Raw genomic sequence first — 54,626 nt, 5'->3', positions numbered from 1 at the left:
TCCAGGGCTGGGCGCCGTCCTGGCTGCTGGACTCCTACCACGAGGAGCGGTACCCGGTCGGCCGGCTCGTCGTCCGGGGGAGCGGCGCGCTGCTGCGCGGCGCCCTGGTGGAGCCGCTGCCGCTGCGCGCGGCCCGGGACGCGGTGGCGTGGTCGGCGTCCCGGATCCCGGCGGTGGCGCGGCGGCTCGCGGGGGCGGTCTCCGGGATCGACATCGCCTATCCGGCGCCGCGCGGCGCGCACCGGCTGACCGGCAGGCGCGCGCCCGATGTGCCCCTGGCGGGCGACCCGGGCCGCCTGTACGGGCTGCTGGGCGACGGCCGGTTCGTCCTCGTGGTGGGGGCGAACGACCCGGCGGTGACGTACCTGGCGACCAGGTGCTGGCCCGGCCGCGTGCGCTGCGCCCTGGCCGGGGGAGCGACCCGGACGACGGCGCTCGTCCGCCCCGACGGGTACATCGCGTGGGCGTGCGACGAGACCGCCCCGGACCGCCGCGCCGCCGCGATCAGGGAGGCCCTGGCCCACTGGTGCGGCCGTCCCGCCGAACGCCATCACGCCCACCCCGCCGAGGCCCTCCCCCGCGACGCGTCGCGCTAGGAGCGCGTCGAGCCGGGAGCGCCGCGCGCGAACGTCCCGCCCGGCCGGTGAGGCGAACCGGCCGGCCGGCCGGGCGGGACGTGGACACGGCTCAGTAGCGGCGCTCCTCGCGGCCGTAGCCGAGTTCCTCGGCGATGTCGGCGATGTTCTCGTACTCGCGGTCCGGCAGCCGCTCCAGCTCGACCATCGCCGCGTCGGGGGCGCCGGCGTCGGACGCGTGGTCGATGAGGGCGTTCGGGCGGGCCGGGTAGCGGACGCCGGCGAGGAGCCGGGCGAGGGCGCTGCGGTCCTCGACGCCCTGGGTGGTCATCCCGGGCGGGGATCCCTCGCGCGGGTCGGCGCCGGGCGTGCCCGGGTCCCAGGACGGGTCGCCGTCCGCGTACGGCTCGGGTTCCTTGAACTCCTCGGCGTGCGTCGCGTGGTGCCCGCGGACCATGCCCTCGGTCTCGGAGACGATCTCGTCCTCCAGCTTGGGGCCGTGCTTGCCGCTCTGCTCGCTCATCGCTCGTCCTCCCGTGATCGCCCTGGGCGCGTACGCGAGGAATCGTTCCCGCGCGGGGATGTCCAAACCGGGGGACCCGATCGCGGGTACGGTGTGCCGCATGGTGCCGGAGGAGGGCGTACGCGCCCTGCGGGTCGTGGTGGGGCTGCTCGTCCGGGGCGACTTCGAGGAGCTGGAGACGCTCACGGAGGCGCGGACGCTGACGGCGGCGCGGATGGCCGCGGTGATCGAGGCGTCCGGGCGGCGGCCGATCACCCCGCCGGACGAGGCGTTCCGCGACGACCTCGCGACGATGGAGGTCGAGGCGGCCGAGCCCGACGAGCGCGCGTACCGGGTCGACTTCCCCCTCTGGACGGTCCGCGAGGGGCGGGGCGGCCTGCTGCTGTCGGTGACGCTCACCGAGGTGATGGACGGCGTGTGGACCGTCGGCCTGGACGGCCTCGACATCCCCTGACCTGCGTAGGATGCCGATCGGACCCCAAAGGGTGCGGGCAGGGAGGAAACGGTTGGCCGGGCACATGACGCCGGAGGAGTTCCGCCGGTACGGCAAGCAGGTCATCGACTGGATCGCCGACTACCAGGAGAAGATCGCGTCGTATCCGGTGCTGTCGGCGACGCGGCCGGGGGAGATCCTGGCCGGGCTGCCCGAGGCAGCGCCGGAGCGGGGCGAGGCGTTCGAGGACGTCCTCGCCGACCTGGAGCGGGTGATCATGCCGGGGGTCACGCACTGGCAGCACCCCGGGTTCTTCGCCTACTTCCCGGCGAACGCGAGCGGCCCGGCGATCCTCGGCGACCTCCTTTCGGCGGGGCTCGGCGTCCAGGGCATGCTGTGGGCGACGAGCCCCGCGTGCACGGAGCTGGAGATGCGGACGCTCGACTGGCTCGCCGGCCTGCTCGGGCTGCCCGAGCGGTTCCGCGGCGCGGGCGTCATCCAGGACTCGGCGTCCAGCGCCGCGCTCGTCGCGATCGTCGCCGCGCTGCACCGGGCGACGGGCGGCGCGGCCGGACGCGACGGGATCGGCGGCCGGCACACCGTCTACGTCAGCTCGGAGACGCACTCGTCGCTGGAGAAGGCGGCGAGGGTCGCGGGGATCGGCGCCGCGAACGTCCGGGTCGTGGACGTCGACCCCGCCGCCCTGACCATGGACCCCGCGCGGCTCGACGCCTTGATCGCCGAGGACGTCGCGGCGGGCGCCGTCCCGGTCCTGGTGTGCGCGACCGTCGGCACGACGTCCACGACGGCGGTCGACCCGGTGCCCGCGATCGGCGCGGTCTGCCGCCGGCACGGGGCCTGGCTGCACGTGGACGCCGCGTACGCGGGCGTCGCGGCGGTCTGCCCGGAGCTGCGGTGGGTCAACGACGGGGTGGCCGAGTACGCCGACTCCTATGCCACCGATCCGCACAAGTGGCTGCTCACCAACTTCGACTGCAACGCGCTGTGGGTCGCCGACCGGGACTCCCTGACGGGCGCGCTGTCGATCCTGCCCGAGTACCTGCGCAACCAGGCGTCGGCGTCGGGGGAGGTCGTCGACTACCGCGACTGGCAGATCCCGCTCGGCCGCCGGTTCCGGGCGCTGAAGCTGTGGTCGGTGATCCGCTGGTACGGGGCGGAGGGGCTGCGCGAGCACGTCCGGACGGGGGTGCGGCTCGCGAAGGACCTCGCCGGGTGGATCGCGGACGACGCCGCGTTCGAGGTCCGGGACCACCACCCGTTCGGGCTGGTGTGCTTCCGCCCGCGCTGGGAGGGCCGCACCGGCGAGGAGGCCGACGCGGCGACGCTGGCGCTGATGGAGCGGCTCAACGCCTCCGGCGACCTGTACCTCAGCCACACCCGGGCGGGGGGCCGGGTGTGGCTGAGGATGGCGATCGGCGCGCCCGCCACGCGGGACGAGCACGTCCGGGAGGCGTGGGCGCGCATCCGCGCGGCCCTCTGAGGGTCAGGACGCGCGGCGCATGATCCGCAGGATGCGCCGCACCAGCGACGCCGCCTCGCGGTCCTCCTCCGCCTGCATGGGCGTCACGGGCTCCTCGGCGGCGGGCGCGGCCGGCTCCTTGGCCAGCTCGTAGTGGACGGGCAGGGAGCGCAGGCCCCGTGTGATCGGCGACGACCGCCACGGCAGCTGGTCCGGCGGCAGCGCGGGACGCAGCGCGCAGAACCGGTCGAAGAGCCGCTCCACGGCGATCGTGGCGATGGTGGTGGCGAACTCCCGTCCGACGCAGGCGTGCGCGCCCGCGCCCCAGCCGAGGTGCGCGCGGGAGCTGTAGAGGGCGTCGGGCGACATGCCGCCGGTGAACGCCGGGTCGAGGTGGGCGGCGGCGGGCGACAGCATGACCGGGTCTCCCGCGGCGACCGTGTACCGGCCGATCCGCACGTCCGTCCGCGGCCACCGGAACGCCATGTTCGCCATCGGCGGGCTGGAGATCATCGCCCGGTTGACGGCCTCCTGGATCATCCCGGCGGACAGGCTCTCGCGCGCCCCGCCGGTCCCGGAGATCACCTCGATGACCGTGTTGCCGATGAGCGCGCCGGTCAGGTCGGCGATGAACCCGGTGAGCATGCTGATCTCGCGGGTCAGCTCGTCCAGGGCGAGGTCGGGAACGGCGGCCAGCATGAACGACGGCAGGTCCTGGCCGGGCGCGGCCGACTTCGCGGCGCACACCTCGCCGATCTCGGTGATCAGCCGGATCTGCGCCTCGGCCGCGTCGGGCGTGGCGTCCATCGTCCGCCACACGTCCATGATCAGTTCTTCGCTCCGGCCGCCGGCCGGGACGCCGAGCAGCCGGTTCAGCACCATCAGCGGCAGCGGCCGCGCGTACTGGACGGACAGGTCGGCCGTGCCGGTGCGGCCGCCCTCCGCCAGCGCGGTGATCAGCTCGTCGGCGTAGACCTGGACCGCGTGCTCCAGCTCCTTCGCCTGGGGCCGGGTGCGGTCCTGGAACGGCCGGACGCCCTCCGACCACGCGGTGCGCAGGCGGGTGAGCTCCGCGCCGTCCTTGAACGAGGACGCGTCGAAGGTGAAGGCGGGCAGCAGCGGCCAGTCGGCCGGCACCCGGCCCTCGCGCAGCGCGCGCCAGGCGTCGGGCCGCCGGCTCCACACGCCGCGCGTGTCGCGCAGGACGTCGAGCATCTGCGGGTAGCCGAGCACCAGCCAGGCCGGGACGCCGAGGATCTCCACGGGCGCGATCGGGCCGTGCTCGGCGCGGAGCCGCTCGTAGAACAGAGCCGGGCGGGAGTCGTAGTCGCGGGTCATCAGGGGCTGGAGGTCGAGCGACTCCAGCGGGGCGTGCGCGGGTGCGGCTTCGGTCTGGGGGTCCACGAGGCCTCACCCTAGAGAATCAAGACCGTTTCGAGTGGATCAAGTGAAATCTTCCTTACGTTCGGAGTGCGGGCGCCCGCGGGGTGGTCCGCCGGTCCCGTCCGGGTATGGGACGCTGGGGAGGTCCGACACGAGAACTGGAGGTCCGCATGGCCGAGTCGCCGGAGGAAGCCGGGTCGTCCGAGGGCGCGGAGGGCGCCGAGGACGCGGTGAAGCGCCGGTTCCGGGAGGCCCTGGAACGCAAGCGCGGCGCGACGGACGCGAAGAGCGGCGCGGGGGCGGGCAGGGGAGGCCCGAAGGTGCGCGGCGCCCACGAGCGCGCCGACCACCAGCGCCAGTTCCGCCGCAAGAGCGGCTGACGAGCGCGCACGTCCTTCTGGGACGGCCCCGTCATCGGAGGCCGTCCCAGGGAACCGCGCGTCAGCCGTTGTAGAGCTTCTCCGCGTAGGACGCCTGCGCGTAGTACGCCTCCAGCTCTTCGAGGGTCTCCTCGGTGCGCTGGACCTCCTTGACGATCCGTGCCTGCGAGGGCAGCGCGTCCGGCGTCCACGTGTCCGGCCGCCACAGCTTCGAGCGCATCAGCGCCTTCGCGCAGTGGAAGAAGATCTGGTCGATCTCCACCACCAGCGCCAGCGCGGGCCGGTGCCCCTTCACGATCATCTCGTCGAAGAACGGGGCGTCCCGCAGCAGGCGGGCGCGGCCGTTGATCCGCAGCGTCTCGCCGCGGCCCGGGATGAGGAAGAATCGCCCTTGGGTGAGACGTCGCAGTCGCCGTCCGCGTCGCTGGTCGCGATGAGGACGAGGGGCGACAGCGCCAGCCACTGGCGGTCGCGCGGGTGCAGCGCGCGGCGCTCCTTGTCGACGGCCCGCCGCATCGGGGTCCCGAGCAGCTCGCGCAGCTCGGCGGGCGAGGTGATCACCGTGGATCCGGGGGCGAGCGCCATCCGCCGCTCCTTGGTCTCCGGGGGCGGACGTCAAGCCTATCCGGCGCCCGCGCCGCGATCTTGCGGGGCGTCCGGCGGTGACTTTCGCCGCCCCGTGCGGTCGGTACCCGTGACCGCACATCCCCGCGAGGAGACGAGGCCCCCATGGACACGATCGCCGCGGCGGCTCTGCACGAACACGCGTCCGGGCTGCTGGAGCGCTCCGCCGCCTACATGCTGGGCCGTCTTGCCACCGTCACCCCGTCCATGCTCGGGGCGCCGACGCCCTGCCGCGACTGGGACCTCGGGATGCTGCTCCACCACCTGGCGGACTCCCTGACGGCCCTGGCCGAGGCCCTGGGCAGCGGCGTTCTGACCCTGGAAGCGCCGGGTGGGGGAGAGGCCGGCCCCGGCCGCCGGGACGTGCTCGCGTCCGAGGAGGGCCCTGCCGACCGCCCCGTCCGGACGGTCCGCGCCGCGACGGCGCGGCTGCTCGGCGCGTGGACCGCCGCGGGCCACCCCGACATCGCGATCGCCGGGCATCCCCTGCACGCCGCGGTCGTCGGCGCCACCGGCGCGCTCGAGATCGCCGTCCACGGCTGGGACATCGCCCGCGCCACCGGCCGTCCGCGCCCGATCCCGCCCGCGCTCGCCGGCCGCCTGCTGCGGCTCGCGCCCCTCGCGGTCACGGCCGGGACCCGCGACGGCCTGTTCGCGCCGCCGCTCCCCGTCCCGGACGGCGCCGGGCCCGCCGCCCGCCTCCTGGCCCACCTCGGCCGCGAGCCGGACGCCGCCTGACCGGTCAGGCCCGGACGGCGTAGCGGCGGACGCCGCCCTCCTCGTGCGCGTCCAGGACGCCCCGGTCGGCGAGGACGTCGAGGTGCGCCTCGATCTCCAGGACGGCGAGCATCTGGCTGAACGCGTCGAGGTCGTCCAGCCTGCGCTTGCGGCGCGTCCACGGCATGGCGGCCGCGACCTCGAACCCGGTGGCGTGCCCCGCCCGGACCTGCGCGGCGGCCGCGTCGAGCCGCTCCGCGTGGTGCTCCAGCAGCTCGTCGACGCGGACGTGGGTGCTCGGCGTGACCGGGCCGTGCGCGGGCAGCAGCAGGGTGTCGGGCATGTCCCGGACGAGCCGCAGCGAGTCCAGGTAGCTGCGCAGCGGCTTCGGCTCCGGCTCCGTCTCCAGGCCGATCGACGGGGAGATGTGCGGCAGGATGTGGTCGCCCGCGAACAGCAGCCCGGCCGCCGCGTCCCGCAGGACGATGTGGCCGCGCGTGTGGCCGGGCGTCTCGAACACGTCCAGGCCCCGGGCGTTCAGCTCGATCCGCTCGCCGTCGTCGAGCCAGCCGTCCGGCATCGTGTGCGGGACCTTCCGCTCCTCGCGGGTCGGCGGCGTGCCCGCGATCACCTCGGCGAGGGCGTCCGCGCCGGCGCGCCGCAGCAGGTCGACCTGGCGCGGGTGCAGGCCCTTGCGGGTGTCGTAGGCCGAGATGGACGGCCGCTCGCCGCGGCCGATCCGCACCCGCGTCCCGAACTCCTCCCGCAGGTGCAGCGCCTGTGAGTAGTGGTCCCAGTGGGCGTGCGTCACCACGAACTGCGCCACGTCCGCGGGGGTGTGCCCGAGCGTGCGCAGCGCGTCCTCCAGCGCGGTCCGGCTGTCGGGCATCGCCCATCCGGAGTCGACGACGACCGGCCCCGCGTCGTCCTCGATCACGTACACGTTGACGGCGTGCAGCGTGGGAATCGGCAGCGCCAGGGGGATCCGGTGCACCCCCGGCGCCACGGGATGGGCGCCGGGCTCGGTCCAGTCCGCCGCCTGCTCCACCGACGTCGCCGTCACCATGCCTCCCGGGCAAAGTCGAATCCTGTTCTAAAACAGGCTACTTGAGCCCGGGATCCCCGGCGGCACGGGACCGGACGTGCCGTGTGTCACGTTCCACCGCGTCCCGCAGGTCCCGGACGGCCTCCGCCGCCCGCTCCCGCGCGGCCTCGGCCCGCTCGGCCCGCCGCCCCGCGGCGTCCCGCTCGGCGGTGGCCCGCTCCAGCGCCCGCCGCAACCGCCCGACCTCCCCGGAGGCCGCCCGCAGGGTCTCCGCGGCCTCGGCGGCCCGCTCCTCCCGCTCGGCCAGCACGCGCTCCGCCCTGCCCAGGCGCCGCCGCGCCACCTCGGCCTTGCCGGCCCTGTCCGCCTTCGCAGGCTCACCCGCCCGGCCGGCCCTCACCTCGTCCTGGCTCGGGGGCGCCCCCGTACTCCTGACGGCGGCGCGCGGCCGGGTGGCCTCCGCCGGCTCCGCTCCCGCCGGGCGCGTGCGGCGCAGCGCGGTCGCCTTCGCGGTCCGCGATGCGCCCGGTTCGGCGGGGAAGCCCGACAGGACGAAACCGGTGTGGCTCTGGGGGCGGGTCAGGCGGCCTTCGCGGACCCGCTCGGCGGTCCCGGCGTCCACCGTGGCGGCGAGGAGCGTCTCCTCGATCTCCCGAACGGCCTGCTCCCGCAGCGGCTGCCCCGCCTCCGACGCCAGGTCGGCGGCGCGGCGGACGAGGGGTGCCAGCAGATCGGTGCGGCGGCGCTCCAGATCGGCCAGGCCGGCACCGGACGCCCACGCGGCGCGGAGGGCGGCGCCCGCGTCCAGGAGCGCGGCGAGGTCACCGGCGGCGCCGCGGGCCAGGAGGTTCACGGCCCAGGCGGCCGGGGCGGGGCGGCGCAGCGCGCCGATGCGGCGGGCCAGGCCGGGGTCGCCGGCGGACCGGGCGGCCTTGGCCAGCCGGGTCCGCGCCGCCACGAATCCGGTCGGCGCGACCCCGTACAGCTCATCGGCGGCGGAGGTGAAGTCCACGCCAGGGTCCCTACCCGCTCGCGCCCGCGGGGCATCGGAGTGGAGGTCGTGGGCACCGCTCGGCCCGAAGGCCGCGATGACGCGGAGGTCGCACGGATGCGACCCCGGGGTCATTGGCCGCGCGTCGGAGCCGTGTGACCATCGCCCCATGGACACCTCTCTGAAGGCCTTCCTGGAGGGCGGTCCCGCCGACCTGCCCGACCGGATCGCGCCGATCATCCCTCCCGGTGTCGAGGTGAGGCTGCCGTTCCGCGGCGGCTACGAGCACTTCAAGGCGACCGCCCGGCACCGGGACACCCCGCACGGGAGGCTCCCGGTGTTCCGGTGGTCGGGCCGGACGGGCGGCGGCGCCTGACCGTCCCGGCCGCCGGGGCCCTTACTGTGGGGGCATGGCGCGCAGAGGGCGGCGGGAGGCGGCGGACACCCGCGCGACGGGCGGCGGCCGGACGGAGCTGCTGCGCGACGCCGACCGCGACGGCGGCTGGGTCCTGCTCGTCGGCGGCGTGCCGCAGTCGTACGTGGACCTGTCCGACCCGACGTACCTCGACTTCGAGTACATGCGGCTGATGGGCGACGTCGTCGACCGGCTGGCGCCGGCCGGAGCGGCCCTCGACGCGGTCCACGTCGGCGGCGCCGGCTGCACGCTGCCCCGCTACATCGCGGCGACCCGTCCGGGCTCGCGGCAGGTGGTCCTGGAGCCGGACGGGGAGCTGGTGCGGCTCGTCCGGGAGCGGCTGCCGGTGAAGGGCATGCCGGGCCTGCGGATCCGGGTGACCGGCGGGCGTGAGGGGCTCGCAGCGCTGCCCGACGGCGCCGACGACCTCGTGGTGACGGACGCGTTCACCGAGGCGGTCATGCCGGCCGAGCTCGCGACCCGCGAGTTCGTGCTGGACGCGGCGCGGGTCCTGCGGCCCGGCGGCGTGTACCTGCTGAACGTCGCGGACGGGTTCCGGCTGCCGTTCGCGCGCCGGGCCGCCGCCACCGTGCGGTCGGTGTTCCGGCACACGCTGCTGATGGGCGAGCCGGGGGTGCTGCGCGGCCGGCGGTTCGGCAACCTCATCCTGGCCGGGTCGCGGGAGCCGCTGCCGGTCGCGGAGCTGGCGCGGGTCGCGGCGGGCGGGATCGCGCGGGCGCGGCTCGTCGAGGGCGACGCCCTGGCCGCGTTCTGCGCGGGCGCCGCGCCGCTGCGCGACGGCGAGGAGTTCGCCGCGCCGGTGCCGCCGCCCCAGGTGTTCGGGCGAGCGTGACGCAGGTCATGTCACGGCCCGCAGAGGCTTCCCGTCTCCCCTGGTGAAGGACCTGGGAGGGACCATGAGGATTCTCGTCACCGGTGCGAGCGGCACGCTCGGCTCGCACGTCGTCCGCCTGCTCGCAGCGCCGCACGGGCCGCCCGGCGTGGAGGTGCACGCGCTCAGCCGCGCGGAGCGGCCCTCGGCGGACGGGGTGATCTGGCATCGCGGCGACCTCGCGACCGGCGAGGGGATCGCCGGCGCCGCCGCGGGCATGGACGTGATCGTGCATTGCGCGAGCGACGCCCGCCGGCCGAAAGGGGAACTGTCCGCCGCGCGGACGCTGGTGGAGGCGGCGCGGGCGAACGGGAGCCCGCGGCTGGTCTACATCTCGATCGTCGGCGTCGACCGCATCCCGTTCGGTTATTACCAGGCCAAATATGCCGTGGAGCGCTACATCGAGAATGGCGGCCTGCCGTACGCCGTCCTGCGGACGACCCAGTTCCACGATTTTCCGGCGATGATCCTGGAGGCCCTCGCCAAGGTGCCGGGCGTGCTCCCGGTCCCGGCCGGTCTGCGGGTCCAGCCGATCGACGCCGGCGAGGTCGCCGCGCGGCTGGTGGAACTGGCGCTCGCGCCCGGCGCGGCCGGACGCGCCGAGGACATGGGCGGCCCCGAGACGTTCACGTTCGCGGAACTCGCCCGCTCGTACCTGGCCGCCACCGGACGGCGGCGCGTTCTGCTGCCCCTGCGCATTCCGGGACGCGCCATGCGCGGATTCCGGGCAGGACACAATCTGGCTCCCGGACATGTCGCAGGCGAGCGCACCTGGCGGGAGTTCCTCGGCCGCCGGAAATGAAAATCCCCGGACCTGCCGTTCCTGCCGAGAAACCGGAGCGGCGGGATTTCCGGCCCGGATTCACCTGCCGTATCGGCCGCGCCGGGTCGCGCCGTGTTCCATAATCGAGCGATGGAGGCGTCCACGCGAATTCTGATTCTCGGCATGGATCCGTCGGGGCGAATACTCCAGTTCGACCGCAACGCCGCCGCCGTGCTGTCCGCGCCGGGGTACGGGCTGCTCGGCGCCCACCTCGACGACGTGATCGGCGGTGCGCGCAGGCCGCTGCTGGAGGCCCTGCGGGCCGGGCGGGAGCGCACCGCGATGCTGCCCGTCGAGACCCGGGACGGCGGCGTCCTCGACGCCGTCGTGACCGTCCACCCGATGCTCGGCGCGGCGCTGGACGGCGGTGCCTCCCCGGCGGGGGAGGGCGCGGGCGGCGCGGCCGATGTCGCGGTGCTCGCCGTGGTGCGGGTGCCGGTGCCGCTCGCCGACCGCTTCGTCGACCCCGCCGTGATCCGCCGGGCGCTGCTGGACGACGCGCTGCCCCGGCTCGGCGCCGCGCTCGACCTGGAGCTCCTCGCCCGCGGGCTGATGGACGTGCTCGTCCCGCACTTCTGCACGTCCGGGGCGCTGCTGCTGCGCGAGAACCTCGTGAACCCGGACGAGGAGCACGCCGACGGGCTGCTCATGCGCCGGATGGCGATCGGCGTCGCCGACGACGACCCCGCCTGGGACGCGGCGTTCCCCACCGGGGAGGTCATCGCCTACCCGCCGGACGGCCCGTACGAGCGGTGCGTGCGCACGGGCGAGGCGGTCCGCACGGTGCTCGACGCCGCCGCCGCGGCCGGCCTCGCGGACGGGTGGAGCCGCCCGCCGGTCGCGGACCTGCTGCGGGACAGCTCGATGGTGCTGCTGCCGGTCACGTCGGCGGCGGGCGTGCTCGGCTTCTTCGCGTGCCTGCGCGGGGCCGGGCACCGCCCGTTCGACCCCTACGACCTCGAGATCGGGATGGAGTTCGCGTCCCGCGCGTCGATCCTGGTCGAGAGCGCCCGCCAGTACGCGCGGGAGCGGGCGACCGCGCTGACGCTGCAGCGCAGCCTGCTGCCGACCGACCTGTCCGCGCCCGCCCCCGTGGAGGTCCACCACCGCTACCTGCCGGGCGGGCGGCTCATCGAGGTCGGCGGCGACTGGTACGAGTCGATCGCGCTGCCGGGCGGACGCGTCGCGCTCGTCGTCGGGGACGTCGCGGGCCACGGGGTGAAGGCCGCGGTCACGATGGGCCGGCTCCGCACCGCCATCCACACCCTCGCCGACCTGGAGCTTCGGCCCGCCGAGGCCCTGGAGCGGCTCGACTCCCTCATGCGGACCCTCGGCGAGCGCGAACCGCACTTCGCGACCTGCGCCTACGTCGTCTACGACGCGGTGAGCGGCCGCTGCGAGGCGGCGAGCGCCGGGCACCTCCCGCCGCTGCTCGCCCCGCCCGGCGCGGACGCCGAGTTCCTCGACGTCCCGCCCGCCCCGCCTCTCGGCGTCGGCGACGGCCCCATCAGCAGCCGCGAGTTCACCGTCCCGGAGGGCACCCTGCTGTTCCTCTACACCGACGGCCTGGTCGAGAACCGCGCCCGCGACATCGATGACGGCCTGGCGCGCCTGCGCGCCACGTTCGCCGCCGGCGCGTCGGAGCGCCGGCTGAACGAGCTGTGCGGGGACGCCCTCGACGGCGTCTACGACGACGAGCACCGCGACGACATCGCGATGCTGGTGGCGCGGCTCGGCCGGCTGCCCGCCGACCGGCACGCCTCCTGGGAGCTGCCCGCCGAGCCGGCCGCGGTGCGCCGCGCGCGGGGCCTGGTGCGCGCCCGGCTCGCCGCGTGGGGCCTGGACGATCTGGCCGATACGGCGGCGCTGGTGGTGTCGGAGCTGGTCACGAACGCGATCGCGCACGCGGGCGGCCGGGTCCGCGTCCGGCTCGTCCGCGACGGAAGCCTGGTCTGCGAGGTGTTCGACACCGCCGACGGCCGGCCCCGGATGCGTCCGGACGACGCGGCCGCGATGGCCGAGTCCGGCCGGGGGCTGCACGTCGTCCGGCGCCTGTCGCGCCGCTGGGGGGTGCGCCGCACCGCCGACGGCAAGGTCGTCTGGTGCGAGCTCGACCTGCCCTGACCTCCATCCGCCTCAGCGCAGCACCGAGATGTGGATGTGGTCGTAGTGGTTCTGGGTGAGGCTGCCGCGGTTCTCCATCTTCCGCCAGCCGCCGCCGCGGACGTTCCAGATGTGCTGTTTCCAGATGACGTAGGAGATGCCGAGCCGCCGCGCGTTGCTGATCGCGTACTGGGCGACCTGGTCGCCGTGCCGCTGCGCGGACGTGCTCGGCAGCACCCCGCCCGGACCCTCCATGAAGTCGCAGGCGCGGCCGAGGCCGTGGTCCTGCGGGTCGCCCGTCGTCCGGTAGCAGCCGATCACCGGGAACGGCCCGAACATCGAGTTCAGCTCCACGACGACGCCGCGCATCGTCGGCGTCATCATGTTCCCGGTGATGGGGGTGCGGACGCCGCGGACGCCGTCCGGCCGGAACGTGACGCGCGGCTGCCCCTTCGGGGTCGCCTCCCGCGCGGTGGTCGCCTTCAGCGCCGCCACCTTCGTCCCGCGCGGCAGGATCCTCCTCAGCATCGCGGTGAGCTTCTTCGCGTCCGCCTTCGGGGCGCTGAGCACCAGCCCGTTCCCGGCGGGCATGCCCAGCGCCCGCGCCTGCTCGCGCGACACGACGGCGTCCACGCTGCCGATCCCCATGGACGCGTAGGCGCCGATCCTGACCTGGCCCGGCCTGGTGCTGCTGCCCGCCGTGACGATCTGCCCGAGCGGGAGCGACCCGCCCTGGCCGAGGTCGAAGGAGACGGCGAGCGCGCCGTCCGCGACGGCCTGCCACAGCTGGTCGGACTCGGCGGTCCGCTGCGGCGCGAACGCCCGGAACGCGGACGGGTCGACGCCGAGCAGCCCCACGTGGTGCTTGCCGACACGGGTGCGGGCCGCGTCGACGACCGTGACGCCGGCGACGCCCTTGAGCCGCCGCGCCCGCTCGATCGCGGCGGGCGGCAGCGGCGTGGCGGAGGCGATGAGCAGGTGCGGGGTGTAGCGGCGGGTCAGCGGCGCCACCGGGGGCGGAGCCGCGGCCGTCTCCGGCGATACCGAGACGAGGTTCCCGGGACGCTCCTGCGCCCGCTCCGGCCCGTCCGAAACGATCATCACGACGTCGACGGCGAGGGTGGCGGCGATCGCCACCCCGATCGCCGCGGGCACCGCACTGCGCATCCGCACCCGACTTCCGGTCCGTTTTCGGCGCGAGGAGGGGCTCGCGTCCGATCTCTCCCCTTTGCGGCATCGTAGAGGACGGGACCGGTGCCGCGCCCCCCGTCCGCCGGACCCGGCCGGGTTCCGCAGACCGCGGCCGGATCAGAGGTGGCGGCGCTGGGCGCTCCTGGCCTCCTCGTAGGCGGCGCGGGCGGCGCGGGCGGCGGGCCGCCCGGAGACCTCGGCGACCGGGACGTCCCACCACGCCCCGCTGCCGGGCGCGGCGATGCCCGGATCGGTCTCCACGTGGACGACGGTCGTGCGATCCGCGGCGATCGCCTTGCGGAGCGCGGCGCGGAACCCTTCGGCGTCGGACGCGCGGTGCACCTCCGCGCCGAGGCCGGCGGCGTTCGCCGCGAGGTCGACCGGGAGCGGCCCGCCGGCCGCGGTCTGAAACCGGGTGCCGAACCGCTCGGCGCCGACCGACTCCGACAGCGCGCCGATCGACGCGTAGCCGTGGTTCTGGACGATCACGACGACGAGCTTCACGCCCTCCGCGACGGCCGTGACCAGCTCCTGCGCCATCATCAGATACGACCCGTCGCCGACCAGGACGAACACCTCGCGCGACGGGTCGGCCATCTTCACGCCGAGCCCGCCCGCGATCTCGTAGCCCATGCAGGAGTAGCCGTACTCGACGTGGTAGCCCTTGGGGTCCCGCGTCCGCCATAGCTTGTGCAGGTCGCCCGGCATGCTGCCGGCGGCGCAGACCACGACGTCGCGCGGCCCGGCCTCCTCGTTGACGATCCCGATGATCTCCGGCTGGCCCGGCCGCATGTGGCCGCCGGGGGAGAGGGCGCGGTCGGCGACGGCGTTCCACGCCGAGACCAGCTCCCGGGTCCGGACCCTGTGCCCGTCCGGGACGGACCAGCCGGCCAGCGCCCCGCCCAGGGCCGCCAGGCCCTCGCGCGCGTCGGCGACGAGGGCCTCGCCCGCGTGCTTGGCGGCGTCGAACGCGGCGACGTTCAGGTTGACGAACCGGACGTCCGGTGCGGCGAAGACGGTCCGGGACGCGGTCGTGAAGTCGCTGTACCTGGTCCCGATGCCGAGGACGGCGTCGGCGTCGCGGGCGAGCGCGTTCGCGGCGGTGGTGCCCGTCACGCCGATCGCGCCGGCCGCGCACGGGTGGTCCCACGGCAGCGACCCCTTGCCCGCCTGCGTCTCCGCGACGGGGACGCCCGTCCGTTCCGCGAACTCCCGGAGGACGCCGGTGGCCCGCGAGTAGATCACGCCGCCGCCCGCCACGATCAGCGGGCGCCGCGCGCCGCGCAGCAGGGCGGCGGCCCGTTCCAGCGCCGCCGGTTCCGGTACCGGGCGGGGGATCCGCCAGACGCGCGGCGCGAACAGCGCGTCCGGCCAGTCGTACGCCTCGGCCTGAACGTCCTGCGGCAGGGCCAGGGTGACGGCGCCCGTCTCCGCCGGGTCGGTGAGCACGCGCGTCGCGGCGAGCAGCGCGGGGGGCAGCTGCTCGGCGCGGTCGATCCTGTCCCAGTACCTCGACACCGGCCGCAGGCAGTCGTTCACCGACACGTCGTACGACCTCGGGTCCTCCAGTTCCTGGAGGACGGGGTTCGCGGTGCGGGTCGCGAACACGTCGCCGGGCAGGAGGAGGACCGGCAGCCGGTTGATCGTCGCCAGCGCCGCGCCCGTCACCAGGTTCGTCGCGCCCGGACCGACCGACGTCGTGCACGCGAACGCCGAGAGCCGGTCGCTCGCCCGCGCGTACCCGGCGGCGGCGTGCACCATCGCCTGCTCGTTGCGCGCCATCAGGTAGGGGAGCGACCCCTCCTCCAGGAGCGCCTGGCCCAGCCCGGCCACGTTGCCGTGCCCGAAGATGCCGAGGCAGCCCGCGAACAGGGCCCGCTCCTCCCCGTCGCGCTCGGTGCGCTGCGCCGCCAGGAACCGGACGATCGCCTGCCCCACCGTGAGCCTCATGCGCGTCCCTCCGGGGAGGTCATCGGCAGGCGGGGGTCGGCGGGCCACGACGTCCACGCGTCCCGCACCCAGGCGTGCGCGGGGTCGTCGCAGATCCGCCACGCCCGCTCCGCCCCGGGCCCCGCCATCACGTTCAGGTAGTACAGGTCGTGACCGGGCACCGCCATGGACGGCCCGTGCCAGCCGCGCGGAACCAGCACCACGTCCCCCGTCCGGACCTCCGCGAGGACGTCGGCCGCGCCGTACACCCGCTGGTACGCCATCCCGGACGGGCCGGCGACCTCGAAGTAGTAGATCTCCTCCAGCGCGGACTCGCCGGGCCGTTCCTCGTCGTGCTTGTGCGGCGGGTACGACGACCAGTTCCCGCCGGGGGTCAGCACCTCGCACACGATGAGCCTGTCGGCGTCCGGGAACGCCTCCGGCGTCGCGACGCCGTTCACCTGCCGCGCGGCCGGTCCCGCCCCCCGCAGCTCGACCGGCACCTTCTCCGCCGGGACGTACCGCGGGGCGAGCCGCCGGCCGCAGCGCGCGGCGGGCAGCGCGAACCGCCCGCCGTCCCGGCTCGACACCGTCACCTCGGCGTCCCTCGGCACGTAGGCGAAGTCGGTGACCCGCTCGAACACGCCCGGCCGCCCGGCGATCTCGAACTCCGCCCCGTCGCACCGCACCCGGCAGCTCCCGGCCAGCGGCAGCACGAGCATCTCGAACCCGCCCGTCCGGAACGTGTGGGAGCCGTCGGGGGCAAGCTCGAGCACCCGCAGGCCGCAGAACTCCCATCCGGCGTCCTCGGGCGTGATCTGCAGGGCGTAGGGCGCGGCGGCGGTCGCCGCCGCGGGCCGATGGAGTTCCGGCTTCACATCGTCTCCAGGAGCGTCGTCACCTCGGCGGTGTCGGGCATGGCGTCGGAGCAGGAGAGGCGGGACGCGACGATCGCGCCCGCCGCGTTCGCGAACGCGAGGGCGCGGCGGAGGGGCCTGCCGGACAGGAGGGCGTGGCAGAGGGCGCCGCCGAACGCGTCGCCCGCCCCGAGGCCGTTCACGACCTCGACCGGCACGGGTTTCGCCTCCGCCACCGTGCCGTCGGCGGTCATCCCCAGGACGCCGTCCGGGCCGCGTTTCACGACGGCGAGGCGGACGCCCCGGTCGAGCAGGCCCCGGGCCGCCCGTTCGGGAATGCCCTCCCCTGTCGCCACCTCGCATTCGGCGAGGTTGCCCACGGCGACCGTCGCGTGCTCCAGGGCGGTGTGCGCCTGGAGCCGGGCCTCGTCGGGGGACTCCCAGAACATGGGGCGGTAGTCCAGGTCCAGGACGGTGAGGGCGTCGCGGGGGCGGGCGGCCATCGCGGTGAGGGTCGCCGTGCGGGACGGCTCGGCGGACAGGCCGGTCAGGGTCGTCCAGAGGATCCCGGCGCCGGTAATCGCGGCGAGGTCGAGATCCTCCGCGCGGATCTCCAGGTCAGGCGCCTTGGGATGGCGGTAGAAGTACAGCGGGAAGTCGTCGGGCGGGAACAGCTCGCAGAACGTGATCGGCGTCGGCAGGCCGGGGACGTCCGCGACGAACCGGGTGTCCACCCCGTAGCCGTCCAGAGCGCGGTGGACGAACCGGCCGAACGGGTCCGCGCCGGTGCGGGTGATGACGGCGGCGGAGCGGCCGTGCCGGGCGGCGGCGACCGCGACGTTCGTGGCGCTGCCCCCGAGGAACCGGGCGAACGTGTCCACCTCGTCCAGGGGGACGCCGGACCGCAGCGGATACAGGTCGACGCCCACCCGCCCCATCGTGATGACGTCGAACCCGGTCATGCCAGGAGCCCGCTCAGGAAGGCGACGGAGGCCCGCACGTCGTTGACGGGCCCCGATCCGGGCGGCGGCTCGCCGTCCAGAGCGGTGTCCTGTTCGAGGACGTACCAGCCGTCGTAGCCGCCGTTCTCCAGGGAGAAGACGATCCCGGCGACGTTCACGTCGCCCGTGCCGAGCGGCCGGTAGAGGCCGCCGCGGACCGCTTCGGTGTACGTCGTCCCGCCTGTCCGCACCTTGCCCGCGAGGGCGGCGTCCACGTCCTTGAGATGGACGTGGCCGGTGCGGTCGGGAAAGGCCGCGGCCAGTTCCCCGGGGTCGGTGCCGCCGATCAGGAGATGTCCGGTGTCGAGGCAGAGCTGGACGCCGCAGCCGTCCAGGACCCGTTGGATCTCGTCGGGGCGCTCCACCATCGTCCCCACGTGCGGATGCAGCGTGGCGCGGACGCCGCGCGACGCGGCCTGCGCCGCGATGCGGTCGAGGTTGGCGAGCAGGGCCGCCCAGCCGGACGCGTCGAGGCCGGGGCGCGCGTCGTAGCCGTCTCCACCGTGGACGGCGGCCAGCACGAGGACGAGCCCGGTTCTGGAACGTTCCACTCCAAACCGGTCAAGCGCGGCATGGACGCCCGGCAGCGGATCGTGCCCGGGATCGTGCAGCACCGCCGGGACGAAGCCGCCCACCGGCCGCAGCCCGTGGCCGTCCAGCAGCGCGCTCCGCTCGGCCGGGCCGCGCGGCAGGTAGCCGTCCGGCCCGAACTCGGTCGCCGCGAGGCCGGCGGCGCGCATCTCCGCCAGCACCCGCGCGGGCTCCATCCGGTGCCCCCAGCCGGGCACCTCGCAGACCCCCCAGGAGATCGGGGCACCCGCGACACGATCCTGGATCATCGGCTCACCCTCCGCTGCCCACGATGACCCGGCCCGTGCCCCACGGCAAGGGCGAAACGCTACCGGACCGGTAGCGTCACTCGAGGAGGTCCTTGCCCTCGCGGTGCTCGCGGGCGCCGAACGCGTCCCACACGCTCAGTCCCACCAGAAGGACCAGGACGTCTTGCCGCGGATGTCCTCGGCGTAGCCGGCGAGGGTCCCCGGCCCCTGGAACAGGATGTCGGGGCAGAACGCCCAGTGCTCCGCCGCCACGTGGACGGCGTGCCGCGTCGTCACCGGCGGCGCCGCGACGCTCAGCTCCAGGGTGTTGAAGCCGAGGGCGACGACGCGGGCGCCGAAGCGGTCCTCCCACCCGCGCAGGACTGCCGCGAGCGGCGCCGTCCACTCGTTGTGGTTGAGTGCGCCCTGCCAGCCGACGGCCGCGAGCGCGTCCGCCCCGCGCTCCACCGCGACGAGGCCGAGGGACAGGCCGCGCCGGTCGAGCGTCCGCGCGTACCGGTCGGCGAGGGCGTCGGGATCGTCCAGGAGGCCGCCTGCGGGAGCCGGACCCGGGCAGTGCAGCCCGAACGGGGCGAGGTCGTCGAGGTCGGCCGTGGCGGCCTGCTCCGCCCAGTCGGCCCACACCTCCGACATGAACGCGTGCGGCAGGTAGTTGCCGATCTCCTCGACCGGCTCGGGCGCGATCTGGCCGGCCGCCCACGGCTGGTCCGACTCGTCCAGCAGCAGCGGCCACAGCCCCGAGCGGTGGTGCTCGGCGCGCAGCCGCGCCCACAGGTCGCCGTCGACGGGGTCGTCGCTCAGCCAGAACGCGGGCCGCAGCAGCGTCTGCCGCTGCGGGTAACCGGGGTCGGGCCAGACCACGTCGCCGTCGGGCAGCGGCACCGACAGCGTCCGCTCGGCCGCGTCGCCGCCGAACAGCCGCGGCAGGTCGCCCGGCAGCCGCCGCCGGACCTCGAGGTCATCCATCTCACGCCGTTCCGGTACACATCATGCCAACGGGATCTTGGCACTCCGAGATGGTAACGGGGTGCGCCGCCGCGCGGGGGCGGAGCGCGGGGTTCGCTCCGATCCCGGCCGGCGGCCTGCCCTGAATCGTTACCTGCGGGTCTTGTCGCGGTCCAGTACCGCGTGCCATGTTTTCGAGGTTTCTGGAAACAAGGAGTCCCATGTTGCGCACCGGTCCGCGAGCGGCGGGGACGCTGCTGCTCGCCGCCGCCGCCCTGACCCCCCTGACCGCCTCGTCCGCCGCGGGCACCGAGGTCAGGGGACAGGGGCTGTCGGCCGCCATCCGTTACACCGAGTACGGCATCCCCCACATCGTGGCGAAGGACTACGCCGGTCTCGGCTACGGCACCGGATACGCGCAGGCCAAGGACAACGCCTGCCTGCTCGCGCAGGGCTTCGTCACCCTGCGCGGCGAGCGCTCGTCGTTCTTCGGCCCGGACGCGCGGCCCGCCGACCCGTCGCTGTCGGAGGCGACCACGAACCTCGCCAGCGACGTGTTCTTCGCCGGCATCCGGGCCGCCGGCACCGTCGAGCGCCTCGCCGCCGCGCCCGCCCCCTTCGGCCCGACCGCCGACGTCCGCGAGCTGAGCCGGGGCTGGGCCGCCGGCTACAACCGCTACCTGCGCGAGGGCGGGGTCACCGACCCCGCTTGCAAGGGCGCCGCCTGGCTGCGTCCGATCACCCCCATGGACGTCCTGCGGCGGGGCCACGCCCTCGCCATGCTCGGCGGCTCCGGCCTGCTCACCCAGCAGATCGCCACGGCCGCCCCGCCGTCCGGCGCCGAGACCCAGGTCAGGGCGCGGTCGCCGCGGGAGATCGCCACCGGCATGCGCGACCTGATGGACCGGACCGGCCTCGGCAGCAACGCCGTCGCCGTCGCGGGCGGCGCCACCGCCACCGGACGCGGCCTGCTCCTCGGCAACCCGCACTACCCGTGGCACAGCGGCCGCCGGTTCTGGCAGTCGCAGCAGACGATCCCCGGCAAGCTGAACGTGAGCGGCGGCGCCATCCTCGGCTCCCCGGCCGTCAACATCGGTTACAACGCGGACTTCGCGTGGAGCCACACCGTCGCGACCGGACGCACCTTCCTTCTGACCGAGGTCAAGCTCGTGCCGGGCGACCCCACGTCCTACACGGTGGACGGCAAGAAGGAGAAGATGACCCAGCGCCGGGTCACCGTCCAGGCCCGCCAGGCGGACGGCTCCCTGAAGCCCGTCACCACCACGCAGTGGAGCACCCGCTACGGCCCGATCGTGACGGGGGTGGCGACCATCTCGCTCCCCTGGACGACGCAGAACGCGTACTCCATCACCGACCCCAACATGACGAACCTCCGGGTCCTGAACACGTCCCTGGCCCTGGGCAAGGCCCGCACGACCGACGAGGCGGTCAAGGCGCTGAAGGCGACGCAGGGCCTCCCTTGGGTCAACACCATCGCGACGGACAAGCGCGGTAAGGCCCTCTACGCGCAGGTCCAGGTGCTCCCCAACGTCACCGACGACCTCGCGAACCGCTGCAGCACCCTCCTGGGCCGCCTCGTCCTGAACCAGGCGGGCGTCCCGATCCTGGACGGCACCAGGTCGGCGTGCGCCCCCGGCAAGGCCGCGGGCACCGTCCAGCCCGGCATCCTCTCCCCGGACCGCTACCCGGTCCTGCACCGCTCCGACTACGTCACGAACTCCAACGACAGCCACTGGCTGTCGAACCCGAAGCAGCCCCTCGAGGGGTACGACCGCATCATCGGCAACGAGAAGGCCGCCCGCACGCTCCGCACCCGCAGCGGCCTCGTGGCCGTCCAGGAGGAGATGAGGGAGGGCCGCTTCACCCGCGCGGAGATGCAGGACCTCGTCTTCGCCAACCGCGTCCACGCGGCCGAGCTCGCGGCCGGCGGCACCATCGCCATGTGCCGCGACATGCGCCTCGGGCGGCCCTGCGACGTCCTCGCCGCGTGGGACCGCAAGATGGATCCCGGCAGCCGCGGCGCCCTCCTCTTCGACCGCTACTGGCGCAAGGCCACCGCCGCCTGGGACCTGTGGAAGACGGGCTTCACCGCCTCCGACCCGGTCGGCACGCCGCGCGGCTTCAACACCGGCAGCCTCGCCGCCCGCAAGGCCCTCTGGGACGCGGTCGGCGAACTGAAGGCCGACGGCATCCCCCTGGACGCGCCCCTGAGCGCGAACCAGTACGTCGTCCGCAACGGCGCGAGGATCCCGGTGGGCGGCGGTTCCGAGCCCCTCGGCCTCTTCAACAAGCTGGAGATGCCCTGGACACCGGGCAAGGGCTACACCGAGGTCAACACGGGCTCCAGCTACGTCCAGGTGGTCTCGTTCGACGATGACGGCTGCCCCGACGCCCGCACGATCCTGACCTACTCCCAGTCGGCCGACCCCACGTCCCCCCACTACGCGGACCAGACCCGCCTCTTCTCCGGCAAGCGCTGGGTGACGTCCCGCTTCTGCGAGAACGAGATCAAGGCGGCCCCCGCGCTCCGGACCATCACCCTGACCGGAGGCTGAGAGAGACCCGGCCCGCCGGATTCCACCCCGTCCGGCGGGCCTTCGCCCCGTGCGGAGACCGGCCGGGCCGACGTCAGGCGCGGCGATCCCGGTACGCGCGGACCTTGGCGCGGTTGCCGCATTCGGCCATCTGGCACCAGACCCCCGAGCGGTTGCGCGAGTGGTCGTAGAAGGCCCACAGGCAGTCATCGGCGGAGCACACCTTGAGGCGCCGCCACGTCCCGTCGATCGCCGCCGTCGCGACGGCCGCGAGCAGGACGCCGAGGGCGGAGCGCACGTCACCGCCCTGCCGTGGCGCCAGGGCCTGGCCGCCCGCCGGGTCGAAGCGGACGCGGAGGCCGGCCCGGCGGGAGAGCCGGTCGAGCACCCGCGCGTCGTCCGGGTCGATCGGACGCCCGGTGTTGCGGCGCGCCAGCGAGCGCATCGCCTCGCGCACCCGGACCGCCTCGGCCCGATCCTCCTCGCCGACCACGACCGGCGGTTCGGCGAGCCCCTGTGACACCAGCCAGTGCCGCACGCCCTCGGGCTCGGACAGCGCGTCGGTCCCGATTTCCAGGTCACGCGTGTTGATGAAGGCGCGGACGAGCTCCAGGGGAGGAGGGGCATCTTGTCGCTTCTGCGGGGTACCCTCTCGAGAGCTAACCACTGAATCAGTTTAGGGGTTACATCCCGCTCCGGGAAGGAGGCGCGTGACCGCCACCGAGACGCCGGACACCGCTCCCCGCGTCGGCACCGGGAACGGCGGCCTCGCGGCAGTGGTGGCGGCGGCCGCCCTGTGGGGCTTGGGGGGCACCGTCGCGGGCCGGCTGTTCGCCGGCGGCGCCGACCCGCTCGAGGTCGTCGCCGTGCGCACCTGGATCGCGGCAGCCGGCCTCGCCCTCCTCCTCCCCTGGCGGCGCCGGGCCTGGCGTAAGGCGGGCCCGCGGGTCGCCTCCGGCGCGGTCCGCGCCGGGTGGCGGCCGACGATCGGCTTCGGGATCGCGGTGGCGGTGGCCAACGCGGGCCTGTTCCTGGCCATCGCCAGGCTGCCGGTCGCGGTGGCCCTGGTGCTGCAGAACCTCGCCCCCGCCCTCGTGGTCGCGTGGACCGCCATGGCGGCCCGCCGGGTGCCGCCGGCGCGCGTCGTCATCGGCCTGGCCGCGGCCCTGGCGGGGGTGGGCCTCGTCGTGGAACTCCCGACGGCACCCCTCTCGGACCTGGATCTGGTGGGCGTCCTCTTCGCCCTGCTGACGGCCGCGGCGGTGGCGGCGTTCTCCGGCCTCGGCGGCGCCGCCGCCCGGGGTCGCGGCGCGCTCGCCGCCACCACCTGGGCCTTCGCGATATCGGGAGTGCTCTGGCTGGCCGTGCAGCTCGCCCGCGGCGTCCCGGACCTGTTCCACCGGCCGGGTGCCCTGCTGGCCGCGGCCGGGGTCGGCCTGTTCGGGACGCTCCTGCCGTTCCTGCTGTTCTCGTGGGGCGCCGCCCGGGTGGGCGCCGCGATCGGAGCGGTCAACATCTCGCTGGAGCCGATCTTCGGCGCGGCCCTCGCCTGGGCGTGGCTGGGCCAGGAACTCACCCCGGTGCAGCTCGCCGGGGCGCTCGTGCTGCTGATCGCGCTGCTGGACGTCCAGCGCTCCGCGCGCCGGTCCGGCCGAACGTCATGAGTCGGGCAAGAGGCTCCGGCCGACGGGATGGCCGGGACGGGATCGTGGCATCCTTCGTTCCGTCCCGCCCGCCGCCCCGGAGCGGCCCTGGCGGGCGGTCGAGCGGAGGTGTCGTCGTGGTCGATGCGCGGTCCGGTGAGGAACCGACCGATGAGGAGCTGGACGCCGCCTACAACGTGCGGCGCAAGGCCGGGCCGGAGCTGTTCGACCGGCATCTCGCCCGCTACGGAGAGGAGTCGCGGCGGGCCGTCCAGGGGCTGCCCGCGGTCACCGGCCTCGTCTATGACGAGGTCGGCGGGGAGCGGCTGGACGTCTGGGGTGTGCGAGAGGGCGCCCTGCGCCCGGCGTTCGTCTATCTGCACGGCGGTTACTGGATCGCGCTGTCGCGCCATGTGTCGGCGTTCATGGCCCGGAGTCTGTGGGAGCAGGGCGTCGCGACCATCGTGCCCGACTACACCCTCGCGCCGGAGGCGACGCTCGGGGAGATCGTCCGGCAGGTCCGGGCCTGCGTGGCCTGGGTGTACCGGCACGGGCGCGAGCACGGGCTGGACCCGGAGCGGATCTTCGTCGGGGGCTCGTCGGCGGGCGGGCACCTCACCGGGATGACGATGGTGGACGGCTGGCAGGGGTCCTTCGGCCTGCCGGAGGACGTGGTGAAGGGCGCTCTCCCGGTCAGCGGCCTGTTCGACCTGCGGCCGATCACACGGGTCTACGTCAACGACGTCGTCGGGCTGGACGTGGAGGAGGCCGCGCGGCTCAGCCCCGCGCTGCTGCCTGCGGCCCGGCGGTGCCCGGCGGTGTTCGTGGTCGCCGAGCACGACGGGGACGGGTTCCTGGAGCAGTCGCGGTCGTTCCAGCCCCGCTGGGGCAACGGGGAACTGCTCGTCGTGCCTGGACGCGACCATTTCGACGTCGTCCTCGACCTCGCCGATCCCGAGTCGGCGGTGTGCCGGGCGCTGCTGGGGCTCGTCAGGCGGTGAGGCGTTCCGCCTCGCGGCGCAGATGGTCGAGCATCAGGCGCGCCGACGGGGTGGGGGCGCGGTGCGCGGGGAGGGTCACGCCCACCTGGCGGCGGACCGTCTCCAGGGGCACCGGCAGCGGGGCTATGCCGGGGTCGGTGCGGGCGACCAGGTCGGGCAGCGCGGCGATCATGTCGGTGTCGCGGACCAGGGTCCGGACGGTCAGCACCGACGTGCATTCCACCAGGTTCCCGGGGAGCGTCAGGCCCTCCGCGCGGAAGAGCTGTTCGAGTTCGGTGCGCAGCGCGGTCTGCTCCAGGGGGAGCACCCACGGGTGGTCGCATAGGTCGGCGAGGGTGAGATCGCCCTTCTGCCGGGCGGGGTGGTCGGTGCGGGCCACCAGGCGGACGGGTTCGCCGTAGAGGGTGATCTGGCGCAGGCCCCGCACGTCCTCGATCGGGTTCAGGCGGCCCAGGATGAGGTCGATCTCGCCGTCCAGGAGACGCGGCACCTGCGCGTTGAACGTGGCCTCTCGGACGATCACCGTGATGCCGGGGCGCTCGCGCTTCAGGGCGGCGATCGCGCGGGGCAGCAGGACGTTCGAGCCGGCGAGCAGCGTGCCGATCGCGACCGTGCCGACCTCGCCGTCGGCCAGGCCGCCGATGCGGTCGCCCGCGCGGCGCAGCTCCGCCAGGACGGCCCGTGCGTGCTCCAGGAACGCGTCCCCGTACATCGTGGGGGTCACGCCGCGCGGCCCGCGGGTGAACAGCTCGACGCCGAGGACGCGTTCGACCTCGCGCAGGCTGCGGGTCACGGCGGGCTGGGCCAGGCGGAGGCGCTCGGCGGCGCGCAGGACGCTGCCCTGGTCGGCGATCGCGACGACCAGGACGAGATGGCGGAGCTTCAGCCGCCCGCTGAGCAGGTCGATCTCCCGCATGGCCGACCTTTCGCCGTAGATATCCCCGAACCGTTATACCTCACGGGCGGTTTGGTATTTGCCAGGCATACCTTGGGAGGAAGACGATCGCAGTGCCCGGTACCCGGCGCTGGAGGACGGATGAAGGCTGAGCACTACGTGGGCGGCGCCTTCCGCTCGGACGGCCCGTCCTTCGCGCTGATCGATCCCCGCGACGGGTCGGAGCGCGGTGTGGTTCCGGAGGCGACCCGCGAGATCGTGGACGAGGCCGTGACCGCCGCCCGATCCGCGCTGCGCGGAGCCTGGGGCGCGGCCGACGCCGCGCGGCGGGCCACCGCCCTGAGGCGCATCGCGGACGGCATCGAGGCCCGGTTCGACGCGTTCGTCGACGCGGAGGTCGCCGACACCGGCAAGCCGCGCGAGCTCGCCGCCACCGTCGACGTCCCGCGCGCGATCGGCAACTTCCGCGCGTACGCCGATCTGCTCTACGGGCGGCCCGAGCGCGCCTACACGACGAGCGTCCCGGGATGGAGCGGCGGGGCCGGCGAGGCCCTCAACTACACCGTGCGGCGGCCGCTCGGCGTCGTCGCGATCATCTCGCCGTGGAACCTGCCGCTCCTCCTGCTCACATGGAAGGTCGCGCCCGCCCTGGCGGCCGGGAACGCCGTCGTCGCGAAGCCGTCCGAAGAGACGCCCTCCACGGCGACGCTTCTCGCGCACGTGATCGACGCGGCCGGGCTGCCCTCCGGCGCGTTCAACCTGGTGCACGGGCACGGCGCGGACGCGGCGGGCGCGTTCCTCACCGGCCACCCCGGCGTGGACGCGATCGCCTTCACCGGGGAGTCCGCCACCGGCGCCGCCATCATGCGGAACGCCGCCGACCACGTCACGCCGGTCTCGTTCGAGCTGGGCGGCAAGAATCCCGCGATCGTGTTCGCGGACGCCGACCTCGAAGCGGCCCTCGACGGGACGGTCCGCTCCTCGTTCACCCACTCCGGGCAGATCTGCCTTTGCACCGAGCGCGTCTACGTGGAGCGGCCCGTCTTCGACGATTTCGTCCGCGAACTGGGCAAGCGGGCCGGAGGGCTCGCCGGGTACGGGCCGATGATCTCCGCTGAGCACCGCGACAAGGTCCTCTCCTACTACCGGCTCGCCGAGGAGGAGGGGGCAGCCTTCGTCGCGGGAGGAGGCGTCCCCGAGTTCGGCGACGAGCGTGACGGCGGCTTCTACGTCGAGCCCACCGTCATCACGGGCCTCCCCGAATCGGCGCGAACCGTGAAAGAGGAGGTCTTCGGCCCCATCTGCCATGTCGCCCCGTTCGACACGGAAGACGAGGCCCTCGGACTCGCCAACGACAGCCCCTACGGTCTCGCGTCCGCGCTCTGGACCCGCGACCTGTCCCGCGCGCACCGCGTGGCCCCCCGCGTCGAGACGGGAATCGTCTGGGTGAACTGCTGGAACCTGCGCGACCTCCGCACCCCGTTCGGCGGCGTCAAGGCGTCGGGGATCGGCCGCGAAGGGGGAGAGTACTCCCTGGACTTCTTCTCCGAGCCCGTCAACGTGTGCATCCAGATTTGAGGGCGAACCCGTGACCTACATCGACACGGCGGCCGAGCGGATCCTCGGCGCCTACGCGAGCGGCGTTCCGTGCGAACCCGTCCGCGATCTCATCTCGACCGTGGACGACGCCTACGCCGTCCAGGACCGGATGACGGAACGGTGGCTCGGCGAGGGCCGCCGCCTCGCCGGCCGCAAGATCGGCCTGACGTCCCGCGCCGTACAGGAGCAACTCGGCGTCGGCAGCCCCGACTTCGGGATGCTGTTCGCCGACATGGCCGTCCCGGACGGTGAGGAGATCCCGCCGGGCGCCGTCCTGCAGGCGCGGGTCGAGGCGGAGGTCGCGCTCGTCCTCGAGCGCGACCTGACCCACGAGCGGCACACCGTCGCCGACCTGATCCGGGCGACCGCGTTCGCGCTGCCCGCGATCGAGGTCGTCGGCAGCCGCGTCCGCGACTGGGACATCGCGCTCGTCGACACGGTCGCCGACAACGCCTCGTCCGGCATGTACGCGCTCGGCTCCCGCCCGGTGCGGCTCCACGACGTCGACCTGCGGCTCTGCGGCATGGTGCTGGAGCGGCGCGGCGAGCAGACGTCCACCGGGACGGGCGCCGCCTGCCTCGGGCACCCGCTGAACGCGGCGCTCTGGCTCGCCGACACGCTCGTCCGCGTCGGCCGGCCGCTGCGCGCGGGCGACACCGTACTGACCGGCGCGCTCGGGCCGGTCGTTCCGGTCGCGCCCGGAGACGTGTTCGAGGCGCGCGTCGACGGGCTCGGCGACGTGCGGGTCGCGTTCGGCAAGGAGGAGGGCCGATGACGGACGTGCAGCGGCTCGCGGCGCGCCTCGACGACGCCGCGCGGGCCGTGCGGGCGATCCCGCCGCTGACCGCTGAGCGGGAACTGGACGTGCCGACGGCGTACGCCGTGCAGCGCGCGGGCATCGAACGGCGCACCCGCCGCGGCGAGCACCTCGCCGGGGTGAAGATGGGTTTCACCAGCCGCGCGAAGATGATCCAGATGGGCGTGGACGACGTCATCTGGGGCCTGCTCACCGACGCGATGGCCGCCGGGCCGTCCGTCGACACGTCCGGGCTCATCCATCCCCGGATCGAGCCGGAGATCGTGTACCTCATCGGCAGGGAGGTCCGGTCGGTCGCCGAGGTCGAGTCGGCCGTCGCGGGCGTCGCCGTCGGGTTCGAGGTGCTCGACTCCCGCTACCGGGACTTCGCGTTCACCCTCCCGGACGTCATCGCCGACAACGCGTCCGCCGCGAGGTTCGGCTACGGCGCGTGGCACGAGCCACGCGACCTGTCCAATACCGGGCTGCTGATGGAGATCGACGGGCGGCCGGTGCAGACCGGGTCGTCCGCCGCGATCCTCGGCGACCCCGCGCGGGCGCTGCGGGCCGCCGCCCGGCTCGCGCTGCGCGCCGGGATCCCGCTCGAACCGGGCTGGGTCGTCCTCGCCGGGGCGGCCACGGCCGCGATCCCGCTGCCGAAGGACGCGCACGTCCGCGTCACCGGCGCCGGGCTCGGCTCCGTGGAGGTCGCCACATGACCGGCGACGCCCTCACCGTCGCGGGCAAGGCCGCGCCGCGCGGCCGGTTCCCGCACGTCAAGCGGGCCGGCGACCTGGTGTTCGTGTCCGGGACGAGCTCCCGCCGCCCCGACGGCACGTTCGCGGGCGCGTCCGCCGACGCGATGGGCGTCACCGACCTCGACATCCGCGCGCAGACCCGCGCCGTCATCGAGAACATCCGCGACCTGCTCGAAGCGGCGGGCGGCGGGCTCCACGACCTGGTCGGTGTCACGGCCTACCTCGTCAGCATGAACGACTTCGGCGGCTACAACGAGGTCTACGGCGAGTTCTTCGACGAGACCGGCCCGGCCCGCACGACCGTCGCCGTCCACCAGCTCCCGCACCCGCACCTGCTCATCGAGATCGCGTGCGTGGCCTATCTGCCCGGACAGGCCGGCATCCCTCAGTAAGGAGGCTCCCCATGCCCCTGCCGCAGCTCGCCTTCGGGCGGCCGTTCAACTTCGAGAAGTGGATCGACGAGCACCGCGACCTGCTCAAGCCGCCGGTCGGCAACGTCCAGGTGTTCGACGACGCCGGGCTGATCGTCATGGTCGTCGGCGGCCCCAACCGGCGGACCGACTTCCACGACGACCCCATCGAGGAGTTCTTCTACCAGCTCAAGGGCAACATGGTCCTGCGGGTCATGGAGGAGGAGGGCCGGCCGCCCGTCGACGTCCAGATCAACGAGGGCGACGTGTTCCTGCTGCCCGCGCACGTCCGGCACTCGCCGCAGCGCCCCGAGCCCGGCTCGATCGGCCTCGTCGTGGAGATCCCCAGGCCGGAGGGCACGACCGAGGCGTTCGAGTGGTACTGCACCGAATGCCACCACCTCGTGCACCGGGCCGAGCTCCAGGTCCGGTCGATCGTGGACGACCTGCCGCCCGTCTTCCAGGGCTTCTACGACGGCGACCGGACCTGCCCGCACTGCGGAGCCGTCCACCCGGGCAGGGTGTGGCCCGAGGCGATGACGCCCGTGACGGCCCCCCGTACGTGATGATCGTCGACGTCCACACGCACGTCTTCCCGCCGCTGAGCCGCGCCGAGGGCCGCCTCCTCGGCCCGGCGGGGCCGTGGCTGCGCCGGAACGCCGACGGCACCGGCATGATGATGTGCGGCGACGAGGAGTACCGCCCGGTCTCCGCCCCGCTCTGGGACCCCGCGCCGCGCATCGCCGCCATGGACGCGGCGGGCGTGGCCGTCCAGGCCGTCTCGTCCACGCCGCTGATGTTCGGCTACGGCTGCGAGGCCGCCCGCGCCGCCGACTGGTGCGACCTGGTGAACGAGCGCATCCTCGCGCTCTGCGCCGCCGCCCCCGACCGGCTGCTGCCGCTCTGCCAGGTGCCGCTGCAGGACCCGGCGCTCGCCGCCGGGACGGCCGCCCGCGCGGCGGCGGCCGGGCACCGGGGCGTCCACATCGGCAACCACGTCGGCGACCGGAACCTCGACGACCCCGGCATCCTGGCGTTCCTGGAGCACTGCGCCGCGATCGGCCTGCCCGTCCTGGTGCACCCCTGGGACATGCTCGGCGCCACCCGGATGCGCGGCCACATGCTGCCGTGGCTGTGCGGGATGCCCGCCGAGACGCAGCTGAGCATCCTCGGGCTGATCCTGTCCGGCGCGTTCGAGCGGCTGCCCGCGTCGCTGCGGCTGTGCTTCTGCCACGGCGGCGGCAGCTTCGCCTTCCTCCTCGGACGCGCCGACAACGCCTGGCGCAACCGCGACCTCGTCCGCGCCGACTCCCCGCACCCCCCGTCCCACTACACCGACCGCTTCTCCGTGGACTCCGCCGTGTTCGACCCGCGTGCCCTCCGGCTCCTCGTCGACGTCATGGGGCCCGAGCGCGTCATGCTCGGAACGGATTTCCCCTTCCCACTGGGGGAGAAGGACCCCGGGGAGACGATCCGGGCCTGTCCGGGCCTGGACGGCGCCGAACAGGCCCTCATGCTCGGCGGGAACGCCGCCGCGTTCTTCGCCCTGGACGGCGCACGGCCCAAGACCACCGCCACCGAGAGGATCGCGTGAACGACGAGCAGCAGGCCCTGCGGCTGGACGAGACGGACCCGCTTCCGTCCCGGCGCGGCGAGTTCCTCATCCCGCCCGCGCCCGGCGGGGCCCACCCGGAGGCGGCGTACTTCGCCGGGAACTCCCTCGGCCTCCAGCCCCGGTCGGCCGCGGACTACCTCCGCGAGGAGCTGGACGACTGGGCCCGGCTCGCCGTCGAGGGCCACACGCGGGCACGCCGTCCCTGGGTCGGCTACCACGAGCTGCTCCGGGAGCCCGCCGCGCGCCTCGTCGGCGCCCTCCCGCACGAGGTCGTCGCGATGAACTCCCTGACGGTGAACCTGCACCTGATGATGGCGAGCTTCTACCGCCCGTCCGGCACCCGCACCCGCATCCTCATCGAGGACTCCGCGTTCCCCTCCGACTCCTACGCCGTCGCGAGCCAGGCCGTCCACCACGGCCTCGACCCGGCGGCGGCGGTCGTCCGGCTCAGGCCGCGCCCCGGCGAGGAGCACCTGCGCACCGGGGACGTCGTGGACTTCCTGGAGCGCGAGGGCGACACCGTCGCGCTGCTGCTGCTCGGCGGCGTCAACTATTTGACCGGGCAGCTCATGGACATGCCGGAGATCACCAAGGCGGGCCGGGCGGCCGGCGCCGTCGTCGGCTGGGACCTCGCGCACGCCGCCGGGAACGTCCCGCTCCGCCTCCACGACTGGGACGTGGACTTCGCCGCCTGGTGCACCTACAAGTACCTGAACAGCGGACCGGGGGCGGTCGCGGGCTGCTTCGTGCACGAGCGGCACGTCCGGGACTCGTCCGTTCCGAGGCTGGCGGGCTGGTGGGGGACCGACCCGGCCGTCCGGTTCCGGATGGACCCGGAGATCGCGCCGCCCGCGTCCGCCGACGCCTGGCAGCTGTCCAACCCGCCGATCATGGCGCTCGCCCCCGTGCTGGCGTCGCTGGAGATCTTCGACCGGGCCGGGATGGACGCCCTGCGCGCCCGCGGCGACCGCCTCACCGGCTACCTCGAGGCCCGGCTCGCGCCACTGCCCGGCCTCCGCGTGATCACCCCGGCCGAGCCGTCCGCGCGTGGTGCCCAGCTGTCCCTCCGGGTGGCCGGCGCGGGCGCTCTCGTCGAGCGCCTCGCCGCCCGCGGCGTGATCGCGGACGCCCGGGAGCCCGACATCGTCCGGTTGGCGCCGACCCCGCTCTACAACACCTTCCACGACTGCCACCGCGCCGCGGAGGCGCTCGCCGAAGCGACGTGAACGCGAGCCGAACCCCCGCCGAACACGAGTGGCGGTACCGACATTCCCCGCGCGTGTCGTTGCGCGTGTCGGTGGGCGATGGGGTAGATTCGATGGCGTTGCAGGCAGACACGGTCTGCCACGCAGTCTCGAACGTTTGCTTTACGTGCGCCCGCAGAAGTTCTGGACGACGGGCGTTCTCCGTTTTCTCCGGGTGATCGGCGGACGTGAGTGAGTCCGCATGCAGCCCGGCCGTCGTCCGGCGGCCGGTGAGCACCACCCAGTCAAGGAGAGAAACGTGGCAGAAGGCACCGTGAAGTGGTTCAACGCTGAAAAGGGCTTCGGCTTCATCGCCCCGGACGGCGGCGGCCCGGACGTGTTCGTCCACTACTCGGCGATCACCACGAGCGGCTACCGCAGCCTCGAGGAGAACCAGCGCGTCGGCTTCGAGATCACGCAGGGCCAGAAGGGCCCGCAGGCCGAGGGCGTCTACCCCCTGTAACCGCGGCCCGGCCCGGGGACGCTCGCCGCGCGGCCCGCGTCCCCGACCGTTCCCGAGCGAACGCGGCATCGCTTCGCGATCCGCCGGTGAGGCTCGCCTCCGGTTCCGCCTCACCGGCGCGTGGCCCGTTCGCGCGGTGGCCGAGACCCCCGTGCGCGGGGGGCTCGGTTCTCCGATGTTCACCGACGCCCCGGTCACGCTCTGCGCTCGACCGGGGCGACGGCGTTTGGCGGCGATGGCCGCCCCCGGCGCGCGGCGGGGCCTCAGCGGTCCGATCCGACCGGAGCGTCGGCCGCCCCCCGGTGAGCGGGGGCGTGCGCGGCCTCCTCACGGGGCCGCAGGGCGCCCGCCGCCAGGGGCATTCCGGCCGCCATGCAGGTGATCATCGCGAAGGCCGCCGGGTAGGAGAGGGCGCCGGCCACCCAGCCGGTGACGGCGGGGGCCGCCAGGACCGACAGATAGTTGATCGTCGCGACGCCCGCGACGCCCTCGCCCGCGTTCGGGCCCGCGTTGCCCGCCGCGGCGAAGACCAGCGGCACCGCCACCGCCACCCCTACGCCGAGCAGCGCGAACCCCGCGATGGCGGGGACGGGCGCACGCGCCGTCACGACCAGCGCACCGCCGCCGACGGCGAGGACACCGCTCCAGCGGACGAGCGCCACCGGCCCCAGCCGCCGCACCAGCGCGTCGCCGAGCAGCCGGGTGACGGCCATGCAGGACGCGAAGATCGTGAACGCGGCGGCGGCGAGCCCGGGACCCGCCCCGGCCACCTCGGTGAGGTAGACCGCGGCCCAGTTGCCGCTCGCCCCCTCCGCGAAGGTCGCACAGAAGCCGACCGCTCCCAGGGCCAGGACGGCGCGTCCGGGCAGCGCGAACCGGCGTGGGGCCGACCCCGCCGGCGCGGGGCGGTCGGGGAGGAGCCCGCGGCCCGCGACGGCGCCGACGGCGAGCAGGACCGCGGCGACGGCGCTCAGGTGCGGGCGGGCGTCGATCCCGGCATGCGCGGCGAGGCTGCCGAGGCCGCCTGCGAGCAGGCCGCCCACGCACCACAGCCCGTGGAGGCCGGAGATGATCGGGCGGCGCGCGTGCCGCTCCACCGCCACCCCGTGGGCGTTCATGACCACGTCGCACATGCCGGCCGTGGCGCCGAAGAGCAGCATCGCCGGGAACAGCCAGCCCGCCGCCGGCGCCAGCGCGGGCGGTGCCAGGGCGGCGCACCACGCGGCGAGCAGGACACGGGTGGCGGTCCGCTCCCCGAGGCGGTGGGCCACCCGCGCGGCGACCGGCATGCCGAGGAGGGCGCCCGCGGCGGGACAGAGCAGGACGAGCCCGAGCAGGGCGGGGCCGAGGTCGAAGCGGTCCTCGAGCCAGGGGAGCCGGGTGGCGAGGGATCCGGCGACGGCGCCGTGGACGGCGAAGACGATCCCGATGGAGACGCGTGGGGTCATGCTTCCGGAAACTAACAGGCAGGCTTCCTGATGAAAAGAGACCATGGGCAGGGACCCTGACTAATATGGGTGCCGTGAAGACCGCCACCCCCAGGATGGCCCGCGCGATCAACGACCGGCTCGCGCTCGATCTGCTGCTGGAGCACGGCCCGCTGAGCGCGCCCCGGCTGCGGGACCTGACCGGGCTGTCCCGGCCGACGGTGTCCGACCTCATCGAACGGCTCCGCGCGGACGGCCTCATCGAGGCGACCGGCGAGTCCGGGGAGCGGCGGCGCGGCCCGAACGCGCGGCTCTACGGCATCGTCACCGGGCGCGCCCACGTCGCCGGGGTCGATCTGCGCCGGGACGGCGTCCAGGTGTCCGTGGCCGACATCGCGGGCGGCGCGGCGGGCTCGGCGGGCCGTCCGCTCGGCGCCGAGCCCGATCCCGTGGCGCTCGTCGCGGACGCGGTCCAGGAGGCGGCGGACGGAACGGTCCTGCACACCGTCGTCGTCGGGGCACCCGGGCTGGTCCATCCCCGCACCGGCGTGACGGCGGGCGGGCTGCTCCCCGGCGGGCGGCCCGACCTGCTGCAGGCGCTGCGCGACCGGCTGGGCGTGCCGGTCGTCCTGGAGAACGAGGTCAACCTCGCCGCGATCGCCGAGCACCGCGACGGCGCCGCCGCGGGACGCGACGAGTTCGCGCTGCTGTGGCTGGACGACGGTGTCGGGGCCGCCCTCGTCCTGGACGGGCGGCTGCGGCGCGGCGCGTCCGGCGGCGCCGGTGAGGTCGCGTATCTGCGGGCCGGTGACCGCGAGATCTGCGACATCGTCGAGGAACTCCCGGGCCTCGGCGATGAGGCGGCCGCGGACCGGATCGCCGAGGTCGCGGTCGCGCTCGTCGCCGTCCTGGACCCCGGTCTCGTCGTGCTCGGCGGCGCCCTCGGCCGCGCCGGCGGCGAGCGGCTCGCCGCCCGCGTCGCGGAACGGCTCGCCGTCCTGTCGCCCGCGCCGACCGAGGTGCGGCCCAGCGTGATCGCGGGCGGCGCGGTGCTGCGCGGCGCCGTCCTGACCGCCCTCGACCGGGCCCGCGACGACCTCTTCGGCTAGGGCCTCGGCAGGCGCTCGCCGGAGCGGAGGCGGTCCAGGCCGAGCCAGATGAACTCGACCGCCATCTGCTCGGCGCGGTCGCGCGGCGTGCCGGGGTGCTCCAGCCACCACGACACCATCGAGAGCATCGACCCGTACATGAGCGGGACGAGCAGCCGCGCCCGCCGCTCGTTCGCGGCGAGGGCCTCCGCCGACAGCTTCGGATCGGCGCGGCGGCGGCGCAGCAGCAGGTCCGCGAACGCCCCCCCGAGCCGGTCGCGCATCTCCCGCAGCTCCGGGCCGACCTCCGGCTTGTCGAGGTGCCGGATCACCAGCGCCCACGCGTCCGGCTCGGCCGTGGCGTAGTCGAACAGCACCCGGATCATGGCCCGGATGCCCTCCATCGAGTCCTGCTCGGCGAGGACGGCCGCGTTCAGCCGCGCGGTGAGTTCCGCGACGACCTCGCCGGTCACCTCGACGAAAAGCTGCTCCTTGGACGCGAAGTGCTGGTAGAGCAGCGCCTTGGACACGGCGGCGGCCCCCGCCACGTGCTCCATCTGCGTCTCGTGGTAGCCGCGCCGGCCGAACTCGGCGAGCGCGACCTGGAGCAGCTGCTCGCGGCGCCGGGCGTGCGGCATCCGCCGCCGCACGCCCGTGCCGGCGTCCCCCGTGCTGTTCGTCATGTGCCGAGGTACTTGCCCAGTTCGGCGCGGGCCACCGACCGGACGTGCACCTCGTCCGGGCCGTCGGCGAGGCGGAGGGTGCGCAGGCCCGCCCACATCGCGGCGAGCGGCGTGTCCTCGCTGACCCCGGCGCCGCCGTGCACCTGGATGGCGCGGTCCACGACCTCGAGCGCCACCCGCGGTGCGATCACCTTGATCGCCGCCACCTCCGACCGCGCGGCCTGGACGCCGTGCTTGTCGATCAGCCAGGCGGTCTTGAGGCAGAGCAGCCGGGCCTGCTCGATCGCCATCCGCGACTCGGCGATCTGCTGGCGGACGACGCCCTGCTTGGCCAGCGGCCCGCCGAACGCCACGCGGGACACCGCGCGCTCGCACATCAGTTCCAGCGCCCGCTCGGCCATGCCCAGCGCCCGCATGCAGTGGTGGATGCGGCCGGGCCCGAGCCGGGCCTGCGCGATCGCGAAGCCGCCGCCCTCCTCGCCGACAAGGTTCTCGACCGGGACGCGCACGTCCGTGAACGTGATCTCGCAGTGGCCGTGCTGGTCCTGGTAGCCGAAGACGGGCAGCGACCGGAGCACCTCGACGCCGGGGGTGTCGAACGGCACCAGCACCATCGACTGCTGGAGGTAGGGATGCCCCTCCGGGTCGGTCTTGCCCATGAGGATCATGACCTTGCAGCGCGGGTCGGCCGCGCCGCTCGTCCACCACTTGCGGCCGTTGATGACGTAGTGGTCGCCGTCCCGGACGATCGAGGTGGCGATGTTGGTGGCGTCGGAGCTCGCCACGGCCGGCTCCGTCATCGCGAACGCGCTGCGGATCTCGCCGTTCAGCAGCGGCCTGAGCCAGGTCTCCTTCTGCTCGGGCGTGCCGAACAGGTGCAGGACCTCCATGTTCCCGGTGTCGGGGGCGGCGCAGTTGGTGGCCTCCGGCGCGAGGTGGGGCGAGCGGCCCGTCAGCTCCGCGAGGGTCGCGTAGTCGGTGACGGTGAGGCCGTGCGCGGGATCCTCGCTGTCGGGCAGGAACAGGTTCCACAGGCCGCGCTTGCGGGCCTCGGCCTTCAGCTCCTCGACGACCGGCGGGACGTGGTGCTCCCTGCCCTCCGCCCGCAGTTCGGCCCGCTGCGCCGCGTACACGGGCTCGGCGGGGTAGACGTGGGAGTCCATGAATTCCTGGAGGCGGCCGGCGTACTCCGCGGCCCGCCCGCTCAAAGCGAAGTCCATGGACGCTATAGTAACTGACGAGTCAGTTACTTGGGAGGGAGACCCGATGGGAGCCTTCGAGGGCACCGGCAAGGTCGCGCTGATCACCGGCGGCTCGCACGGCATCGGCGCCGCGGTCGCGCGCCGGCTCGCGGGAGAGGGCGTCCGGATCGTCCTCGCCGACATCGACGAGGAGGCGGGCGCCGCGCTCGCCAAGGAGCTCGACGGCGCGTTCGCGCGCTGCGACGTCCGTGAGCCCGCCGACAGCGAGGCCGCGGTCGCGCTGGCCGTCGAGCGGTTCGGCGGCCTCGACATCGCGTTCCTCAACGCGGGCATCGCGGGCGGCGGAGGCATCGGCGACGACTTCGACCTCGCCGCCTACCGCCGCGCCATGGGCGTCAACCTGGACGGCGTCGTCTTCGGCGCGCACGCCGCCCTGCCCGCGCTGCGCGCCCGGGGCGGCGGCGACATCATCGCGACGGCCAGCATGGCGGGTCTCACCGCCACACCGTTCGACCCCGTCTACGGGGCGAACAAGGCGGCCGTCGTCGGCCTCGTCCGCGCGCTCGGCCCGACCTGCGCGCCGGAGGGCATCCGCGTCAACGCGCTGTGCCCCTCGTTCGCCGACACCGACATCCTCACCCCGCTCAAGGACCACCTGGAGCGGACCGGCTTCCCGATCCTCGAGGTCACCGCCGTCGTGGACGCGTTCATGGACATCCTGAACGGGGACGGAGCCGGTGAGGCCTGGTACGTCGTGCCGGGCCGGACGTCCGAGCCGTTCCGCTTCCGGGGCGTCCCGGGCCCCCGCTGACCGAACCACAGGAGAGATCCATGCGCGCCATCCAGATCACCGAGTTCGGCGGCCCCGAAGTCCTCACCGTCACCGAGCTGCCCGACCCCGAGCCCCGCCCCGGGCACCTGCTCGTCGACGTGTCCCGGGCCGGCATCAACTACGCCGACACCCACCAGGCGGAGAACAGCTACCTGGCCGAGTCCACGCTGCCGATGGTCCCCGGCGGCGAGGTCGTCGGCACCACCGCCGACGGCCGCCGGGTGCTGGCCCTCGTCGGCACCGGCGGCTACGCCGAGAAGGCCCTCGCCCCCGAGGCCCTCGCCTGGGACGTGCCGGACGGCATCGACGACGTCACCGCCCTCGGCATGATCGTCCAGGGCGCGTCGGCGTGGGTGCTGCTGCGCCGCAACGTCCACCTCGCCCCCGGCGAGTCCGTCGTCGTGCACGCCGCCGCCGGCGGCGTCGGGACCCTCGCCGTCCAGCTCGCCAAGGCATGGGGGGCCGGGCGCGTCATCGCGACCGCCTCGTCCAAGGAGAAGCGCGACCTCGCCCTCGAACTCGGCGCGGACGTCGCCATCGACGCCAACGAGCCGAACATGAAGGACGCCCTCATCGAGGCGAACGGCGGGAAGCGGGTCGACACCGTCCTGGAGATGACCGGCGGCACCGTCACCGACGAGAGCCTGCGCGCCCTCGCGCCCTTCGGCCGCCTCGCCTTCTACGGCATGGCGTCCCGCCGGGAGCCGTCGCCGGTCCGCCCCGCCACCCTGATGTCGCACTCGACGACCATCTCCGGGATGTGGCTCGCGCACATCTTCCGCCTCCCCGGCGACGTCATGCGCACCGCCCTCGACGAGCTGTTCGCGCTCGCCGCCGACGGCCGCCTCCGCGTCGTCGCCGGCGGCGAGTACGGCCTCACCGAGGTCCGCCGCGCCCACGAGGACCTGCGCGCCCGCCGCACCACCGGCAAGCTGGTCCTCGACCCGTCCCGCTGAGCATCGGCGCGTCGGCTGGGCGCCGCGCTCAGCCGACGAGGCCGTTCTCGTAGGCGAAGACCACCGCCTGGGTGCGGTCGCGCAGGGCGAGTTTCGTCAGCACGTGCCCGACGTGCGTCTTCACGGTCTGCTCGGCCAGCACCAGCTCGGCGGCGATCTCCGCGTTCGACAGGCCGCGCGCGATCAGCCGCAGGACGTCCAGCTCGCGCGGGGTCAGCGCGGCGGTCGCGTGCGGGCTGGGGCGCTGGTGCCGGCGGCGGCGCGCGAAGTCGCCGATCAGCCGCCGGGTGATGGACGGGGCGAGCAGCGCGTCGCCGGCCGCCACCACCCGCACCCCGTTGACGAGGTCGGCGGCCGGGGCGTCCTTCAGCAGGAAGCCGCTCGCCCCGGCGCCGAGCGCGGCGTACACGTACTCGTCCAGGTCGAACGTCGTCAGGATCAGCACCTTGGGCCGCGCGTCGGCGGGTTCGCCGTGGGCGGGCGGCGGCCCGGCCAGCTCGGCGGTCGCGGCGAGCCCGTCCATCTCCGGCATCCGGATGTCCATCACGACGACGTCGGGGTCGAGGGCGCGGGCCATGTCCACCGCCTCGCGGCCGTTGCCCGCCTGCCCGATCACCTCGATCCCGGGGTCGGAGGACAGCAGCGCCGCGAGCCCGTCGCGGATCATGACCTGGTCGTCGGCGATCAGCACCCGAATCGTCACGAACAGCACCCTAGACGGGTGGCGGGTCAGGCGGGGTCCCCGTAGGGGAGGTCGGCGACGACGGACCAGCCCGCGCCGTCCCGGGGGCCGGCCGTCAGGGAGCCGCCGAGCATCGTGGCGCGCTCGTGCATGCCGACCAGGCCGTGGCCGCCGCCCGGGGTCTCCTCCGGGGGCGTGCGGGGGCCGTCGTCGGCGACCGACACCCGCAGCCCGTCCGTCCTGTAGCGGATCTCGACGGCGACGTGCGCGCCGGGCGCGTAGCGGGCGGCGTTGCTCAGCGACTCCTGGACGATCCGGAACGCCGACAGGTCGACCCCGGCGTGCAGCTGCCGGGGCATCCCGACCACGCTGACGTCGACGTCCAGTCCGTTGCCGCGCGCGGCGCCGGCGAGCGCGTCCAGCCGGTCGAGGCCGGGCTGGGGGGCGCGGTCGGCGCCCTCGTCGTCGGAGCGCAGCAGCCCGACGACGCGGCGGGTCTCGGTGAGGGCCTCGCGGGCCGCGTCCCGGACGATGCCGAACGTGCGGCGCGCCTCGTCCGGCAGGTCGGGGATCTTGAAGGGGGCGGCCTCCGCCTGCATCGCGATCACCGACATGTGGTGCGCGACGACGTCGTGCAGCTCGCGGGCGATCCGGGCGCGCTCCTCCAGGACGGCCTGCCGGGCGAGGTCGCGGCGGTGCTGCTCCTCCCGCCGCCGCAGCTCCTCCTCGGCGGAGTTCCGTCCGCCGACCGCGTCGCCGAACGCGAGCGCGAGCCCGGCGAGGCCGGTGAGGATCATCGCGAACCAGCCCGCCATGCCGAACGCGACCGCCGGCACGAGGACGCCGGTGACCGTGACCGCGCCGATCCCGACGTTCGTCTCGCGGTCGCAGCCGACCCCGGTGAAGAACAGGATCACCAGCAGGGCGAGGAGCGCGGTGACCGCCCACGGCATGAACCCCTCGCCGTGCCGGGCGAGGACGGTGAGCAGCATCCCGGCCACGGCGACCCGCCACGCGGCCAGCGGCCACCGCACCGCGAAGATCAGCGGGGCGCCCTGCAGGAGCCCGAGCGGCCACGCGATGCCCGGGTCGAGGCCGTAGTGCGCGATCGGTTGCGCGATGGCGCCGCCGGTGAAGCCGGCGGTCAGCGCGAGCAGCAGGATCAGCAGCGGTATCCGCAGCCCGAGCCGTCCGGGAAGCAGCACGACGCCCGAGCCGACGCGCTCCGGCACGATCGCGGCGCGGACGCCGCGGGCCAGCCGGGTGCGGCCCGCCTCCCCGGCGCGGTGTGAATCGTTCATCGCCGCCGAGCCTAGGGCGCCGCCGCCCGTACGCACGTGACCCGGGGGAGGGAGATCGCGGGCGGCCCTCCGGTATCAGGCCCGGTAAGCGTCCGAGACGCAAAGCCGCATAAGGGCTTCTTCGCCGGGAAGATCCGCCCGCATGACGGCAGCGGGCGGTGGACACGCGACGGCGGACGGGAAGCGGGAGCGGCCGCCGCATCCGACGGCGACGGCGGTGCCGCTCGCGGGCTGCGCCGCCCTCGGCGGGTTCCTGTTCGGCTACGACTCCTCGGTCATCAACGGGCCGTCGACGCGCTCGACGTGAAGAAGCACGAGACCGCGCGGGCGCGGCAGGTCCTGTCGCGAGTGATGGGCGGTGACGAGGACTCGGTGCTCGCGTTCCTGTTCGTCGTCCGGGCCGTCCCGGAGACCAGGGGACGCGAGCTGGAGGACATGGACCGGCTCGGCGCGGGCCGGGCCCGCGCCTGAGCGAGCGGCCGGACGCCCCGTCCGTTACAGTGGGGGCATGCAGGCCGCGCATCGACCGTCCCACGGGACGACGACGCCGGGTCGTTCCCGGCGCGCAGGCCGCATGCCCTGACACAGCACGCGGTGAGGCCCCGGGAGCGATCCCGGGGCCTTTGCCGTTCCGCCACCGATCACGAGGAGTACCCGTGTCCACCGTGTCCGACCTGCGCATCACCCTCGACGGGAGCGAGCGAGTGGTGCCCGGCGGGACCACCGCCGGGCAGGCACTGGACGCCGACGGCCGAACCGTGATCGCCGCCCGCGTGAACGGCGAGCTGCGCGACCTGGCCGGCGAACTGCGCGACGGCGACGTCGTCGAGCCGGTCGCCATCGGCTCCGACGACGGGCGCGCGATCATGCGGCACTCCGCCGCGCATGTGATGGCGCAGGCCGTCCAGGAGCTGTTCCCCGAGGCGAAGCTGGGCATCGGCCCGCCCGTGGAGAACGGCTTCTACTACGACTTCGACGTCGCCGAGCCGTTCACCCCCGACGACCTGAAGCGCATCGAGAAGCGGATGCGCGAGATCGTCAAGCAGGGCCAGCTGTTCGCCCGCCGTCCCGTCTCCGACGACGACGCCCGCGCCGAACTCGCCGGCGAGCCCTACAAGCTGGAGCTCATCGGCCTCAAGGGCGCCGCCTCCCACGACGACGGCGCGGACGTCGAGGTCGGCGCCGGGGAGCTCACCATCTACGACAACCTCGACGCCAAGTCGGGCGACCTGCGCTGGAAGGACCTGTGCCGGGGCCCCCACCTGCCCAGCACCCGCGTCATCCCGGCGTTCAAGCTGATGCGCACCGGCGGCGCCTACTGGCGCGGCAGTGAGAAGAACCCGCAGCTCCAGCGCATCTACGGCACCGCGTGGGAGTCCCGCGAGAAGCAGGACGAGTACCTCAGGCTCCTGGAGGAGGCCGAGAAGCGCGACCACCGCAGGCTCGGCGCCGAACTCGACCTGTTCTCGTTCCCGAACGAGATCGGCAGCGGCCTCGCCGTCTTCCACCCGAAGGGCGGCGTCGTCCGCAAGGTGATGGAGGACTACTCCCGCCGCCGCCACGAGGCGGGCGGCTACGAGTTCGTCAACACCCCGCACATCACCAAGGGCAACCTGTTCGAGATCTCCGGGCACCTCGGCTGGTACAAGGACGACATGTTCCCGCCGATGGAGGTCGACGGCGGCGACTACTACCTCAAGCCGATGAACTGCCCGATGCACAACCTGATCTTCCGGGCGCGCGGCCGGTCCTACCGGGAGCTGCCGCTGCGGTTGTTCGAGTTCGGGTCGGTGTACCGGTTCGAGAAGTCCGGCGTCGTGCACGGCCTCACCCGCGTCCGCGGCATGACCCAGGACGACGCGCACATCTACTGCACCCGCGAGCAGATGGTGGACGAGCTGAAGGGCCTGCTCGCCTTCGTCCTCGACCTGCTCCGCGACTACGGGCTCAGCGAGTTCTTCCTGGAGCTGTCCACCCGGGACGAGTCGGAGAAGTTCATCGGCACCGACGAGGACTGGGCGGAGGCGACCGCCGCGCTGGAGGAGGCCGCCGGCGCGTCCGGGCTCGACCTCGTGCCCGACCCGGGCGGCGCCGCGTTCTACGGTCCGAAGATCTCCGTCCAGGCCAAGGACGCGATCGGCCGTACCTGGCAGCTGTCCACCATCCAGGTCGACTTCAACCAGCCGAAGCGGTTCGGCCTGGAGTACCAGGCGGCGGACGGCACCCGGCAGCAGCCGGTCATGATCCACCGTGCGCTGTTCGGGTCGATCGAGCGGTTCTTCGGCGTCCTGCTGGAGCACTACGCGGGCGCGATGCCGCCGTGGCTGGCGCCCGTCCAGGTGGTCGGCATCCCGATCGGCGACACCCACGTCCCGCATCTGGAGAGGGTCGCCGACCGGCTGCGCGAGCGGGGCGTCCGGGTCGAGGTGGACGCCTCGTCCGACCGGATGCAGAAGAAGATCCGCAACGCGCAGAAGCAGAAGATCCCCTACATGCTGATCGCGGGCGACGACGACGTCGAGCAGGACGCCGTGTCGTTCCGCTACCGCAGCGGGGAGCAGAAGAACGGCGTCCCGATCGGGGAGGCGGTCGAGGAGATCGTGAAGGCGGTCGAGGCCCGCGTCCAGATCTGACCGGTGCGGCCCGGCCGCGCGGAGTTGGTAGCCTCGGCGGTCACATGTCGCGACCGGGGAGACGAGCGGGGATGAGACGCAGGAGGCAGGGCCGGCCGGGCCTCGGCCGGATCGCCGGCTACGGCGGCGCCGTGCTGCTCGCGGTGGCGGCCGTCGTCGTCCTCCTGATGCCCGTCCTCGGCGAGGAGAAGGGACGGACGGGCGCCTCCGGCACGGGGACGCCCGCCGTGACGGACCCGGCCGGCCCCACGCCGGGGCCGGGCGGGACGGCGCCGTCCGCGGTCCCGACGAACCCCGTCCAGCGGAGCGGCGGGAACAGCCCCGCCCCGGGGTCGACCGGCGGCACCGGGCCGCTCATGCCCGGCGACCCCGGCGCCGGGGCGGGGCTCGGCACCTGCCCGCCCGGGACGGCGTTCCACCGCGCCACGGCCGCCGGCCTGGAGGTCGTGATCACGGTCGCGACCAGCGGCGCGATCCGCGCCGAGGTGGAGCTGCGCGGGCGCTCCCCGCTGGCCCGGCAGGCGACCGTGAAGGGCGGGGCGCCGCACACGTTCCGCTTCGCCGGGGTCGCCCCGCAGCTCGTGGAGCGGGTGAAGGTGACCACGGTGTCGGTCGGCGCCGCGATGCAGAGCTGCTACTCCCAGCCCGGGACGTGACCGGACGGCTCAGCCGGCCCGGCCGCCGGGGGAGCGGTCTCCGGCGGGGAGCCGGACGTCCGCCACGGAGACGTTGACCGCCCCGACCCGCGCGCCCAGCATCAGGCCCGCCACCCGGGCCACGTTCGCCTGCACCGCCCGCGCCACGTCCATGATCACGCAGCCGTACTCGACGGTGAGGATCAGGTCGATCGTCACCCGGCCCTCGCCGGACACGACCCGGACGCCCCGGTCGCCGGAGCCCTCCGGGCCGCCGAGCGCGACGACCCGGCCCACCTCCAGCGCGGCCAGCGCGGCGATCTTCTCGATGACGTCGTCGTCGATCGTGATACGGCCCTCCACGACCTTCCGGTCCCCGGGCTCGCGGGGCGCGGGCGGCGCCGGCGCGGCCGGTGCGACGGGGGCGGGGCCCGGCCGCGGCGCCCCCGGCGGGCCTCCCGCGCCCGGGAAGAACGGCATCGAGCCCGCCTCCGGTCTCGGCTCCGCGCCCGTCCCGGGACGCCCCTCGTCGAGCTCCGCCATGACTGCTCCCTGCTGTCGGACCGGTGACCATGGTGGCGGAGGGACCCGCGGGACGTCACGCCGCCGCCCCCTCCGGCCTCCCGGCCCCGCCGCGCCGGGGGTCCCGGCTGGGCTCCGCCGGGCGCGTCTCTCTATGCTGCTGGTCAGGCCGTGAACAAAAGGAGACCGCCGCGTTGAGCGCAGAGCCGGAGAAGCCCGGGGTGCCGCAGGGAGGGGACGCGCACCCGCCGGGGCTCGAGGAGCAGACGGGCGGCGCGGGCGTGCCCGACAACTTCCAGCGGATGTGGACCCCGCACCGGATGGCCTACATCAAGGGCGAGAACAAGCCGACGGGATCCGGCCCGGACGAGGGCTGCCCCTTCTGTGAGATCCCCGGGATGACCGACGAGGACGGCCTCGTCGTGGCGCGCGGCACGGGGGTGTTCGCCGTCCTGAACCTGTACCCGTACAACTCGGGGCACCTGATGGTCGTCCCGTACCGGCACATCGCCGACTACACCGAGCTGGACGGCGCGGAGTGCGCCGAGCTCGCCGCGTTCACCCAGCGGTCGCTGGCGGCGCTCCGCAAGGCCAGCGGCGCGCAGGGCTTCAACGTCGGCATGAACCTCGGCCTGGTGGCGGGCGCGGGCATCGCCGCGCACCTGCACCAGCACGTCGTCCCCCGCTGGGGCGGCGACACGAACTTCATGCCGGTGGTGGGCCATACGAAGGTGCTTCCGCAGCTCCTGCGCGACACCCGCCGGATGCTCGCGGACGCCTGGCCCGTGTCCTGACCGGCCGCGGGCAGGGCATCATGGGCGGCATGACGCGACGCGAGCGGCCCGTCCTGGTCTATGACGGGGACTGCGGGTTCTGCACGAGCTCCGTGCGGTTCCTGGAGCGGCGGGTCCCGGTCGACGCCGAGATCGTCGCGTTCCAGTTCGCCGACCTCGCGGCTCTCGGGACGACGGCGGAGCGCGCCGGGCGCGAGGTGCTGTGGGTCGACCGCGCCGGACGGGTCAGCGGCGGCGCGGACGCGGTCGGTCGGCTGCTGACCGCCGCGGGCGGGCCGTGGCGCGTCCCCGGCGTGGCGATGCGCGTCCCGCCGCTGAGCTGGGCGGCGCGCGCGGTGTACCGGCTCGTCGCGATCAACCGGCACCGCATGCCGGGCGGGACGGCCGCGTGCCGGCTGCCCGCCGACCGGCGCCCCGGGGGCTAGCGGGTCAGGCGGGGTCCTGCCGGGTCCCGGCGGGGCGGGAGGCCGCCATCAGCTCGGAGACCGTCACGAACTCGAAGCCCTTGGCGCGCAGGCCCCGGATCATCGGGACGAGGTTGCGCAGGGCGACGAGCCGGTCGTCGCGGCCGGTGTCGTGGGCGAGGACGATGTGGCCCGGCCGGGTGTTGGTGAGGATGTAGTCGACCAGCGCGGGCGGGTTGTGCTCGTAGGTCTTCTCGAGCATCTTGATCGACCAGATCGTGATGTCGTAGCCGAGCTCGCCGGCGGCGCTCAGCGTCGCGCCCGCCATCCGGCCGAACGGCGGCCGCAGGTGCCGCGCCTCCTTGCCGGTGACGGCCTTGATCGCGGCGTGCGCGCGGTGGATCTGCGCGCGGGCCCCCTGGTGGTCGAGCTCGGCGAGGTCGGCGTGCGCCCAGGTGTGGTTGCCGATCTCGTGCCGGTCCATCCGCCCGTGGACGAGCCGCGCGTTGCGGACGAGCCGCTCGCCCACCATGAAGAACGTGGCGGGGACACGCTCGGCGTCCAGGACGTCGAGGACCATGGGGGTCCACTTCGGCATGGGACCGTCGTCGAAGGTGAGGGCGATCAGCTTCTCGGCCGTGTCGACCGACCAGGTGACGTCCACGTGCCCGTGGGCGGGGGTCCAGGCGGCCGCGACCGGGACCGACATGTTCGGCCCGGGCCCGGACTTCTCGCGCGGCGCGGCCGCGACGGTGCCCGCGCCGACGGCGAGGCCGCCGGCGGCGATGCCCAGCGTCTTGAAGACCCTGCGGCGGGTGGGCCTGCCCGCCGCGTCGTGGCGCGCCTGCGGCGCGTCTTCTTCCCCCGAAACTCCCATAACAGGAAAAGAATCGCATGCGCGGCGGCTGCGGGGCCTCCGTCCGCGGGCCGAACCGCGCTCACTCTCAAGGAGGACGCCCCGGAGCGGGAAATCCGCCCCGGGACGTCTCAAGTCCCCGGCCGCCGGGTGTCAGTCCTCCCTCGCCGCCGCGGCGGCCTTGTCGGCGAGGTGCGACGGGAGCGGCTCGTAGCGCAGGAACGTGCGGCTGAACGTGCCCGTGCCCTGGGACATCGAGCGCAGGTCGATCGCGTAGCGGGCGATCTCCAGCTGCGGCACCTCCGCCTTGATCATGGTGCGGCCGCCAGGGACCGACTGCGAGCCGAGCACCCGGCCGCGCCGCGACGTGAGGTCGGACATGACCGCGCCCACGTACTCGTCCGCGATCAGGACCGACACCTCGTCGACCGGCTCCAGCAGCAGGATCGGCACGCGCTCCGCCGCGTCCTTCAGAGCGAGCGCGCCGGCGGCCTGGAACGCCATGTCGGAAGAGTCGACCGAGTGGGCCTTGCCGTCGTACAGGGTGACCTTCACGTCGACCACCGGGTACCCGGCGGACACGCCCCGCCGCATCTGCTGCTTGACGCCCTTCTCGACCGACGGGATGAACTGCCGGGGCACGACCCCGCCGACGATCTTGTCGACGAACTCGAAGCCCTCCCCGGACGGCTGCGGCTCCACCTCGATGTGGCAGATGCCGTACTGGCCGTGGCCGCCGCTCTGCTTGACGTGCCGGCCGAGGCCCTTGGCCGCCCCGCCGAACGTCTCGCGCAGCGGCACGCGCAGCTCCACCCGCTCGACCTCGACGCCGTAGCGGGTCCGGAGCCGCTCGATCAGGACGTCGGCGTGGGCCTCGCCCATGCACCACAGGACGAGCTGGCGCGTCTCGGAGTTGTTCTCCAGCCGGAGCGTCGGATCCTCGGCGACGAGCCGGCCGAGGGCCTGACCGAGCTTGTCCTCGTCGGCCTTGGAGTGGGCCCGGATCGCCACCGGCAGCAGCGGGTCCGGCATCGACCACGGCGCCATGACCAGGGGCGTCGCCGGGTCGGACAGCGTGTCGCCGGTCTCCGCCCGGGACAGCTTCGCCACCGCGCAGATGTCGCCCGCCCCGCAGGACGACAGCGTCCGCTGTGTCTTGCCCAGCGGGGACGTGAGCGCGCCGACCCGCTCGTCGACGTCGTGGTCCTCGTGCCCGCGGTCCTCCATGCCGTGCCCCGAGACGTGGACGACCGTGTCGGGCCGCAGCGTCCCGGAGAACACCCGCACGAGCGAGATCCGCCCCACGTACGGGTCGGACGTCGTCTTGATCACCTCGGCGACCAGGGGCCCGTCCGGGTCGCACTCGACCGTCCGGGACGGGCCGCCCGCGACGGGGGTCACCTGCGGGATGCCGTGCTCCAGCGGGGACGGGAACGCCTGCGTGATCAGCTCCAGCACCTCCCGCATCCCGATGACCGGGCCGGGGTGGTCGCCGTGCGGCACCGCCGTCGCGAGAACCGGGTAGAAGCCGCCGCGCGCCACCGCGGTCTCGAGGTCCTCGATGAGCACCTTGACGTCGATCTCCTCACCGGACACGTACCGGTCCATGAGGGTCTCGTCCTCGCTCTCCTGGATGATCCCCTCGATCAGCGCGGCGCGCTGCTCCTCGATCCGGTCCAGGTGCTCGGGCGCGGGCTCGCACTCCGTCCGCGTCCCGCCGGAGTAGTCGAAGCGGCGCCGGGTGAGCAGCCCGATCAGGCCGTCCGGCCCGTGGCCGTCGCCGCCGCCGATGGGGAAGTAGCAGGGCAGGACCCCCTCGCCGAACGCGTCCTGGCAGTGCATCAGCACGTCGTCGAAGTCGCCGCGCTGCTGGTCGATCTTGGTGATGACGACCGCGCGCGGCATTCCGACGGCCGCGCACTCCTCCCACAGCATCCGGGTGAGGCCGTCGACGCCGTCCACCGCCGAGACGACGAACAGCGCCGCGTCCGCGCCGCGGAGCCCGGCCCGCAGGTCGCCCACGAAGTCGGCGTATCCCGGGGTGTCGATGAGGTTGACCTTGATGTCGCCGTGCGTGAACGGGGCCAGGGCGAGATTGACCGAGCGCTGCTGGCGCATCTCGACCTCGTCGAAGTCGCTGACGGTCGTGCCGTCCTCGACCCGGCCGGTCCGCTGGATCGTGCCGGTCGCCGCCAGCAGCGCCTCGGCGAGCGTGGTCTTGCCCGCCCCGGAATGGCCGACCAGCACGACGTTGCGCACCTTGTCGCACCCGCCGGCCTCCGGTGCCCTGCCGGGGGCCGCCCCGTGTCCTCCTCTGTCCGCCATGCGCCTACCTCCTCGGACGGGGCCTCCCGCGAAGGCCCGCGTGCGGCTGGGGCCCGGCCCGGCGGGCCCGGCCCTGACGTCCGAGTGCGGCGTCCGACCTCGACCGACGTGCGTGACCGACGTCACACCCGTGCCCACAGCCTTTCCTCTGGCGGCACGGATCTCAAGGGGCCGCGCACAAACTCTTCCCCGGCTCGCGGAGCGGAACGAGCGCCGTACGGGCGCAGTACGATTGGGCCGCCACGGCTGCCCGCGGGCCCTTCCTCCCAGAGATCCATGAGAACGGACGGCGATGCTCAACAAAGTCAGGCCCGCCCTGGGGCGCGTGTTGACCCCCATCGGCCGCGCGGTCGCCCGGACCGGGGTCTCGCCGAACGCCATCACCACCGTCGGCACCGCCGGGGTCGCCACCGGCGCGCTGATCCTCTTCCCCCGGGGCGAGTTCTTCTGGGGCACGATGGTCATCACCGCCTTCGTGCTGTTCGACATGCTGGACGGCGCGGTCGCCCGGGTCACCGGCAAGATCTCCAAGTTCGGCGCGTTCCTCGACTCCACCATGGACCGGGTCGCCGACGCGGCGATTTTCTCCGGCCTGATGATCGGGCTCTATCGGGACGGCCAGGAGCAGCTCGCCGCGGTCGCGCTCTACTGCCTGGTCTCCGGCGTCGTCGTCTCCTACGCCAAGGCCCGCGCCGAGGGCCTCGGCTACACCTGCGACGTCGGGATCGCCGAGCGCGCCGAACGCCTGATCGTCGCGCTCGTCGCCGCCGGGTTCCACGGGCTCGGCGTCCCGTACATCCTCGCCTTCGCGCTGTGGGTGCTCGCCGTGCTCAGCACGGTCACCGTCGGGCAGCGGTTCGCCACCGTCTACAGGCAGGCCGCGTCCGGAGCCGGGAACGGCGCCCCGGAGGCCGCCGCACCGGCCCCCCGCCCGGCCGCGAAGGCGGGGCCGGAGCGCCGGCCGTGACGCCTCTGCGCGACGAGGTGACGGACGCCGCGTACGCGCTGGGCTGGGGCGTCGTCCGCAAGATGCCCGAGCGGACGGCGCGGCTGATGTTCGCCGCGCTCGCCGACCGCACCTGGCACCGGCACGGCCGCGGGGTGCGGCAGCTGGAGCGGAACCTATGCCGCGTCCTCGGCAAGGACGCCGTGGACGACGAGGTCCGGATCCTCAGCAAGAAGGTGCTGCGGTCCTACTTCCGCTACTGGTTCGAGGTGTTCCGGCTCCCCGAGTACGACCGGCGCCGCATCGTCGGCCGGATGCGCGTCACCGGCGAGAAGAAGATCTTCGCGAACCTGGACGCCGGCCGCGGCGTCATCCTCGCGCTCCCGCACATGGGCAACTACGAGCAGGCCGGCGCGTGGCTCGTGCACAGCGGGTACCCGTTCACGACGGTCGCCGAGCGGCTCAAGCCCGAGTCGCTGTTCGACCGGTTCGTCGAGTTCCGCGAGAGCCTCGGCATGGAGGTCCTCGCGCACAAGGGAGCGTCGGCCTTCGGGCGCCTCGCGCAGCGCCTGCGCGCCGGCCGCCCGGTCTGCCTCGTCGTCGACCGCGACCTCACCGAGACCGGCGTCGACGTGGAGTTCTTCGGCGCCACCGCCCGCATGCCCGCCGTGTCCGCCGCGCTCGCCCTCCAGACGGGAGCCGCGCTGATCCCGGTCACCCTGTGGTACGAAGGGGAGTACTGGGCGGCACGCGTGCACGAGGAGATCCGGGTCCCGGACGGGGGCGGCAGGCAGGAGAAGATCCAGGCCATGACGCAGGAGCTCGCGCGCGTCTTCGAGCAGGGCATCGCCGCCCACCCCGAGGACTGGCACATGCTGCAGAAGGTGTGGGTCGACGATCTGGAGAGGTCCCCGTGAGGGTCGGGATCGTCTGCCCCTACACGTGGGACGTGCCCGGGGGCGTCCAGCAGCACATCCGCGATCTCGCCGAGGCGCTGACGGGCCTCGGCCACCACGTCTCGGTGATCACGCCCGCGGACGACGACGCCGACCTGCCGCCCTACGTCGTGTCGGCGGGACGCGCCGTCCCGGTGCCCTACAACGGCTCGGTGGCGCGGCTGGCGTTCGGGTTCCTGTCGGCCGCGCGGGTCCGCCGCTGGATCAACGAGGGCGGCTTCGACGTCCTGCACGTGCACGAGCCCGCCGCGCCGTCGCTGGGCGTGCTGGCGTGCTGGGCGGCGGACGGGCCGATCGTCGGCACCTTCCACGCGTCCTACACCCGGTCGCGCGCGCTGTCGGTGGCCGCGCCGATCCTGCAGAGTGCCCTGGAGAAGATCACCGGGCGGATCGCGGTGTCGGAGGCGGCCCGCACCACGCTCGTCGAGCACCTCGGCGGGGACGCGGTGCTGATCCCGAACGGCGTCGCGACCGAGCGGTACGCGATGGCCGACCCGCTGCCCGGCTGGCCCGGCCGGGACCGGAACGCCGCCGAGGGCGGCGCGCTCGGGTTCCTCGGCCGCATGGACGAGCCCCGCAAGGGCCTGCAGGTGCTGCTGCGCGCGTTCGAGATCCTCGGCCCGGCACGGCCCGGCCTGCGGCTGCTGCTCGCCGGCCCGGGCGACGCGGACGACGTACTGGAGCGGGTCTCGCCGGAGCTGCGCGACCGCGTCGTGATCCTCGGCCTGGTCAGCGAGGAGGACAAGATCCGCGCCTACCACTCCGTCGACGTGTTCGTGGCGCCCAACACCGGCGGCGAGAGCTTCGGGATCGTGCTGGCCGAGGCGATGTCGGCGGGCGCGCCGATCCTCGCCAGCGACATCGAGGCGTTCGACCGGGTGCTGGCCGGCGGCCGCGCCGGGGTGCTTTTCCCGGTCGGCGACCACGAGGCGCTCGCCGCGGCGGCGGGGGAGCTGCTGGACGATCCGGCGCGGCGCAAGCAGCTGTCGGCCGAGGCGCGCGAGGCCGTCCGCGCCTTCGACTGGTCGTCGGTCGCCCGGGACGTGGTGCGCGTGTACGAGACGGTGTCGTTCGGCGGCGCGGGCGTCGTCGAGTCCGGCGCCGAAGGCTGAGGGCCCGGCCATGTACGACTGGATCATGGACGTCCTGTTCTGGCTCGCCGTCGTCTTCCTCGTCGGCGTGTACGTCTCGTGGCGCGCCACCCGGCTGGACCGGCTGCACGTCCGCGTCGAGACGGCCCGCGCGGCGCTGGACGCCGCGCTCGTCCGGCGGGCCGCGGCGGCGCTGGAGCTGGCCGCGTCCCGGCTGCTGGACCCGGCCACCAGCCTCGTGCTGGCGACGGCCGCGCACGAGGCCCGCACCGCGGACGCCGAGAACCGCGAGTTCGCCGAGAGCGACCTGTCGCGTGCGCTGCGCGTGGTGTTCGACCAGCCGGACTTCGAGAGCACCCTCACGGCCGCGGGGGAGGCGGCGAAGGAGGTCCTCGCGGAGGTCTCGACGGCCGCGGCGAAGGTCGCCTACGCCCGCCGCTTCTACAACGACGCCGTCGCCCAGACCCGGATCGCGCGCCGCAAGCCCCTGATCAGGGTACTTCCGCTGGCCGGCCGCGCCCCGCTGCCCGGGTTCTTCGAGATCGACGACGATCCGCCCGCGATCTGAGGCATAGATCCGCATCCGCCCGTATTGGGAATGGGCGGACGACTTGTCGGCGTTCGCTACCTTCGGCAGTACGTGTTCGAAGGAGGGCGCAACGTGGGATCCGCGTGGCATGCGATCGGGCGTGCCGGGACCGGCCGGAGCCGTACGGCCGCCGGGCTGGGCGTGTTCGTGCTCGGTGCCGCACTGGCGGCCTGTTCCGGCGACCCGGACGCGGCGCCGGCGCCGGCCGCCTCCCCGTCCGCGTCCAAGCCGCCCGCGCCCGCGCCGCGGCACCCGTTCACCGGCGGGACGCGGGGGCTGGACAACCCGGTGCTGGCCGTCAAGATCGAGAACACCCGGCCGGCGCTGCCGCAGAGCGGCGTGTCCGCCGCCGACATCGTCTACGTCGAGCAGGTCGAGGGCGGCGAGACCCGGCTGATGGCGGTCTACTCGTCCCGGCTGCCGAAGCGCGTCGGGCCGGTCCGCAGCGCCCGCGTCTCCGACCTGCACATCCTGCCGCAGTTCGGCAGCCCCGCCTTCGCCTACTCCGGCGTCCAGAGCAAGATGAAGCGCCTCATCCGCGAGGCCCCGGTCCACCCGATCTCACAGGAGAACGGCGGCGCGGTGTTCTTCCGCGCCGGGCCGAACCGCATCCCTTACAACCTCTACGCCGACCCCAGGGCCCTGCTCAAGCTGGCGCCCAAGGCGTCCAAGCCCCGCGACATCGGGTTCCGGTTCGGCGCCGCGCCTCAGGGCGGAAGGCCGCTGAAGACGTTCACCGCGCGCTGGCCGGCGACGACCATGGGGTTCACCTGGTCGGCGTCGCAGAAGCGGTGGCTGGCCAGCTGGGGCGGGACTCCCGACCGGGCCGCCGAGGGCGGCATCCTCGGCGGCGCCACGATCGTCGTCCAGTACGCCAGGACGACACGCTCGCAGTTCCACGACTTCCTCGGCAGCTACACGCCGCTGATCAAGACGACCGGGACCGGGCGCGCCCTCGTCCTGCGCGACGGCAAGGCGTTCGACGCGACCTGGTCCCGCCCGTCCGAGGAGCAGGGGACGGCGTTCACCGGCGCCGACGGGAAGGGGATCAACTTCGCGCCCGGACAGGTGTGGGTGGTCCTGCTGAACGACGGGAAGCCCTACATCCCCTGACCCCCGGCACTCCGTAAGGAGCGCGTGCCCACCGCTGACACTCTGGCGGTCGAGACAGCGAACACGCAGGCAATATCATGGAATTGACCTGTTGCCCGTCCATGTGAGGAATGCCCGTGTCAACTTCCAGCCCCGCCCCCGAGAACACCGCGCCGGAGACCGGGACCGCCCGCGTCAAGCGCGGCATGGCGGAGATGCTCAAGGGCGGCGTGATCATGGACGTCGTCACGCCGGACCAGGCCAAGATCGCCGAGGACGCCGGCGCGGTCGCCGTGATGGCGCTGGAGCGGGTCCCCGCCGACATCCGCGTCGAGGGCGGCATCTCCCGGATGAGCGACCCCGACATGATCGACGGCGTCATCGAGGCCGTCTCCATCCCCGTCATGGCGAAGGCCCGCATCGGCCACTTCGTCGAGGCGCAGGTGCTGCAGGCCCTCGGCGTCGACTACATCGACGAGTCCGAGGTCCTCACCCCGGCCGACTACGACAACCACATCGACAAGTGGGCGTTCACCGTCCCGTTCGTGTGCGGGGCCGTCAATCTCGGCGAGGCGCTGCGGCGCATCACCGAGGGCGCCGCCATGATCCGCTCGAAGGGCGAGGCGGGCACCGGCGACGTGTCCAACGCCACGACCCACATGCGCAGGATCCGGCAGGAGATCCGCCGCCTCCAGAACCTCGCGGAGGACGAGCTGTACGTCGCCGCCAAGGAGCTCCAGGCGCCCTACGAGCTCGTCAAGGAGGTCGCGGCGTCCGGAAAGCTGCCGGTCGTGCTGTTCACCGCGGGCGGCATCGCCACCCCGGCCGACGCCGCGATGATGATGCAGCTCGGCGCCGAGGGCGTCTTCGTCGGCTCCGGCATCTTCAAGTCCGGCAACCCGGAGCAGCGCGCGGAGGCGATCGTGAAGGCCACCACCTTCCACGACGACCCCGATGTGATCGCCAAGGTGTCCCGCGGCCTCGGCGAGGCCATGGTGGGCATCAACGTCGCCTCCCTCGGCGAGGACCAGAAGTTCGCCCACCGCGGCTGGTGACGTCGTCCGCCGGGTGACCGAGGCCCGTTCCGGTCCGTCCCCTCCCCACCGGCCCGCGCCGGGGATACGCTGGCTGCGCGGCCGGTGGGGGCGCGGGGCGTCCCCGGGGGTGCGCGGCCGGCGGGAGGGGGAGCGGAGAGCATGGCCTGGTCCGTCGCGCTGGCCTGCGCGAGCGCGGGAGCGCCCGCCGAGGTGTTCCGGCCCGGCCTCGTCCCCGATCCGGCCGCCGCGGCGGCCTTCGCGCGGCGGCTCTACCCGGCCGGCGGCCTCGCCGAGACCGGCGACACCGTCCTCGACTTCGCCCTCTGGCCCTACGACGACGAGCTGTTCGTCGGCGCGTTCGACCGGGCGCTGCTGCTGAGCGACCGGCGGCTGTTCTGCCTGGACGACGACGCCCGCCGGATCGCCGACACCGCCGCCGCGGCCCTGCCC

Annotated in this window: 58 protein-coding genes (2 of these 58 cut by a window edge); 36 read left to right on the top strand and 22 right to left on the bottom strand. The window is 74.3% G+C overall.

Annotated features, from left to right (window positions below):
* Positions 1-596 carry the 3' portion of an FAD-dependent oxidoreductase gene (locus IE99_RS0121945; protein WP_051712984.1) on the top strand. The gene continues 946 nt to the left of window position 1, outside the view, so 596 of the gene's 1,542 nt are visible here — the last part of the coding sequence; the start codon falls outside the window, past its left edge; its stop codon occupies positions 594-596.
* Positions 597-687: 91 nt separating this feature from the next.
* Here the strand turns inward: IE99_RS0121945 and IE99_RS0121940 are convergent, their stop codons facing one another.
* On the bottom strand, positions 688-1,098 hold the full coding sequence (locus IE99_RS0121940) for a DUF2795 domain-containing protein (RefSeq protein WP_030173975.1): 411 nt from the start codon (positions 1,096-1,098) through the stop codon (positions 688-690).
* A gap of 100 nt (positions 1,099-1,198) precedes the next feature.
* Here IE99_RS0121940 and IE99_RS0121935 point away from each other — a divergent pair, with 100 nt between their 5' ends.
* On the top strand, positions 1,199-1,552 hold the full coding sequence (locus IE99_RS0121935) for a DUF7668 domain-containing protein (RefSeq protein ID WP_157610434.1): 354 nt from the start codon (positions 1,199-1,201) through the stop codon (positions 1,550-1,552).
* A 52-nt stretch (positions 1,553-1,604) separates the two neighbouring features.
* On the top strand, positions 1,605-3,032 hold the full coding sequence (locus IE99_RS0121930) for an aminotransferase class V-fold PLP-dependent enzyme (RefSeq protein WP_245623305.1): 1,428 nt from the start codon (positions 1,605-1,607) through the stop codon (positions 3,030-3,032).
* 3 nt (positions 3,033-3,035) lie between these two features.
* Here the strand turns inward: IE99_RS0121930 and IE99_RS0121925 are convergent, their stop codons facing one another.
* The gene (locus IE99_RS0121925; RefSeq protein ID WP_030173967.1) at positions 3,036-4,415 is read right to left on the bottom strand and encodes a cytochrome P450 family protein; all 1,380 of its coding nucleotides are present in this window, start codon (positions 4,413-4,415) and stop codon (positions 3,036-3,038) included.
* 149 nt (positions 4,416-4,564) lie between these two features.
* Between IE99_RS0121925 and IE99_RS0121920 the strand changes: the two genes are divergently transcribed.
* Positions 4,565-4,774 (top strand): DUF5302 domain-containing protein, encoded by a 210-nt coding sequence (locus IE99_RS0121920; RefSeq protein WP_030173964.1) that lies wholly within the window; start codon positions 4,565-4,567, stop codon positions 4,772-4,774.
* 61 nt (positions 4,775-4,835) lie between these two features.
* Here IE99_RS0121920 and IE99_RS33570 read toward each other — a convergent pair whose 3' ends face one another.
* Entirely contained in the window at positions 4,836-5,069 is a 234-nt protein-coding gene (locus tag IE99_RS33570; RefSeq protein ID WP_342666240.1) for a HEPN domain-containing protein, read from the bottom strand.
* Positions 5,070-5,071: 2 nt separating this feature from the next.
* On the bottom strand, positions 5,072-5,359 hold the full coding sequence (locus IE99_RS33565) for a hypothetical protein (RefSeq protein ID WP_342666239.1): 288 nt from the start codon (positions 5,357-5,359) through the stop codon (positions 5,072-5,074).
* 144 nt (positions 5,360-5,503) lie between these two features.
* On the opposite strand from IE99_RS33565, the gene IE99_RS0121910 reads away from it, so the two are divergent.
* A complete protein-coding gene (locus IE99_RS0121910) occupies positions 5,504-6,136 on the top strand; it encodes a TIGR03086 family metal-binding protein (protein ID WP_051712982.1) in 633 nt (210 codons plus the stop codon).
* Between the two features lie 4 nt (positions 6,137-6,140).
* On the opposite strand, the gene IE99_RS0121905 is transcribed toward IE99_RS0121910, so the two are convergent.
* On the bottom strand, positions 6,141-7,181 hold the full coding sequence (locus tag IE99_RS0121905; protein ID WP_030173958.1) for an MBL fold metallo-hydrolase: 1,041 nt from the start codon (positions 7,179-7,181) through the stop codon (positions 6,141-6,143).
* A 37-nt stretch (positions 7,182-7,218) separates the two neighbouring features.
* Positions 7,219-8,172 carry a hypothetical protein gene (locus IE99_RS30590; protein WP_051712980.1) on the bottom strand — a complete coding sequence of 318 codons (954 nt, stop codon included), beginning with the start codon at positions 8,170-8,172 and terminating at the stop codon, positions 7,219-7,221.
* A 148-nt stretch (positions 8,173-8,320) separates the two neighbouring features.
* On the opposite strand from IE99_RS30590, the gene IE99_RS0121895 reads away from it, so the two are divergent.
* The 4 genes from IE99_RS0121895 to IE99_RS0121880 all read left to right on the top strand — a co-directional run bounded on the left by IE99_RS0121895 (position 8,321) and on the right by IE99_RS0121880 (position 12,405).
* Positions 8,321-8,527: a DUF5988 family protein gene (locus IE99_RS0121895; RefSeq protein ID WP_030173953.1), complete on the top strand. Its 207-nt coding sequence runs from the start codon at positions 8,321-8,323 to the stop codon at positions 8,525-8,527.
* Between the two features lie 34 nt (positions 8,528-8,561).
* Positions 8,562-9,419 carry a spermidine synthase gene (locus tag IE99_RS0121890; protein ID WP_030173950.1) on the top strand — a complete coding sequence of 286 codons (858 nt, stop codon included), beginning with the start codon at positions 8,562-8,564 and terminating at the stop codon, positions 9,417-9,419.
* A 64-nt stretch (positions 9,420-9,483) separates the two neighbouring features.
* Positions 9,484-10,260 carry an SDR family oxidoreductase gene (locus tag IE99_RS0121885; protein ID WP_030173947.1) on the top strand — a complete coding sequence of 259 codons (777 nt, stop codon included), beginning with the start codon at positions 9,484-9,486 and terminating at the stop codon, positions 10,258-10,260.
* 144 nt (positions 10,261-10,404) lie between these two features.
* Entirely contained in the window at positions 10,405-12,405 is a 2,001-nt protein-coding gene (locus IE99_RS0121880) for a SpoIIE family protein phosphatase (RefSeq protein WP_084219765.1), read from the top strand.
* Between the two features lie 12 nt (positions 12,406-12,417).
* Here IE99_RS0121880 and IE99_RS0121875 read toward each other — a convergent pair whose 3' ends face one another.
* The 6 genes from IE99_RS0121875 to IE99_RS0121850 form a co-directional block, all read right to left on the bottom strand.
* Complete coding sequence (locus IE99_RS0121875) at positions 12,418-13,551, bottom strand: VldE C-terminal domain-containing protein (protein ID WP_030173941.1); 1,134 nt, start codon at positions 13,549-13,551, stop codon at positions 12,418-12,420.
* 141 nt (positions 13,552-13,692) lie between these two features.
* Positions 13,693-15,525 (bottom strand): 3D-(3,5/4)-trihydroxycyclohexane-1,2-dione acylhydrolase (decyclizing), encoded by a 1,833-nt coding sequence (gene iolD / locus IE99_RS0121870; protein ID WP_030173938.1) that lies wholly within the window; start codon positions 15,523-15,525, stop codon positions 13,693-13,695.
* On the bottom strand, positions 15,522-16,382 hold the full coding sequence (gene iolB, locus IE99_RS32770) for a 5-deoxy-glucuronate isomerase (protein ID WP_030173935.1): 861 nt from the start codon (positions 16,380-16,382) through the stop codon (positions 15,522-15,524). Before iolB ends, iolD begins: the two co-directional genes overlap by 4 nt.
* Positions 16,379-17,323, bottom strand: coding sequence for a 5-dehydro-2-deoxygluconokinase (gene iolC / locus IE99_RS0121860; protein WP_030173932.1), 945 nt, complete (start codon positions 17,321-17,323; stop codon positions 16,379-16,381). The genes iolB and iolC overlap by 4 nt, the downstream gene beginning before the upstream one ends.
* Complete coding sequence (locus IE99_RS0121855) at positions 17,320-18,201, bottom strand: TIM barrel protein (RefSeq protein WP_030173929.1); 882 nt, start codon at positions 18,199-18,201, stop codon at positions 17,320-17,322. The genes iolC and IE99_RS0121855 overlap by 4 nt, the downstream gene beginning before the upstream one ends.
* Positions 18,202-18,336: 135 nt before the next feature.
* Positions 18,337-19,167 carry a DUF4253 domain-containing protein gene (locus tag IE99_RS0121850; RefSeq protein ID WP_030173926.1) on the bottom strand — a complete coding sequence of 277 codons (831 nt, stop codon included), beginning with the start codon at positions 19,165-19,167 and terminating at the stop codon, positions 18,337-18,339.
* 200 nt (positions 19,168-19,367) lie between these two features.
* On the opposite strand from IE99_RS0121850, the gene IE99_RS0121845 reads away from it, so the two are divergent.
* Complete coding sequence (locus tag IE99_RS0121845) at positions 19,368-21,722, top strand: penicillin acylase family protein (RefSeq protein WP_051712978.1); 2,355 nt, start codon at positions 19,368-19,370, stop codon at positions 21,720-21,722.
* 73 nt (positions 21,723-21,795) lie between these two features.
* On the opposite strand, the gene IE99_RS0121840 is transcribed toward IE99_RS0121845, so the two are convergent.
* Entirely contained in the window at positions 21,796-22,368 is a 573-nt protein-coding gene (locus IE99_RS0121840; RefSeq protein ID WP_030173922.1) for a CGNR zinc finger domain-containing protein, read from the bottom strand.
* 43 nt (positions 22,369-22,411) lie between these two features.
* On the opposite strand from IE99_RS0121840, the gene IE99_RS0121835 reads away from it, so the two are divergent.
* Together IE99_RS0121835 and IE99_RS0121830 are read left to right on the top strand one after the other, a co-directional pair.
* Entirely contained in the window at positions 22,412-23,365 is a 954-nt protein-coding gene (locus IE99_RS0121835) for an EamA family transporter (RefSeq protein WP_030173919.1), read from the top strand.
* A 116-nt stretch (positions 23,366-23,481) separates the two neighbouring features.
* Positions 23,482-24,345: an alpha/beta hydrolase gene (locus IE99_RS0121830; RefSeq protein ID WP_030173917.1), complete on the top strand. Its 864-nt coding sequence runs from the start codon at positions 23,482-23,484 to the stop codon at positions 24,343-24,345.
* On the opposite strand, the gene IE99_RS0121825 is transcribed toward IE99_RS0121830, so the two are convergent.
* Positions 24,335-25,261, bottom strand: coding sequence for a LysR substrate-binding domain-containing protein (locus IE99_RS0121825; protein WP_030173915.1), 927 nt, complete (start codon positions 25,259-25,261; stop codon positions 24,335-24,337). The two genes, IE99_RS0121830 and IE99_RS0121825, sit on opposite strands and share 11 nt — an antisense overlap.
* 120 nt (positions 25,262-25,381) lie before the next feature.
* Between IE99_RS0121825 and IE99_RS0121820 the strand changes: the two genes are divergently transcribed.
* The 8 genes from IE99_RS0121820 (at position 25,382) to IE99_RS0121785 (ending at position 32,125) form a co-directional block, all read left to right on the top strand.
* Positions 25,382-26,818 (top strand): 2-hydroxymuconic semialdehyde dehydrogenase, encoded by a 1,437-nt coding sequence (locus IE99_RS0121820; protein ID WP_030173912.1) that lies wholly within the window; start codon positions 25,382-25,384, stop codon positions 26,816-26,818.
* Positions 26,819-26,828: 10 nt separating this feature from the next.
* Positions 26,829-27,614, top strand: coding sequence for a 2-keto-4-pentenoate hydratase (locus IE99_RS0121815; protein ID WP_030173909.1), 786 nt, complete (start codon positions 26,829-26,831; stop codon positions 27,612-27,614).
* On the top strand, positions 27,611-28,354 hold the full coding sequence (locus IE99_RS0121810; protein ID WP_030173906.1) for a 2-keto-4-pentenoate hydratase: 744 nt from the start codon (positions 27,611-27,613) through the stop codon (positions 28,352-28,354). The genes IE99_RS0121815 and IE99_RS0121810 overlap by 4 nt, the downstream gene beginning before the upstream one ends.
* Positions 28,351-28,785 (top strand): RidA family protein, encoded by a 435-nt coding sequence (locus IE99_RS0121805; protein ID WP_030173903.1) that lies wholly within the window; start codon positions 28,351-28,353, stop codon positions 28,783-28,785. Before IE99_RS0121810 ends, IE99_RS0121805 begins: the two co-directional genes overlap by 4 nt.
* 11 nt (positions 28,786-28,796) lie before the next feature.
* On the top strand, positions 28,797-29,369 hold the full coding sequence (locus IE99_RS0121800) for a 3-hydroxyanthranilate 3,4-dioxygenase (RefSeq protein ID WP_030173900.1): 573 nt from the start codon (positions 28,797-28,799) through the stop codon (positions 29,367-29,369).
* A complete protein-coding gene (locus IE99_RS0121795) occupies positions 29,327-30,397 on the top strand; it encodes an amidohydrolase family protein (protein ID WP_245623304.1) in 1,071 nt (356 codons plus the stop codon). Before IE99_RS0121800 ends, IE99_RS0121795 begins: the two co-directional genes overlap by 43 nt.
* Positions 30,394-31,644 carry a kynureninase gene (gene kynU, locus IE99_RS0121790; RefSeq protein ID WP_030173894.1) on the top strand — a complete coding sequence of 417 codons (1,251 nt, stop codon included), beginning with the start codon at positions 30,394-30,396 and terminating at the stop codon, positions 31,642-31,644. The genes IE99_RS0121795 and kynU overlap by 4 nt, the downstream gene beginning before the upstream one ends.
* Positions 31,645-31,921: 277 nt before the next feature.
* Positions 31,922-32,125, top strand: coding sequence for a cold-shock protein (locus tag IE99_RS0121785; protein WP_030173892.1), 204 nt, complete (start codon positions 31,922-31,924; stop codon positions 32,123-32,125).
* Between the two features lie 263 nt (positions 32,126-32,388).
* Here the strand turns inward: IE99_RS0121785 and IE99_RS0121780 are convergent, their stop codons facing one another.
* Positions 32,389-33,573: an MFS transporter gene (locus IE99_RS0121780; RefSeq protein ID WP_030173890.1), complete on the bottom strand. Its 1,185-nt coding sequence runs from the start codon at positions 33,571-33,573 to the stop codon at positions 32,389-32,391.
* Between the two features lie 74 nt (positions 33,574-33,647).
* On the opposite strand from IE99_RS0121780, the gene IE99_RS0121775 reads away from it, so the two are divergent.
* Entirely contained in the window at positions 33,648-34,661 is a 1,014-nt protein-coding gene (locus tag IE99_RS0121775) for an ROK family transcriptional regulator (RefSeq protein WP_211258879.1), read from the top strand.
* Here IE99_RS0121775 and IE99_RS0121770 read toward each other — a convergent pair.
* Together IE99_RS0121770 and IE99_RS0121765 are read right to left on the bottom strand one after the other, a co-directional pair.
* The gene (locus IE99_RS0121770; protein WP_030173886.1) at positions 34,658-35,323 is read right to left on the bottom strand and encodes a TetR/AcrR family transcriptional regulator; all 666 of its coding nucleotides are present in this window, start codon (positions 35,321-35,323) and stop codon (positions 34,658-34,660) included. The genes IE99_RS0121775 and IE99_RS0121770 overlap by 4 nt on opposite strands.
* On the bottom strand, positions 35,320-36,543 hold the full coding sequence (locus IE99_RS0121765) for an acyl-CoA dehydrogenase family protein (protein WP_030173875.1): 1,224 nt from the start codon (positions 36,541-36,543) through the stop codon (positions 35,320-35,322). Before IE99_RS0121765 ends, IE99_RS0121770 begins: the two co-directional genes overlap by 4 nt.
* A gap of 46 nt (positions 36,544-36,589) precedes the next feature.
* Here IE99_RS0121765 and IE99_RS0121760 point away from each other — a divergent pair, with 46 nt between their 5' ends.
* Positions 36,590-37,336, top strand: a complete 747-nt coding sequence (locus IE99_RS0121760) for an SDR family oxidoreductase (RefSeq protein ID WP_030173872.1) — start codon at positions 36,590-36,592, stop codon at positions 37,334-37,336.
* 20 nt (positions 37,337-37,356) lie between these two features.
* Positions 37,357-38,313: a quinone oxidoreductase family protein gene (locus IE99_RS0121755; protein ID WP_030173869.1), complete on the top strand. Its 957-nt coding sequence runs from the start codon at positions 37,357-37,359 to the stop codon at positions 38,311-38,313.
* A gap of 28 nt (positions 38,314-38,341) precedes the next feature.
* Here the strand turns inward: IE99_RS0121755 and IE99_RS0121750 are convergent, their stop codons facing one another.
* Positions 38,342-39,016 carry a response regulator gene (locus tag IE99_RS0121750; protein ID WP_030173865.1) on the bottom strand — a complete coding sequence of 225 codons (675 nt, stop codon included), beginning with the start codon at positions 39,014-39,016 and terminating at the stop codon, positions 38,342-38,344.
* A gap of 26 nt (positions 39,017-39,042) precedes the next feature.
* The gene (locus IE99_RS0121745; protein WP_030173862.1) at positions 39,043-40,296 is read right to left on the bottom strand and encodes a sensor histidine kinase; all 1,254 of its coding nucleotides are present in this window, start codon (positions 40,294-40,296) and stop codon (positions 39,043-39,045) included.
* A 142-nt stretch (positions 40,297-40,438) separates the two neighbouring features.
* Here IE99_RS0121745 and IE99_RS32060 point away from each other — a divergent pair, with 142 nt between their 5' ends.
* The 4 genes from IE99_RS32060 (at position 40,439) to IE99_RS0121725 (ending at position 43,585) form a co-directional block, all read left to right on the top strand.
* On the top strand, positions 40,439-40,603 hold the full coding sequence (locus IE99_RS32060; protein ID WP_245623303.1) for a hypothetical protein: 165 nt from the start codon (positions 40,439-40,441) through the stop codon (positions 40,601-40,603).
* Positions 40,600-40,767, top strand: a complete 168-nt coding sequence (locus IE99_RS32470; protein WP_169744464.1) for a hypothetical protein — start codon at positions 40,600-40,602, stop codon at positions 40,765-40,767. Before IE99_RS32060 ends, IE99_RS32470 begins: the two co-directional genes overlap by 4 nt.
* A gap of 185 nt (positions 40,768-40,952) precedes the next feature.
* Positions 40,953-42,929 (top strand): threonine--tRNA ligase, encoded by a 1,977-nt coding sequence (thrS, locus tag IE99_RS0121730; protein ID WP_030173859.1) that lies wholly within the window; start codon positions 40,953-40,955, stop codon positions 42,927-42,929.
* A 71-nt stretch (positions 42,930-43,000) separates the two neighbouring features.
* Complete coding sequence (locus IE99_RS0121725; RefSeq protein ID WP_030173849.1) at positions 43,001-43,585, top strand: hypothetical protein; 585 nt, start codon at positions 43,001-43,003, stop codon at positions 43,583-43,585.
* Positions 43,586-43,594: 9 nt separating this feature from the next.
* On the opposite strand, the gene IE99_RS30585 is transcribed toward IE99_RS0121725, so the two are convergent.
* Positions 43,595-44,107, bottom strand: a complete 513-nt coding sequence (locus IE99_RS30585; RefSeq protein ID WP_051712974.1) for an Asp23/Gls24 family envelope stress response protein — start codon at positions 44,105-44,107, stop codon at positions 43,595-43,597.
* 281 nt (positions 44,108-44,388) lie between these two features.
* On the opposite strand from IE99_RS30585, the gene IE99_RS0121715 reads away from it, so the two are divergent.
* Both IE99_RS0121715 and IE99_RS0121710 read left to right on the top strand, forming a co-directional pair.
* Complete coding sequence (locus tag IE99_RS0121715; RefSeq protein WP_084219775.1) at positions 44,389-44,880, top strand: HIT family protein; 492 nt, start codon at positions 44,389-44,391, stop codon at positions 44,878-44,880.
* 29 nt (positions 44,881-44,909) lie between these two features.
* Positions 44,910-45,305: a thiol-disulfide oxidoreductase DCC family protein gene (locus IE99_RS0121710; RefSeq protein WP_030173840.1), complete on the top strand. Its 396-nt coding sequence runs from the start codon at positions 44,910-44,912 to the stop codon at positions 45,303-45,305.
* A 4-nt stretch (positions 45,306-45,309) separates the two neighbouring features.
* On the opposite strand, the gene IE99_RS29590 is transcribed toward IE99_RS0121710, so the two are convergent.
* Together IE99_RS29590 and IE99_RS0121700 are read right to left on the bottom strand one after the other, a co-directional pair.
* Positions 45,310-46,161, bottom strand: coding sequence for a polysaccharide deacetylase family protein (locus IE99_RS29590; RefSeq protein ID WP_051712972.1), 852 nt, complete (start codon positions 46,159-46,161; stop codon positions 45,310-45,312).
* A 132-nt stretch (positions 46,162-46,293) separates the two neighbouring features.
* The gene (locus IE99_RS0121700) at positions 46,294-48,465 is read right to left on the bottom strand and encodes an elongation factor G-like protein EF-G2 (protein ID WP_030173835.1); all 2,172 of its coding nucleotides are present in this window, start codon (positions 48,463-48,465) and stop codon (positions 46,294-46,296) included.
* Between the two features lie 292 nt (positions 48,466-48,757).
* Here IE99_RS0121700 and pgsA point away from each other — a divergent pair, with 292 nt between their 5' ends.
* The 7 genes from pgsA to IE99_RS0121665 form a co-directional block, all read left to right on the top strand.
* Positions 48,758-49,432 carry a phosphatidylinositol phosphate synthase gene (gene pgsA / locus IE99_RS0121695; protein ID WP_037559885.1) on the top strand — a complete coding sequence of 225 codons (675 nt, stop codon included), beginning with the start codon at positions 48,758-48,760 and terminating at the stop codon, positions 49,430-49,432.
* Positions 49,429-50,328, top strand: coding sequence for a phosphatidylinositol mannoside acyltransferase (locus IE99_RS0121690; protein ID WP_030173828.1), 900 nt, complete (start codon positions 49,429-49,431; stop codon positions 50,326-50,328). Before pgsA ends, IE99_RS0121690 begins: the two co-directional genes overlap by 4 nt.
* Complete coding sequence (locus tag IE99_RS0121685) at positions 50,325-51,479, top strand: glycosyltransferase family 4 protein (RefSeq protein ID WP_030173825.1); 1,155 nt, start codon at positions 50,325-50,327, stop codon at positions 51,477-51,479. Before IE99_RS0121690 ends, IE99_RS0121685 begins: the two co-directional genes overlap by 4 nt.
* A gap of 10 nt (positions 51,480-51,489) precedes the next feature.
* Complete coding sequence (locus IE99_RS0121680; RefSeq protein WP_030173822.1) at positions 51,490-52,026, top strand: LemA family protein; 537 nt, start codon at positions 51,490-51,492, stop codon at positions 52,024-52,026.
* Between the two features lie 93 nt (positions 52,027-52,119).
* Positions 52,120-53,160, top strand: coding sequence for a DUF3048 domain-containing protein (locus IE99_RS0121675; protein WP_245623302.1), 1,041 nt, complete (start codon positions 52,120-52,122; stop codon positions 53,158-53,160).
* Positions 53,161-53,270: 110 nt separating this feature from the next.
* Positions 53,271-54,194 (top strand): pyridoxal 5'-phosphate synthase lyase subunit PdxS, encoded by a 924-nt coding sequence (gene pdxS / locus IE99_RS0121670; protein ID WP_030173816.1) that lies wholly within the window; start codon positions 53,271-53,273, stop codon positions 54,192-54,194.
* A 141-nt stretch (positions 54,195-54,335) separates the two neighbouring features.
* On the top strand, positions 54,336-54,626 hold the start of the coding sequence (locus IE99_RS0121665) for a DUF6928 family protein (protein ID WP_030173814.1). It continues 324 nt past the right edge of the window; only the first 291 of its 615 coding nucleotides appear in the window; the start codon lies at positions 54,336-54,338; its stop codon lies beyond the right edge, outside the window.

The organism is Spirillospora albida (assembly GCF_000718255.1).
GTDB classification, from domain to species: domain Bacteria; phylum Actinomycetota; class Actinomycetes; order Streptosporangiales; family Streptosporangiaceae; genus Spirillospora; species Spirillospora albida.
This window is presented reverse-complemented; position numbering and strand designations above follow the sequence as displayed.

Excerpts from the sequence above, each read along its gene's own strand:
- IE99_RS0121940 (WP_030173975.1), bottom strand. The coding sequence starts at position 1,098 with ATGAGCGAGCAGAGCGGCAAGCACGGCCCCAAGCTGGAGGACGAGATC.
- IE99_RS0121935 (WP_157610434.1), top strand. The coding sequence starts at position 1,199 with ATGGTGCCGGAGGAGGGCGTACGCGCCCTGCGGGTCGTGGTGGGGCTG.
- IE99_RS0121920 (WP_030173964.1), top strand. The coding sequence starts at position 4,565 with ATGGCCGAGTCGCCGGAGGAAGCCGGGTCGTCCGAGGGCGCGGAGGGC.
- IE99_RS33565 (WP_342666239.1), bottom strand. The coding sequence starts at position 5,359 with ATGGCGCTCGCCCCCGGATCCACGGTGATCACCTCGCCCGCCGAGCTG.
- IE99_RS0121910 (WP_051712982.1), top strand. The coding sequence starts at position 5,504 with ATGGACACGATCGCCGCGGCGGCTCTGCACGAACACGCGTCCGGGCTG.
- IE99_RS0121905 (WP_030173958.1), bottom strand. The coding sequence starts at position 7,181 with ATGGTGACGGCGACGTCGGTGGAGCAGGCGGCGGACTGGACCGAGCCC.
- IE99_RS0121895 (WP_030173953.1), top strand. The coding sequence starts at position 8,321 with ATGGACACCTCTCTGAAGGCCTTCCTGGAGGGCGGTCCCGCCGACCTG.
- IE99_RS0121890 (WP_030173950.1), top strand. The coding sequence starts at position 8,562 with ATGGCGCGCAGAGGGCGGCGGGAGGCGGCGGACACCCGCGCGACGGGC.
- IE99_RS0121885 (WP_030173947.1), top strand. The coding sequence starts at position 9,484 with ATGAGGATTCTCGTCACCGGTGCGAGCGGCACGCTCGGCTCGCACGTC.
- IE99_RS0121880 (WP_084219765.1), top strand. The coding sequence starts at position 10,405 with ATGGATCCGTCGGGGCGAATACTCCAGTTCGACCGCAACGCCGCCGCC.
- IE99_RS0121875 (WP_030173941.1), bottom strand. The coding sequence starts at position 13,551 with ATGCGCAGTGCGGTGCCCGCGGCGATCGGGGTGGCGATCGCCGCCACC.
- iolD (WP_030173938.1), bottom strand. The coding sequence starts at position 15,525 with ATGAGGCTCACGGTGGGGCAGGCGATCGTCCGGTTCCTGGCGGCGCAG.
- iolC (WP_030173932.1), bottom strand. The coding sequence starts at position 17,323 with ATGACCGGGTTCGACGTCATCACGATGGGGCGGGTGGGCGTCGACCTG.
- IE99_RS0121855 (WP_030173929.1), bottom strand. The coding sequence starts at position 18,201 with ATGATCCAGGATCGTGTCGCGGGTGCCCCGATCTCCTGGGGGGTCTGC.
- IE99_RS0121850 (WP_030173926.1), bottom strand. The coding sequence starts at position 19,167 with ATGGATGACCTCGAGGTCCGGCGGCGGCTGCCGGGCGACCTGCCGCGG.
- IE99_RS0121845 (WP_051712978.1), top strand. The coding sequence starts at position 19,368 with ATGTTGCGCACCGGTCCGCGAGCGGCGGGGACGCTGCTGCTCGCCGCC.
- IE99_RS0121825 (WP_030173915.1), bottom strand. The coding sequence starts at position 25,261 with ATGCGGGAGATCGACCTGCTCAGCGGGCGGCTGAAGCTCCGCCATCTC.
- IE99_RS0121820 (WP_030173912.1), top strand. The coding sequence starts at position 25,382 with ATGAAGGCTGAGCACTACGTGGGCGGCGCCTTCCGCTCGGACGGCCCG.
- IE99_RS0121810 (WP_030173906.1), top strand. The coding sequence starts at position 27,611 with ATGACGGACGTGCAGCGGCTCGCGGCGCGCCTCGACGACGCCGCGCGG.
- IE99_RS0121805 (WP_030173903.1), top strand. The coding sequence starts at position 28,351 with ATGACCGGCGACGCCCTCACCGTCGCGGGCAAGGCCGCGCCGCGCGGC.
- IE99_RS0121800 (WP_030173900.1), top strand. The coding sequence starts at position 28,797 with ATGCCCCTGCCGCAGCTCGCCTTCGGGCGGCCGTTCAACTTCGAGAAG.
- IE99_RS0121780 (WP_030173890.1), bottom strand. The coding sequence starts at position 33,573 with ATGACCCCACGCGTCTCCATCGGGATCGTCTTCGCCGTCCACGGCGCC.
- IE99_RS0121770 (WP_030173886.1), bottom strand. The coding sequence starts at position 35,323 with ATGACGAACAGCACGGGGGACGCCGGCACGGGCGTGCGGCGGCGGATG.
- IE99_RS0121765 (WP_030173875.1), bottom strand. The coding sequence starts at position 36,543 with ATGGACTTCGCTTTGAGCGGGCGGGCCGCGGAGTACGCCGGCCGCCTC.
- IE99_RS0121760 (WP_030173872.1), top strand. The coding sequence starts at position 36,590 with ATGGGAGCCTTCGAGGGCACCGGCAAGGTCGCGCTGATCACCGGCGGC.
- IE99_RS0121755 (WP_030173869.1), top strand. The coding sequence starts at position 37,357 with ATGCGCGCCATCCAGATCACCGAGTTCGGCGGCCCCGAAGTCCTCACC.
- IE99_RS0121745 (WP_030173862.1), bottom strand. The coding sequence starts at position 40,296 with ATGAACGATTCACACCGCGCCGGGGAGGCGGGCCGCACCCGGCTGGCC.
- IE99_RS32060 (WP_245623303.1), top strand. The coding sequence starts at position 40,439 with ATGACGGCAGCGGGCGGTGGACACGCGACGGCGGACGGGAAGCGGGAG.
- IE99_RS0121725 (WP_030173849.1), top strand. The coding sequence starts at position 43,001 with ATGAGACGCAGGAGGCAGGGCCGGCCGGGCCTCGGCCGGATCGCCGGC.
- IE99_RS30585 (WP_051712974.1), bottom strand. The coding sequence starts at position 44,107 with ATGGCGGAGCTCGACGAGGGGCGTCCCGGGACGGGCGCGGAGCCGAGA.
- IE99_RS0121715 (WP_084219775.1), top strand. The coding sequence starts at position 44,389 with ATGTGGACCCCGCACCGGATGGCCTACATCAAGGGCGAGAACAAGCCG.
- IE99_RS0121710 (WP_030173840.1), top strand. The coding sequence starts at position 44,910 with ATGACGCGACGCGAGCGGCCCGTCCTGGTCTATGACGGGGACTGCGGG.
- IE99_RS29590 (WP_051712972.1), bottom strand. The coding sequence starts at position 46,161 with ATGGGAGTTTCGGGGGAAGAAGACGCGCCGCAGGCGCGCCACGACGCG.
- IE99_RS0121700 (WP_030173835.1), bottom strand. The coding sequence starts at position 48,465 with ATGGCGGACAGAGGAGGACACGGGGCGGCCCCCGGCAGGGCACCGGAG.
- pgsA (WP_037559885.1), top strand. The coding sequence starts at position 48,758 with ATGCTCAACAAAGTCAGGCCCGCCCTGGGGCGCGTGTTGACCCCCATC.
- IE99_RS0121680 (WP_030173822.1), top strand. The coding sequence starts at position 51,490 with ATGTACGACTGGATCATGGACGTCCTGTTCTGGCTCGCCGTCGTCTTC.
- pdxS (WP_030173816.1), top strand. The coding sequence starts at position 53,271 with ATGCCCGTGTCAACTTCCAGCCCCGCCCCCGAGAACACCGCGCCGGAG.